At 45.2% G+C, this 57,671-nt stretch carries 44 protein-coding genes, 1 pseudogene and 1 riboswitch (2 of these 46 running past the window's edge); of the genes and pseudogenes, 39 read left to right on the top strand and 6 right to left on the bottom strand.

The window, feature by feature from the left end; genetic code table 11:
- From RQP52_RS13030 to RQP52_RS13020, 3 genes and pseudogenes are all read left to right on the top strand, one after another.
- Positions 1-1,175, top strand: a pseudogene (locus RQP52_RS13030) (glycoside hydrolase family 43 protein) (it extends 399 nt beyond the left edge of the window).
- Between the two features lie 172 nt (positions 1,176-1,347).
- On the top strand, positions 1,348-1,773 hold the full coding sequence (locus RQP52_RS13025; RefSeq protein ID WP_315951974.1) for an NfeD family protein: 426 nt from the start codon (positions 1,348-1,350) through the stop codon (positions 1,771-1,773).
- A gap of 1 nt (position 1,774) precedes the next feature.
- Positions 1,775-2,716, top strand: coding sequence for an SPFH domain-containing protein (locus tag RQP52_RS13020; RefSeq protein WP_315951973.1), 942 nt, complete (start codon positions 1,775-1,777; stop codon positions 2,714-2,716).
- 94 nt (positions 2,717-2,810) lie between these two features.
- On the opposite strand, the gene RQP52_RS13015 is transcribed toward RQP52_RS13020, so the two are convergent.
- The 3 genes from RQP52_RS13015 to RQP52_RS13005 form a co-directional block, all read right to left on the bottom strand.
- Positions 2,811-3,488, bottom strand: coding sequence for an ABC transporter ATP-binding protein (locus RQP52_RS13015; RefSeq protein ID WP_315951971.1), 678 nt, complete (start codon positions 3,486-3,488; stop codon positions 2,811-2,813).
- On the bottom strand, positions 3,485-4,609 hold the full coding sequence (locus tag RQP52_RS13010; protein WP_315951970.1) for an ABC transporter permease: 1,125 nt from the start codon (positions 4,607-4,609) through the stop codon (positions 3,485-3,487). Before RQP52_RS13010 ends, RQP52_RS13015 begins: the two co-directional genes overlap by 4 nt.
- Positions 4,610-4,758: 149 nt before the next feature.
- Positions 4,759-5,619: a helix-turn-helix transcriptional regulator gene (locus RQP52_RS13005; protein WP_315951968.1), complete on the bottom strand. Its 861-nt coding sequence runs from the start codon at positions 5,617-5,619 to the stop codon at positions 4,759-4,761.
- A 163-nt stretch (positions 5,620-5,782) separates the two neighbouring features.
- Between RQP52_RS13005 and RQP52_RS13000 the strand changes: the two genes are divergently transcribed.
- The 4 genes from RQP52_RS13000 to RQP52_RS12985 all read left to right on the top strand — a co-directional run bounded on the left by RQP52_RS13000 (position 5,783) and on the right by RQP52_RS12985 (position 10,728).
- Positions 5,783-7,168, top strand: a complete 1,386-nt coding sequence (locus RQP52_RS13000; protein WP_315951967.1) for a family 4 glycosyl hydrolase — start codon at positions 5,783-5,785, stop codon at positions 7,166-7,168.
- Between the two features lie 15 nt (positions 7,169-7,183).
- Positions 7,184-8,416, top strand: coding sequence for an oligogalacturonate lyase family protein (locus RQP52_RS12995; protein WP_315951966.1), 1,233 nt, complete (start codon positions 7,184-7,186; stop codon positions 8,414-8,416).
- A 189-nt stretch (positions 8,417-8,605) separates the two neighbouring features.
- Positions 8,606-9,730: a hypothetical protein gene (locus RQP52_RS12990; RefSeq protein ID WP_315951964.1), complete on the top strand. Its 1,125-nt coding sequence runs from the start codon at positions 8,606-8,608 to the stop codon at positions 9,728-9,730.
- 170 nt (positions 9,731-9,900) lie between these two features.
- Positions 9,901-10,728: a polysaccharide deacetylase family protein gene (locus RQP52_RS12985; RefSeq protein ID WP_315951963.1), complete on the top strand. Its 828-nt coding sequence runs from the start codon at positions 9,901-9,903 to the stop codon at positions 10,726-10,728.
- A gap of 167 nt (positions 10,729-10,895) precedes the next feature.
- On the opposite strand, the gene RQP52_RS12980 is transcribed toward RQP52_RS12985, so the two are convergent.
- Positions 10,896-11,828, bottom strand: a complete 933-nt coding sequence (locus RQP52_RS12980) for an AraC family transcriptional regulator (protein WP_315951962.1) — start codon at positions 11,826-11,828, stop codon at positions 10,896-10,898.
- A gap of 357 nt (positions 11,829-12,185) precedes the next feature.
- Here RQP52_RS12980 and RQP52_RS12975 point away from each other — a divergent pair, with 357 nt between their 5' ends.
- The 21 genes from RQP52_RS12975 (at position 12,186) to RQP52_RS12875 (ending at position 41,391) form a co-directional block, all read left to right on the top strand.
- Positions 12,186-12,872 (top strand): GntR family transcriptional regulator, encoded by a 687-nt coding sequence (locus RQP52_RS12975; RefSeq protein ID WP_315951960.1) that lies wholly within the window; start codon positions 12,186-12,188, stop codon positions 12,870-12,872.
- A gap of 18 nt (positions 12,873-12,890) precedes the next feature.
- Positions 12,891-14,051, top strand: coding sequence for a Gfo/Idh/MocA family protein (locus RQP52_RS12970; protein WP_315951959.1), 1,161 nt, complete (start codon positions 12,891-12,893; stop codon positions 14,049-14,051).
- 55 nt (positions 14,052-14,106) lie between these two features.
- Positions 14,107-15,066, top strand: coding sequence for an ABC transporter permease (locus RQP52_RS12965; protein ID WP_379174193.1), 960 nt, complete (start codon positions 14,107-14,109; stop codon positions 15,064-15,066).
- Between the two features lie 13 nt (positions 15,067-15,079).
- The gene (locus RQP52_RS12960; RefSeq protein ID WP_315951957.1) at positions 15,080-15,940 is read left to right on the top strand and encodes a carbohydrate ABC transporter permease; all 861 of its coding nucleotides are present in this window, start codon (positions 15,080-15,082) and stop codon (positions 15,938-15,940) included.
- Positions 15,941-16,017: 77 nt separating this feature from the next.
- Positions 16,018-17,649, top strand: coding sequence for an extracellular solute-binding protein (locus tag RQP52_RS12955; protein ID WP_315951956.1), 1,632 nt, complete (start codon positions 16,018-16,020; stop codon positions 17,647-17,649).
- A 253-nt stretch (positions 17,650-17,902) separates the two neighbouring features.
- Positions 17,903-18,664: a GTP cyclohydrolase II gene (locus RQP52_RS12950; RefSeq protein ID WP_315951955.1), complete on the top strand. Its 762-nt coding sequence runs from the start codon at positions 17,903-17,905 to the stop codon at positions 18,662-18,664.
- Between the two features lie 206 nt (positions 18,665-18,870).
- Entirely contained in the window at positions 18,871-20,697 is a 1,827-nt protein-coding gene (locus RQP52_RS12945; protein ID WP_315951954.1) for a sensor histidine kinase, read from the top strand.
- 27 nt (positions 20,698-20,724) lie between these two features.
- Complete coding sequence (locus tag RQP52_RS12940) at positions 20,725-22,308, top strand: response regulator (RefSeq protein ID WP_315951953.1); 1,584 nt, start codon at positions 20,725-20,727, stop codon at positions 22,306-22,308.
- Positions 22,309-22,509: 201 nt separating this feature from the next.
- Complete coding sequence (locus tag RQP52_RS12935; protein ID WP_379174195.1) at positions 22,510-23,364, top strand: ABC transporter permease; 855 nt, start codon at positions 22,510-22,512, stop codon at positions 23,362-23,364.
- A gap of 2 nt (positions 23,365-23,366) precedes the next feature.
- On the top strand, positions 23,367-24,236 hold the full coding sequence (locus RQP52_RS12930) for a carbohydrate ABC transporter permease (RefSeq protein WP_315951949.1): 870 nt from the start codon (positions 23,367-23,369) through the stop codon (positions 24,234-24,236).
- Between the two features lie 78 nt (positions 24,237-24,314).
- A complete protein-coding gene (locus tag RQP52_RS12925) occupies positions 24,315-25,895 on the top strand; it encodes a type 2 periplasmic-binding domain-containing protein (protein WP_315951948.1) in 1,581 nt (526 codons plus the stop codon).
- 71 nt (positions 25,896-25,966) lie between these two features.
- Entirely contained in the window at positions 25,967-28,627 is a 2,661-nt protein-coding gene (locus tag RQP52_RS12920; protein ID WP_315951947.1) for a glycosylhydrolase-like jelly roll fold domain-containing protein, read from the top strand.
- Between the two features lie 244 nt (positions 28,628-28,871).
- Positions 28,872-34,337, top strand: a complete 5,466-nt coding sequence (locus RQP52_RS12915) for a glycerophosphodiester phosphodiesterase family protein (protein WP_315951946.1) — start codon at positions 28,872-28,874, stop codon at positions 34,335-34,337.
- A 97-nt stretch (positions 34,338-34,434) separates the two neighbouring features.
- Positions 34,435-34,983, top strand: a complete 549-nt coding sequence (locus RQP52_RS12910; protein WP_315951944.1) for a glycerol-3-phosphate responsive antiterminator — start codon at positions 34,435-34,437, stop codon at positions 34,981-34,983.
- A gap of 220 nt (positions 34,984-35,203) precedes the next feature.
- Entirely contained in the window at positions 35,204-36,082 is an 879-nt protein-coding gene (locus RQP52_RS12905) for an HAD-IIA family hydrolase (protein WP_315951942.1), read from the top strand.
- Positions 36,083-36,093: 11 nt separating this feature from the next.
- Positions 36,094-37,416 carry an ABC transporter substrate-binding protein gene (locus RQP52_RS12900; RefSeq protein ID WP_315951941.1) on the top strand — a complete coding sequence of 441 codons (1,323 nt, stop codon included), beginning with the start codon at positions 36,094-36,096 and terminating at the stop codon, positions 37,414-37,416.
- 122 nt (positions 37,417-37,538) lie between these two features.
- Complete coding sequence (locus tag RQP52_RS12895) at positions 37,539-38,432, top strand: carbohydrate ABC transporter permease (protein WP_315951940.1); 894 nt, start codon at positions 37,539-37,541, stop codon at positions 38,430-38,432.
- A gap of 15 nt (positions 38,433-38,447) precedes the next feature.
- Positions 38,448-39,263 carry a carbohydrate ABC transporter permease gene (locus RQP52_RS12890; protein WP_315951939.1) on the top strand — a complete coding sequence of 272 codons (816 nt, stop codon included), beginning with the start codon at positions 38,448-38,450 and terminating at the stop codon, positions 39,261-39,263.
- Between the two features lie 14 nt (positions 39,264-39,277).
- A complete protein-coding gene (locus RQP52_RS12885; protein WP_315951938.1) occupies positions 39,278-39,610 on the top strand; it encodes a glycerophosphodiester phosphodiesterase family protein in 333 nt (110 codons plus the stop codon).
- A 2-nt stretch (positions 39,611-39,612) separates the two neighbouring features.
- Positions 39,613-40,011 (top strand): glycerophosphodiester phosphodiesterase, encoded by a 399-nt coding sequence (locus tag RQP52_RS12880; RefSeq protein ID WP_315951937.1) that lies wholly within the window; start codon positions 39,613-39,615, stop codon positions 40,009-40,011.
- Positions 40,012-40,182: 171 nt separating this feature from the next.
- Positions 40,183-41,391, top strand: a complete 1,209-nt coding sequence (locus RQP52_RS12875) for an RCC1 domain-containing protein (RefSeq protein WP_315951936.1) — start codon at positions 40,183-40,185, stop codon at positions 41,389-41,391.
- 410 nt (positions 41,392-41,801) lie between these two features.
- Here RQP52_RS12875 and RQP52_RS12870 read toward each other — a convergent pair whose 3' ends face one another.
- On the bottom strand, positions 41,802-43,082 hold the full coding sequence (locus RQP52_RS12870) for a voltage-gated chloride channel family protein (protein ID WP_315952238.1): 1,281 nt from the start codon (positions 43,080-43,082) through the stop codon (positions 41,802-41,804).
- Positions 43,083-43,178: 96 nt separating this feature from the next.
- Positions 43,179-43,239, bottom strand: a riboswitch (Fluoride riboswitch).
- Positions 43,240-43,394: 155 nt separating this feature from the next.
- Between RQP52_RS12870 and RQP52_RS12865 the strand changes: the two genes are divergently transcribed.
- The 11 genes from RQP52_RS12865 to RQP52_RS12815 all read left to right on the top strand — a co-directional run bounded on the left by RQP52_RS12865 (position 43,395) and on the right by RQP52_RS12815 (position 57,145).
- The gene (locus RQP52_RS12865; protein WP_315951935.1) at positions 43,395-45,212 is read left to right on the top strand and encodes a cache domain-containing sensor histidine kinase; all 1,818 of its coding nucleotides are present in this window, start codon (positions 43,395-43,397) and stop codon (positions 45,210-45,212) included.
- A gap of 185 nt (positions 45,213-45,397) precedes the next feature.
- The gene (locus RQP52_RS12860; protein ID WP_315951934.1) at positions 45,398-46,702 is read left to right on the top strand and encodes an extracellular solute-binding protein; all 1,305 of its coding nucleotides are present in this window, start codon (positions 45,398-45,400) and stop codon (positions 46,700-46,702) included.
- Between the two features lie 114 nt (positions 46,703-46,816).
- Entirely contained in the window at positions 46,817-47,752 is a 936-nt protein-coding gene (locus RQP52_RS12855) for a carbohydrate ABC transporter permease (RefSeq protein ID WP_315951933.1), read from the top strand.
- 16 nt (positions 47,753-47,768) lie between these two features.
- Positions 47,769-48,599, top strand: a complete 831-nt coding sequence (locus RQP52_RS12850) for a carbohydrate ABC transporter permease (RefSeq protein ID WP_315951932.1) — start codon at positions 47,769-47,771, stop codon at positions 48,597-48,599.
- Between the two features lie 50 nt (positions 48,600-48,649).
- Entirely contained in the window at positions 48,650-50,107 is a 1,458-nt protein-coding gene (locus tag RQP52_RS12845) for a glycoside hydrolase family 32 protein (protein ID WP_315951931.1), read from the top strand.
- A gap of 24 nt (positions 50,108-50,131) precedes the next feature.
- Positions 50,132-51,754 carry a response regulator gene (locus tag RQP52_RS12840; RefSeq protein WP_315951930.1) on the top strand — a complete coding sequence of 541 codons (1,623 nt, stop codon included), beginning with the start codon at positions 50,132-50,134 and terminating at the stop codon, positions 51,752-51,754.
- A 20-nt stretch (positions 51,755-51,774) separates the two neighbouring features.
- Entirely contained in the window at positions 51,775-52,761 is a 987-nt protein-coding gene (locus tag RQP52_RS12835; RefSeq protein ID WP_315951929.1) for a PfkB family carbohydrate kinase, read from the top strand.
- A 134-nt stretch (positions 52,762-52,895) separates the two neighbouring features.
- The gene (locus RQP52_RS12830) at positions 52,896-53,906 is read left to right on the top strand and encodes a LacI family DNA-binding transcriptional regulator (RefSeq protein WP_315951928.1); all 1,011 of its coding nucleotides are present in this window, start codon (positions 52,896-52,898) and stop codon (positions 53,904-53,906) included.
- A 217-nt stretch (positions 53,907-54,123) separates the two neighbouring features.
- Positions 54,124-55,392 carry an ABC transporter substrate-binding protein gene (locus tag RQP52_RS12825; protein WP_315951927.1) on the top strand — a complete coding sequence of 423 codons (1,269 nt, stop codon included), beginning with the start codon at positions 54,124-54,126 and terminating at the stop codon, positions 55,390-55,392.
- 65 nt (positions 55,393-55,457) lie between these two features.
- Positions 55,458-56,324 carry a carbohydrate ABC transporter permease gene (locus tag RQP52_RS12820; protein WP_315951926.1) on the top strand — a complete coding sequence of 289 codons (867 nt, stop codon included), beginning with the start codon at positions 55,458-55,460 and terminating at the stop codon, positions 56,322-56,324.
- The gene (locus RQP52_RS12815) at positions 56,324-57,145 is read left to right on the top strand and encodes a carbohydrate ABC transporter permease (protein WP_315951925.1); all 822 of its coding nucleotides are present in this window, start codon (positions 56,324-56,326) and stop codon (positions 57,143-57,145) included. The genes RQP52_RS12820 and RQP52_RS12815 overlap by 1 nt, the downstream gene beginning before the upstream one ends.
- Before the next feature lie 107 nt (positions 57,146-57,252).
- Here the strand turns inward: RQP52_RS12815 and RQP52_RS12810 are convergent, their stop codons facing one another.
- Positions 57,253-57,671, bottom strand: partial view of a YdeI/OmpD-associated family protein gene (locus tag RQP52_RS12810; protein WP_315951924.1) — the 3' portion only. It continues 151 nt past the right edge of the window; 419 of the gene's 570 nt are visible here — the last part of the coding sequence; its start codon lies off the right edge, out of view; its stop codon occupies positions 57,253-57,255.

The raw sequence follows: 57,671 nt of genomic DNA, 5'->3' as shown, positions 1-57,671 counted from the left end.
ATGGCCGCAAGTATCTGTTTAATATGCAGTGGGATTTTCGCAAAAATAAAAATCGGTTCGCTGGCATTATCATGCAGGAGTTCTGTCCAAAGGAAGGCAAGCTGATCGGAGAGATCAAGCTGATTACCGAAGGGACAGATTTGGGTGTAACGGAAGGCCCGATGGTGTATAAAAAGGACGGCTACTACTATTTGCTGGTAGCTGAAGGGGGAACGGGTCCGATGCACGCCGCCACCCTTATGCGTTCAACTTCCGTAGTGGGTCCCTATGAAGTTGATCCGGACTACCCGATGATCACAACAAGAAATACCCCGGATCATCCGCTGCAAAATGCTGGCCATGGTTCCTTGGTGGATACGCAGCTAGGGGATTGGTACATGGTATTTATTTGTTCTCGTCCTCTTCCGGACGGCAACAAACTCAGTCCACTAGGACGAGAAACCTCCCTTCAGAAAGTAACGTGGACGCCGGAAGGCTGGTTGCAGCTGGCCGCAGGCGGAAAGCAGCCGCAGCTGCACATTCCTGAGATTGAGTTGACGCCTCATCCGTTTGATCCGGACCCGATCCGCGATGATTTTGACGAACGGAAGCTCAGCGTGCATTGGCACACACTGCGCGTCCCAGCTGATGAGTCATGGTTAAGCTTATCCGAGCGTCCTGGCTATTTGCGGCTCAAGGGGAGAGAGTCGCTTACCTCTTTGCACCACCAAAGCCTAGTGGCAAGACGCATTCAAAGCTTTACTTGTGAGATCGTGACATGCGTGGCGTATGAGCCGCAAGCTTTTACACAAATGGCGGGCCTTGTGTTTTATTATGATGAGTCCGATCATTACTATCTGCGCATCTCCCACGATGACCAAGTCGGCAAGCATCTGGCGATTATCGTTAGCGATCAGGGGCAGTATGATGAATTAGACACGTATGTGCCGATTCCTGAAGGGCAGGTATATCTCAAAGCCGCAATGACTTTCGATAAAATTCAATTCTTTTATTGTTTAGACGGTCAGTCGTGGCAGCCAATTGGTCCGACGTTGTACTCCGGTAATCTTGCCGACAGCTACCAAAGCAAATTATCCTTTACCGGCGCTTTCGTTGGTCTTTGCGCACAGGATTTGCGAGGAACCCGCCTGCATGCGGACTTCGATTTCTTTGATTACATGGAGCTTGATGCCTAGGTTTTGCAGCTAAAAGTTTATAAAGAAGCCAGTAAACCTTGAGTTTGCTGGTTTTTTGCATTTCTCGTTCCTAAGTAACTACCACCTTTGTTGTTTTTAATGACATAGTCAAGCCTGATATCACATAAAACTTAACAAGGAATTGATGCTGAAAGCGAGGTGCGGAAATAAATTGCTTTGGTTACTGTGGCTTATTTTGGCTGTGTTGTTTGTGATATTCGAACTTTTTACCGGTACTTTTTTTATGTTAGTTCTAGCAGCCAGTGCTTTTATTTCAATGATCACCGCATTATTCCACCTTTCTTTTCTGATACAACTAGGTGTGTTTACAGTGTGTGCTTTCTTGATTTATGTTTTTCTGTTACCAATCGTTCGCAAGCTAATCCCTTCATCCAATGAAATACTGCCATCCCCCAATCAATTAATAGGCCAAAAGGCATTCGTAATAAGTGATATTAGGCCTGGTGAAGGTGGTTTGGTTAAAGTGAACTCCGATCTGTGGAGCGCATTCGCAGATGAGTTGATTCAAGCAGGTGAAGAAGCGATTGTCATAGATGTTAAAGTCACGAAACTTTATGTAAAAAAGGGGCAGGTGTAATATGGTAGGGGTTATCGTATTTCTATTTCTCATTATTCTCATTGTTATTGTTATCATTAAAGGAATTAGGATTGTTCCTCAACAGACCGTAGCGATTGTTGAAAGAGTAGGGAAGTTTTATAAAACACTGCATGCAGGTATTAACATCATAATCCCAATTATTGATAATGTTCGTAGTCGGCATGATTTAAGAATTCAGCAAGAGAAAGTTCCCTCGCAGTCCGTTATTACAAAAGATAACGTGGCCATTGGTGTCGAGCTCGCAACATTCTTCTCCGTGGTTGATCCTAAATTAGCTACATATGGCATCGCTAATTATGTGCAAGGCATTCATAATATTGTAGCTTCAGCTTTACGCTCCACGATTGGTAAAATGGAACTTGATGAAATTCTTTCGAATCGCGACCGCATTCAGGCTGAACTGCGTCAAGCGCTGGATAATGCTTCTGAAAACTGGGGAGTGAGAATCGATCGAGTGGAAATTTTACAATTAGAGATTCCAATCGATATACAAACTTCCATGGAGAAACAAATGAGAGCTGAACGAGAAAAACGGGCGAATATTTTACAGGCAGAAGGGGAGAAACAAGCTACGGTTCTTCGTGCAGAAGCGCAGCAGTCTGCTGTTATCCTTGCAGCGGAAGCGGAGAAACGACGACAAATTCTTGACGCTGAAGCCAAGCAAAAGTCACAGGAATTAGAAGCTTTAGGACGTGCAGAAGCTATTAAGCTTGTTGCGAATGCAGAGCGTTCACGAATTGAAGCACTAAATGAAGCCGGTCTAAATTCGGAGATTCTTACTTATAAGTCTTTTGAGGCACTTTCCGAGATGGCTAGAGGAGAAGCCTCAACAATCTTCATCCCAACGGATATTGTTAGTACATTAGGCTCAGTTGGAACGATTGCAAAAGTATTCAACTTAGATAAAAATAGCGATAAATAATACAGCTCAGTCTTAGTACGGGATTCCAGAGTTGAAAGTAAGGTATTACAGAAAAGCCTCCAAACCACGTTTAAGATGGGTTTGGAGGCTTACCTTATTTATGGATCAATTTACCATTATCTAGAAAAAGAACTCGATCACAAAGCGACAACACTCGGTCATCATGCGTTACCATAACCGCGCTTTTTCCCTGATCCTTTACTTGCTTCGCGATCATGCTTACTACATCGTGCCCTCGTGACGCATCTAAGCTTGCTGTTGGTTCATCAGCGAACAGGACAGCCGGGTCATTCATTAGGGCTCTTGCGATAGCGACCCGCTGACGTTCCCCCCCAGAAAGCTTCTCAGGATAGGCCGTTCGACGATGAGGTAACCCCATCTTATCGAGCAGTTCTTTGGCTCGTTTGGCTGCCTTCTCCTTGTCCATTCCGGCAAGTTTGGCTACGACCATCAGCTGTTCTTCCACTTTCAAGTATGGAATTAAATTGGCGCTTTGAAAAATAAATCCGATTCTTCGGAGTCGCATTTCAGAAAGTTCTTGTTTGCCTTTGCCGGTGATCGATTCCCCATCAAGTAGAACATCCCCACTTGTCGGTTCAAGAAGTGCTCCTGCTATGGACAGGAATGTACTTTTGCCCGAGCCGGAAGGTCCCATTACCGCGACCAGTTCACCTTCAGCCACTTCAAGATTTAGCTTATCCAAAATCGTTCTTTCGATACCGCCATCCTCAAAAGTCCGTGTAATCGCCTGTAATTCAAGTCTGTTTCTCATGCTGCCGTCCTCCCAATCGCATCCAAAGCGTCAATTTTGGCGACTTTCCACACCGAAAATAGCGATCCAGCCAGAGACATTGCTACAAAGGACAAGCAAGTAAGTGCCAAGGTAGTGAAACCTAATTGAAATGGCATAGAACTTGGCAATATAGCCTCAAACAATTGTACCAGCAGGACGCTAATGACCAAACTACCAACCGATAAAATCAAGACCTGCATCGTCACACTTCTGGCTAGATAGGCAGTACGTGTACCAATAGCTTTCAAAATACCAAATTGACTGGTTTTTTGAATCGTAATGACATAGAAGAATACGGCCAGTACAAAAGCGGAAATAATAAACAAGAATCCAATCATCATCAGAAGAGAGCCTTGTTCTTCTTTGTAACCAGGAATCGCTGAGACTGCCTCAGCCTTCGATATTACCTCTGTATTGGGGAGCGCCGCCTGAAGATCCTTAACTCTCTCACTTGAGTCTTTAATCGCAAGCGCATTGTAAACTTGACTCTCTGCTAGCTTAGTTCCTTGACGAGCAGGTGTCTGCGACTGGAGATTAAGCCAGTCCTGTTGATTTAGAAAAACAGCCGGTGTATGGCTGAATGACTCGTTCTTCACAAAGCCATTCACGGTCCATTGTGTTCCCGAGGCTTGATCTACAAGGATTGTGCCTATTTTCACGCCAGAATCAGCCAGCTTTTGATCCACAAGAACATGTCCTTTTGCCTGATCCGAGAGGGGGGAACCTTCTGTTATTGCTGGAGCCAGCCAGCCATTGTTAGTAACTGCGAGCAGTGTAACGTCAATCTTCTCTGTACCCTCGGATCGAATAACCGTAGTCATTTTGACACCAAGTGGTTCCACATTCTCTTTTCCTACTATTAAGCTAGCTTTTTCTAGCTGGTTCTGATCCACCTGAGACCTGGTAAAGCGATGATTAGAATCCTGTTCCAAGACAAAATGAGTTGCTGCCATATTCTTAACGGAAGCCGCGTTATCGTACGCAAGCCCCTGTGCAAGACCAGTGACAAACAGAACAAGAAATGAAACAAGCACCATAATTGTAGCAATTAACGAATACCGAGCCTTGGCAAACCTCATTTCTCGAATAGCCAGATACATTTTTGCTTCCCTCCTTTGTAATAACCTGAGTATAGGAAGTGAAAATGAACGGCGAATGAACAGCATGTTACAGCTGAGAATTCCATGAATGTCTTTTCTCTAGCAATTGCTCCATAACTTAAGGAGTTGGCATTTAGCTTTACATAACTTCATCTCACACCTCTGCGATATTGCAGAGGTGTTTGTTCTACATGGCGCTGAAAAATCCGATAGAAATGCTGCAGATTATTGAACCCAGAACCTAGGGCAACCTCTATAATGGAAAGTTCCGTTTGCTCCAATAGTTTTTTGGCTTCTAATATTCTTCGGTTTAACACATATTCAAATAAAGTAAAATGGGTCGTCTCTTTAAACAAATGGCTTATGTAATATTTACTCAGTCCAAATTTTGCTTGAAGCTGCTCCAGGGAGATCGGTTTGGCGTAATTTTTATCGATATAGAGGATCAATCCCCTGATGTGTGGATTAAAGGCAGGAGACGGCTGCTGCTGGTCTGCCAGTTCCTTAAATCGGATTAGCAGCTGGAGTAAATTCAGCTTTATTTTGGCCCCGGCTAGCGGATCGCAATCGTTCAATCCATGCGCGGACACCATCGTTTTGAATAGAGACGTCAGTGCGCTCCGCTGCTCCGGCTTCGTCTCCACCTTACGAGGACCTTGATGAATTAACCACTCCAAGGTGGGCTCCAGTCCGGCTTCCCGAAGCATCCCTTGAATAAACTCTTTGCTGAAATTAATCACATATCTTGCATAGGGACGGTTCGGCTGGTAGTGGATTCGATGGATCTCGTATTCGTTAATGAAAAAGAAGTCGCCGTCCCGGATCGTGTAATTGTTGTCCCGCACGAAGATTTCAAGGTCCGCCTTGACAAAGAAATCAAGCTCGAAGGCATTATGATAATGGTGAATGACTGGTTTTTTCCCGATTTCCCTATCGTGCGTATAGCTTATGGAGAAAGGCGGGGTTCGGTCGTAAGGAACATCGTAATTAGACATGGTCGTCTGGTCCAACTGCAGGCTCCCTCCTTCAGGAACTAAAGCAACTATAAATATATTATAGCAAGATAGGTGAATGAATGGAGAGAAAAACAAGATAATTGAAGACGCTTTCGCCACTCAGATGGTACGCTTTAATTCGTAAATATCAAGCTCTTACTCTCTGGAGGCGAAAGAGATGGATTCTATGAACTTGACGATAATCGGTGGCGGGAGCGTCAACTGGATGGCAGGGCTCATGCGGGATGTATATTTGTTGGACGAGATTCAAGGTGGTGAAATCAGACTGGTCGACCCGAACCGGGAGCATGTTGAGGCAGTAGCCGCTATGCTGCACACATTTAATCGGCTTCGTAACAAGGAATACCGGGTTCGCATTATGGATGATCGGAAGGAAGCGCTGCAAGGAGCCGACTTCGTACTGACGACGTTCAGTCCAGGAGCGATGGATGCGTTCTGGAATGATTTGGAGCTGCCCATCCAATACGGTATCCGTCAGCCGGTATCGATGACGGTTGGACCATGCGGCATTTCTGCTTCGCTGCGTACGGCACCGGTTGCCTACGAGCTTGTGCAGGAAATGGAGGAAATATGTCCGGGCGCCTGGTTGTTCAATGTGACGAATCCCATGAGTGTCGTCACCCGGGCCATGAACAAAGCGGCCAAAAGTGTTAAGGTCGTCGGCATGTGCCATGAGCTGCACGCGGCTCCGAAATATTTCGGCCCGATGCTTGGCTTGCCCAAGCCTGAGGGCATGAACGTGACTGATTACTTGTATCGCTGGCTCCCAGAGCAAGGATTTCATTATGAGGTTGCAGGGGTCAACCATTTCATATGGCTGACGAAGGCAGAGCTTAATGGCCAGGATGTACGGCCTCGAATCCGAGCGTATGCCCAGGAACATTGGGATATCGAGGACGAAGGAGCCGCAGGAAAGCATGATTCGTTTCACAACAAAAGCGCAGCGAAGCTGGCATTATGCCGTCATTTCGGGTACTTGCCGCTGGCTGGAGACCGCCATCTGATCGAGTTCTATCCAAGTCTGTGCAATGTGAGAAACGGGTACGGCATGAAATACGGCGTGCTTAAAACGACGGTAGACGCTAGGCGCTTGACGAAGGTTCATCAGCTGGACACGATCCGGCAGCTGGCAAGCGGCGTGAAGGAGGTTTCCTGGCAGCGATCCGGCGAAGAAATGACGGAAATCATAAAGGCTATTGTGACTGGCGGCGAGACGCCCGCGATCGTCAACGTCCCGAACGAAGGGCAAATCGGAAACATGCCTAAGGACGTGATCGTGGAGACACTCGCGACGGTCGGATCGAGCGGGATTCACCCGTGGGCCTCAGGTGATCTGCCCGGTCCGGTCGGCAGTCTGTGCAGGCTTCACGCCGATGTGCATGAGCTTACGTTGAAGGCGGCGTTGGAGGGCAGCCGGGAGACGTTGATCGAAGCGTTAAGCCTGGATCCGCTTAGCGGGCTTGCTGATTTCTCCGAGCTCGGGGAGCTGGCTGACAGCTTGCTTCGGGCGAATCGGAGTTGGCTGCCGCGTTTTTTTAACTAGAGGGGAGAGCAAGCAGTGAATACGTTCAAAGGTACCATCTTCAAACATCAATTACAGAAACGCAAGGATGCGCTAACAGGACGGACTGTGACTCAGCTCACTTCGCTGCCTGGAAATCATCATCATTTGTATTTTACGAGCAGCAGCTTCACCGTTGATAACCGGCAAATGCTATATATCAGCGACCCGGGCAGCGGCAATCCGAATTTGTTCAAGTTGTCGCTGGAAGACGGTACGGCTGTTCAGCTTACAGACAATTGTGATGGCTTAATGAAAAGTTACGTGTACTACGACGGAAATCCGTACCGCGGTTTTGCAAAAGCAAGCCCTAGCTTTGCTCCTGCAGATGGCCTTCTGCTATATATTCAAGGCAACGAGGTGCGATTGCTCGATGTAAACGGGTTGGAGGAGAGGGTCATCTATCGACTCCCGGAAAACGTGATGACCGGATTTACGCATTTGTCCGGTGATGGACGATACGCTTGTATCCCTTATATCGATTCTGCAGCGTTCGAGGTTGGAGAAGGCAATCCGTTCAGCTTGATTCGTGAGAAGGTGAAGCGGGACAGCATAAGCTCACAAGTCGTTGTTATCGATACGATCTCAGGGGAGACACTCTACGACTTTTCACATCAAGGCTGGGTGACCCACGTGCAGTTTCACCCGAGTGATCCGCGAATCATCCTGTTCAACCATGAAGGCGGCATGGTCGATCAGCGCATTTGGCTGTATGATCACGGGAAGATATCGAAGGTGAGGGATCAATCGAACGGGGGACAGTCTTTGTGGATTTGCCATGAAATGTGGGCGAATAAAGATCATGCGGTAATTTATCACGGAACCCGTGGCATTCCTAACGATCCGGCAATGAAAGAAGTGGTGAAAGAGCAAGAGCCGATTGTCAGTTTTGTTGGTTATATGGATTCACGGGAAGGGGAGTACACGGAAGTGAGCTTTTTACCTGACATGTCGGCTTATGGACATTTCACGACAAGCACGGACGACTCGCTGCTTGTGACCGACGGCATTATTGATGCTCACAGCATTCATCTGTGCCGGATAGATTGGCTGCGCGCCAAGCTGGACATGACACTTCTCTGTCTCCATAACAGTAGTTTCTCTGTGCAGGACGTGCATCCGCATCCGATTTTCAGCCATAACGACCAGTACGTTCTATTTACCTCGGATGCTCATAATGAACGGACCCAAGGCAACATCTATATAGTTGATTTGCACGAAAATGTATAAATCAAAGGGAGGGTTACCATGCATCCTTTTATGGGGATAGAACAGTGGGACAAAATTGGAATGTCTGTAGCCGAATCTGCCAACCGGCTGCACCGGCTCGCTTACATCGATAGGCGGCTGGCAAGAATCGAAGCCGGCCATCTGATCGCCCGGCCGGAATATGAGCTCAAAGGGGCATTAGCCCGGCTGGTGTGGCAAGATGCTTCCTTCCATGAGCAGTGCCGCAATCGCTGCAGGCAACTGCGACTGAGCACGGCAGCTTTCGACAAGTGTCCCGACATCGCGCTAGAGCGGCTGACGAATCAAGTGCTCGATTCTGCAAACACATTAACCTTATTAGTTGCGTTGTTTGGAGTGGTGAAGCCGGCTCAGCTGGCGGCCATCGACGATTATATGCAGCGAGCGCAGCCCATCGTCGACGAGCCGACAATCATGATGCTCCGGCATCAGCAGCTTGACCGGCAGATGCAAATCGACTGGGGCCAATCAACCGTCATGGAGTTGCTTCAATCCGCCTCGGAAGAGGAACGCCGGGATGCCGAAAAGTGGAAGTCGTTTCTCGAGAATTTGCTGCAGCGAGCGGGGGGCATCAGTGGTACGGAGCCACGGCCGGAGCATGATGCCGTAATACCCGAACCAACCATTTCGTTTGAGCTGCCGAATGCTTCGATCCGGGACAGCCGCTTTAGAACAAACCGGCGCAAGTTCGACGGAGTGACGTTCGAGGACAACGACACCGGACGGCTTGAGGCCATGATGCTGCACCGGTTTTATGAAATGACGGCAACCGAGGCGCTCGCTTACATCTTTTTCAGTGCGGAAAGCAAGCCATGGGCATTTCATTACGATGTCGCTCGACATCTGTGGGATGAGGCCCGTCATTCCTGGTTCGGGGAAGCGGCGTTACGGGCGAAAGGAAGGGATGTTTATGCCATTCCGAATTGGACTGGATTCTACGAAATGTGCGTCAACGAATTTGATAGTATTGACGAAGCTTATACCCACCTTACGATTGCCATAGAAAAGGCGGCCATGAAATATCCTCCGGGGAAGAGGGAAGAGTGGGAGTTTTGTCGCGATAAAGTTCAGGATCCGTTAATGACGACGTTTCAGGATTTCGATTGGGCAGATGAGGTCGTTCATGCAGGGTTCGGACAAAAATGGATCATTCATGATGTGCATCAAGGGGATCAGGATCAAGCGCAGTTGGCAGCAGCCGTCACTCAGGAGAAAAGAACGAGGTTTATGGAACGGGAAGTGGGGCAGGCGCCCTCCGATAAGCAAGTCACCGACCGTTTTGCTGGTGGTTACTAGGTTTAATACTAACTAAATTGTACCCTATCGAGAAGTCATCTGACTCGATGGGGTCATTTTTTTATACATTAATTTCGGTATACCGTTATAATGTCTAAAATGAGAAATATAGTACATAAATATAAGCTTTTATAGTATATTTAATAAGTTGTCTTGGTTTAGCAATTAGAGTGGCAGAAAGAAGTGGTACAAAAATGAAAGTTATCCGAACAGCAGTATTTCTATTTGGCATATTAGGAATGACGGGGTGCAGCAATTCAGTGCAACCTGAAAGTCTAGTTTCTTTACCTGATCCACAAGTCATCACGCCAATAAACATAGAACCCCAACAAAAAGTGATAAAGAAAATAGATGATTCTAATAGTGACAAAAAAAGTGAAAGTGCTGCAGTAATCAATAATGTAAAAAAAGACGGTCTTAAAGTCGCTTTAACTTTTGATGACGGTCCTGATGAAAAATATACCCCGCTCATCTTGGATATCTTGAAGAAGGAGCAGGTTAAAGCGACTTTCTTCGTAGTCGGAGAACATGCGAAAGAACATCCGAAAATGATGAAAAGGCTTGTAGATGAAGGTCATGCGATCGGTAACCACTCATGGGATCATGTTAATCTTTCCGAAGCGACTGCCGATAAGATTCAGAGTGAAATTGGCTCAACGGATGATATGATAAAGCAAATTACAGGTGTAGTCCCTACCCTATTCCGAGCACCCTATGGTGCTGTTTCTCCGCAGGTCCTAAATGTATCTATGCAATCTGGTCATCAAGTTATCGGTTGGTCAGTTGATACGTTAGACTGGGATGGGAAAAGTGTTTCGCAAATTCTAAGCAATGTACGAAAAGAGGTCGGACCTGGCGCAATAATTCTCCAGCACTTTGCAGGTGGGAAGCATGGGAAACTCGGTAACACGGTAGAGGCGCTTCCTCAGATTATCTCCTATTTGAGGCAAAAGGGTTATACCTTAGTGACGGTTCCAGAACTAATTTCTGCAAATTAACTTTATTTCAAGGCTGTTAGACTGCGATATTTTGCAGACTAACAGCCTTTTGCTTAGAGTGTGATGTTTCTAATTATGCTAAAAATATCCAATTATATCGGTTCGATGACAGGAATAGGATCTCATTGCTGGCAGCAATCATTGTGGCTTTTTTATGGTCGTTGGTTTTAAGATTTCTGAGGAGGTGGAGATACCAGCGGGGGACTTTCAGCCGTTTCGACAGCGCTTCTATAGACGGATGGCGCAATCCCGATCCAACGCTTGAATTGGCGGCTGAAGTGGGCGCTTGTTTTATACCCGAGTATCATGGCGATATGATCGATGGACAGGTCAGTCTGAAGCAACAGGCGTTGTGCCTCGCTTAACAAAATTTCCGACATATATTTGCGGGGAGCTTTCCCGTAAACCTGTTGAAATACGCGATTCACCTGGGATGGACTCAGCTTCAGGGATTCGGCTATATCTTGGACGAATTTTCTTTCGTTGTCTTCCACTTGGCCATGAAGCAGGCTGCTTCGGATCGAAGCTTCGATATTTTCGGCGATGCGGCTGGCCAGTAATTCCTTTTTCGTAAGCACGATGTTGTCGGTTTGGGACAGTTGTTCCACCAACGTTCCCAAAAGCTCAAATACGGATGCGTACATCTTCATACTTTTTGCAGCAGAGAGCGATCGACTTTTGTTTTCAGTAGCAAAATTACATAACTCTGTTAGGAAGGGGGCCAATTCTTTGACAAGGGGAGTAGATGCTTCGTAGCAGGCGGCTTGACGACGCTCCAGCTCTTTGGAGAAAGCGGGATCTGCTACGCTGAAATGAATGCAAAAATAAGTGAAGCCATGAGAGCCTGCAGACTTGCATGAATGAATAATCCCCGGACGTATGAAAAGTAGATCTCCCTTTTTCTGATCGTAAATCTGACCCTCCACGATCATCTTCATGTCCCCTTCGATCATCCAATGAAGCTCGTACATAGGATGTTCATGGGATGGATAGGTCCAACTGGGACCCACATCGCGAACATGCAGCCCCATCAAGTGAAAAGACATTCGAACGTCGGGAAGCCTGCCAATTTCAACCATATCAGCGATCAATTCAGACATTGTATACGTCCCCCCTTGCTTTTCGATCTATTCTACACCATTTATACAGCGCTTTCAATCGGGAGGGAATGCAAGAAATGGGTAAATGTTCTAAGCGATTAGTGCATCGTCAACTCCAATATAGTAGTGGTATGTTAGTATTATCACAGGTCAAACATAGCAAACAATGCAATTGCAAGGCGTCGTCAGCGTATGCTGGCTGGATGAACAAATCAGAGGGTGGCCGATTCATTAAAGCGATCCGGCTCACTGTAATCAAGCTGGTATACTAGGGTAACTAGTCATCTTATATTTTTGTAAGCGCTTTTTTTGAGTGCTTCAAAGATGAATGGCGATTCGTCGGGCTGGAGGAATCTTATGAGTATTCAAATTGACATTTCAAGAGACAAAAGAGGACTAATCCGGGATTTCGTTTACGAAACCTTGAAGAAAAACATCATGGAGCTGCGACTCGAACCGGGGCGGTTTATCTCGGAGAAAGAACTGGTCGAAATGCTCCAAGTGAGCAGAACGCCGATTCGTGAAGCATTGGTGAAGCTCACTCAGGAAGAATTAATCGAAACGACTCCTCAGAAGGGCTCCATCATATCGCTTATCGATTTGCAGCATGCGGAAGAATCCAGGTTTGTCAGAAAAACCTTGGAATCCGCCGTTGTTAGAGAAGCATGTGAGCTGCTTGACAAGGAACAGGTGCTTCACCTGCAAAATCTCATCTCGATGCAAGAACTATGCGAATCTGAACAAAATTATGGGCGTCTGTTTGAGCTCGACGAAGAGTTTCACAAATCGATTATGATTGGCTGCGGTCGTGGCCGTACGTGGGGACTCATTCAACAAATGGCAACGCATGACAACCGCATTCGGATTTTACGGCTTGCTTCCGATTCCGATTGGAAAATTATACTGGCCCAGCATCATGGCATTGTTCGTGCCATCAAGGAGAAGGATCCCGACCAAGCGGAAAAAATGATCAGAGATCATTTGGAGCTGCTCATGATTGAAAAAGAAAATTTGAAGCAGAAGCACACCAAATTTTTCAAATAAATCAAAGGAGCGAAAGACATGGTGAAAGTAGCTGTTATCGGTACCGGCGGTATCGCAAATGCGCATTTGGAAGCGTATGCAAACTCGTTCAAAGGAAGATGCGAGGTCGTTGCGTTATGTGACATTTACCAGGAAAAGGCAGTCCGGAGTAAAGAGAAATTTCAGCTCGATTGCAGGGTCGAACAAGACTATCGTGAACTGTTGGACAGCGACATCGATCTGGTTTCGATTTGCACTCCGCCGTATACGCATGCTCAAATCGCTATCGACTTTTTGAGAGCTGGAAAGCATGTATTGGTAGAGAAGCCGATGTCTTCTTCCTTGGAAGAATGCGACCGCATGTTGGAAGCGGCTTCAGAGTCGAAGCGTATTTTGTCCGTAATCGGGCAAAACCGGTTCAGGGATCCTATCATGCGGTTGAAGCGCACGCTCGACACTGGAATGGCAGGCAAAATCGTACATGCGCAGGTTGATTCCCACTGGTGGAGAGGGCACTGCTATTACGATTTGTGGTGGAGAGGCACTTGGGAAAAGGAAGGCGGCGGCTGTACGCTGAACCACGCCGTTCATCATATTGACATGCTGCAGTGGATGATGGGGATGCCAGACAAAATTCAAGCCGTGATGAGTAATACTTCGCATGATAATGCGGAAGTTGAGGATATCTCTATAGCCATTCTTTCTTACGGTAACGGAAGCCTGGCGCAAATAACAAGCTCTGTCGTGCATCACGGAGAAGAACAACAGCTTATATTCCAAGGGGAAAAGGCGAGAATTTCCGCACCTTGGAAGGTTCATGCCTCCACCTCCAAGGAAAACGGATTTCCGATTCGGAACACTGTGCTGGAGGAGGAGCTTGAGAACACGTACAACAGCATGGAGGATCTCCCGTATACCGGGCACGCTGGACAAATTGACGATGTGATGAAGGCAATCGAAAGCGAATCACTGGAGGTACTCATTGACGGCCGGGAAGGACGCAAAACGCTCGAATTGATTACCGCCATCTATGAAGCGGCTACTACAGGCAAGAGTGTAAGCCTGCCTTTAACGAAGGACAGCTTATTCTATTCAAGAGACAGCTTGCTCGCGAATGCGCCGCATTTTTACGAGAAGACCTCATCGGTTGTTTCCTTCTCGAAGAACGACATTACTCTCGGCAGCGATTACAAGAAGTAACTGCTCTGAGCAAGTGGTGAAACCAGTGAAATGGAGGTAGTCGTTTATGCAGGCAATGAACAGTAGTGTTGCTCTGGATAAGAAGGAGAGCGTTGTCATACCGCAGCAAAAAAAGAAAGGCTTATCGTATTATATAAGACTTGATTATATGCTTTACCTTATGTTGCTAGTCCCTATTGCATATATCGTGATATTTAAATATGCACCCATGTATGGCATACAGATTGCTTTTAAGGATTACAACATTTTTCAGGGCGTCAGCAAGAGTCCATGGAATAATTTTGAAACATTCAAGCAAATCTTTGCATCACCGCAATTTTTTCAGGTTGTTAGAAATACGTTGATGCTGAACTTTTTGGATTTAATATTGGGATTTCCAGCGCCGATTATTTTGGCCATTTTATTAAATGAACTGGTATGGAATAAGTTCAAAAAGGTAAGCCAGACCATATTGTATCTGCCGCATTTCCTTTCCTGGGTTATTATTGGCGGCATTGTTACTCAGCTGCTATCTCCCACAGGGATGTTGAACTCCTTAATTGGCCATATGGGTGGGCAGTCGCTACCATTTCTCACGAACAAATATGTATGGGTGGCAACTTATTCTTTAATCGGAGTATGGCAGAATGCAGGATGGGGGACAATTTTGTATCTTGCTGCTATGACGGGAATTGACAAACAGTTGTATGAAGCTGCAGATGCAGACGGAGCAGGAAGATTAAGAAAGATATGGCATATTACGCTGCCAGGTATCAGACCAACCATTGCGATCCTTCTGATCCTGCAGCTCGGTAATATCATGGCTATTAACTTCGATCGTCCATTCAACATTCAAAACAACCTTGTTATGGATTATGGTGACGTTATCAGTACCTATGTTTATCGTGTAGGGATTCAATCCGCGAACTTTTCAATTGGTGCAGCTGTAGGCTTGTTCCAGTCTGTTATTTGCTTAATATTCTTGGTAACTTCTAATTTTATTTCCCGTAAATTAGGAGAAAACGGAATATGGTGAGGAGGCATTGACAATGTCACATACGTTTAAGAATAGAATGATTGACTATACAGCAGCATCTGTTATTTTAATTGCGGTCTTTATATGTCTGGTTCCTTTTCTTTATATTCTTTCCCAATCACTTAGCTCTAACAAGGCGATTATATCTCAGGCTGTTACCATCTATCCCATAGACTTTAATATAGATGCCTATAAAGTGGTATTTGGGGATGCAGGTATGTTGTACTCACTGTTCTTTACAGTGATTCTGACAGGTGTATTTGTTCTCTTTTCATTAACCGTTACCATATTGGCAGCGTATCCGTTGACCAAAAAAAGACTCAAGGGCAGAAGTGCTTTATTGTTATTGATGGTGTTCACCATGTATTTTAGTGGCGGGTTGATACCGGACTATCTCAATGTAAAAAGTCTGAGCCTTCTGGACACGCCATTGGCACTGATTCTCCCGGGCATGATGAGCGTTTACTATATGATCATATTAAAATCGTTCTTTCAGAGCTTGCCCGAAAGTCTGGAGGAAGCTGCGCACCTGGACGGATGCAACGAGCTTCAGATTTTGATTAAGATCGTGCTGCCTCTTTCCAAGCCGGCACTTGCCACAGTCAGCCTATTGTATGCCGTATTCCGGTGGAACTATTTTCAGGATGCTCTTTTCTACATTACAGACCAGAAATTCTATACGATACAGCTTAAACTGTATAACGTTATTAATCTTTCGCAGCAAATGTCCGGCGAGAATCTCATTGTAAATCTGCCTTCCGAAGCATTGAAAGCGGCAAGTATTATATTTGGTACAGTTCCGATTCTTCTCGTGTATCCGTGGCTTCAGAAATACTTTGTATCCGGTATTATGATTGGTGCCGTTAAAGGCTGATATGGGTTTGTGAAATGGAATCTTTCATCTATTTCGCGAGTTTATATACGATTAATTTAAAAAGGGAGTTGGGTTTTTTGAAGGTAAAAACAGGAAGATCTATCGGTTTTTCTTTGGCCGCCCTACTAATTGCATCTACATTGTCCGCTTGCACGAATAGTTCGCCAACCGGCACAAGCGCCACTGCTACAGCAAGCGCTGGTACACAAACTGCTGCAGCAGGTGCTACAAAAGAGCATCGAACATTAACTGTCGAAGTTTTCGATAGAGGTAAACCCGGACAGCCGGATTTGAATGATAACTTCTGGACGAAGTATATCAACGATAATTTCGGCAAGCAGTTTAATGCCACAGTGAAATTTGTTTCCGTTCCTAGAGCTCAGGAAGTAGACAAATTGAACGTATTGATGGCATCTGGCCAGGCACCTGACATTACCTTCACGTACAACCAGGGTGTTGTTTATAATTATGTACAGCAAGGTGGCTTGGCAGAGCTTGATTCCGTTCTCAAGCAGTATGGACCTACGCTTACCAAGTATCTGGGCGATGATGTATTAAAGTATGGGAAATTTAATGGCAAGCAGTATTCTGTACCGGGCAAGAGGACGGTTCTTGCAAGTTCAAACACTTTTATCCGTAAAGACTGGTTGGATAAATTGGGGCTTCCTGTTCCTACTACACCGGAACAATTCTATGACACTATGGTTGCATTCAAAGAGAAGAATCCCGGTAATGTAAGCGGTGTCATTCCGTATGGCTATTCCCTGCAGCCTTTAAATCCCGGATTAAGTTTCATACCAGAAGCCTTTAAACCATCCAATCTTACGGTAGAACAGTTTGCTACCCTTCAGCCGCAATCGATCTGGTTGGCCAACTGGAGCATGCCAGGATTTGATAAAGCGGTTGGGTATGTCAACAAGATGTATAATGCAGGTTTGATTAGCCCGAACTTTGCAACTGACAAAGATGGTAAACTGCTGGACGCAGATATTTCCAACGGAAAAGTGGGAGCATTCCAAACGAACTGGGATGGTCCGTACCGAACAGCTCCCGGCACCTATACTAACCTTGTTAAAAATGTTCCTGGTGCTCAGCTGGTTCCAATCGATCCATGGCAGAATGATGCGGGCAAACATCCTAAGAACGGGTACAGCCCGAATGGGATGTATATCATCATACCGAAAACAAGTAAAAATGTTGACCTTGCCATACAATACCTCAACTGGATGAGTGATCCCAAGGTAACCCTCTTCCTTCAGAACGGTCAGGAAGGCGTGGACTACAACATGGTGAATGGCGTTCCGAAACAGACAGGAACGACAAATTCCGGAGATAAGATGATGACGGTTGCTAACAACCTGGACTATGACATCCTATCCAATGGGATTGAACTTGGTGATCAGAAAAAGAATGATGCAGCCATTTCTACAGGATATCCCGGTTATGAAAAGGATGCAGAAAATGCTTTGAAAGTAAGTATGGTGGACTATTATGCCGGCTACTTCTATTCAATACCGAATGCAGCCGATGCCAAAAACAACGCAGCGCTTAAGAATCTTTCAGCACAAATGCTTGCAAAACTAATTGTTGCTAAACCGGCTGAAGTCGAAGGCTTGTACAAATCATTGGTTCAACAGTACATGGATCAGGGCGGGAAGGCAGTTGAAGATGAGTTTATAAAGAACTACAAGGCTCAGAATGGTAAATAAGAAGTGAAATGATAATCTAGACGTGATAAAAGCCGAACAAGGGATTTTCCCAAGTTCGGCTTTATCACGTTGTACGTACTGATTGCTATTTCTTAGCAGAAGTTGAGAGTTTTTGAGTTGCTTCTGTCCAGTGCGATATCCGAATAATTTAGATCGAAAATGGAAAATATAGGGCAACTAAGATTCTTGCATTTTATCCGCAGCGTATAAGTGGTTCGACACCATCGAGTCGGAATATAAAGGAGACGTATCCATGCCAACTGTAAAGAACTTTGACCCTAAAGTGATTTCGCTTTTACAAGAGAAGATAAAACGGATTAAAACAAACAAAGGAGCTATCTATCTTGTTGGCCCCATAAAACTACCTGTTAACTTGCAGGGGGAAACCGTTGAGTTTAAATGGTATTGCTGGCTGAATTGCAATGAGGTGACGGAAGATTTTGAGCGTATAGTTGCCAAATTATCTGCTGCTAATTTAGCCGAGCTTCAACAATCGAGTGTACTTGTTCATGGGGATTTTTCAAATGCCGATCATGCCTTGATCCGTTTTCACTCTATCTGTCATACCGGAGATATTTTTGGCAGCAAGCGATGTGATTGCGGATATCAGCTCAAGCAGTCGATGAAACATATTGCCGAGCATGGAAGTGGAGCGTTATTTTATCTAGCAAACCATGAAGGAAGAGGCATCGGGCTCTTTAGTAAGGCTCTTGCTTATATTCTTCAAGAAAATGGATTTGATACCGTGGATGCCAATCTTCAGCTTGGTTTCGTGGATGATTCCCGTGATTACAGTGATGCAATCAAGGTTTTGCAGACGCTTCGAACAAAGCCTGTCACCTTGATTACTAATAATCCAAGGAAATTGGATGCGCTTAAAAAGGCGGGTCTGAATGTAGAGGATCGTGTTCAACTTTGGGGAGATGTCTCTGAACATAATGAAAAGTATTTGAAAACGAAAATCGAGCGATCGGGACACTTGAACGAAGGTGAAGACTGTTGTAACAATGATTAACTTCGAATATTTGCTGAGACAAATGAGAAAAGACCATTTGGACGGGTGTGAGACTCGGCCGAATGGTTTATCCATGAAATGCCCCTGTAAAGACTTTGAAATCCCCCTTTACTTCAATCAACCATTTAGGTATATTTTCGTGTAAACGGAAACAAAAGCATGTACAATAGTCGATAAGAAGTCTACAAAAGGATGGGTTCGTCTTGATGAGCAGCCGTTGGACACGAAGAATCATTGTCATGATCAGAAATATGAAATTTCAAAACAAACTCATGTTCGGATATTTATTCGCTTGCGTTATCCCTCTCATTGGTGTAAGCGTTATCATATTTACTCAATCGGCAAAGGGACTTGAGGATTCATCCCAAGAGTTTGCCTCATTGTATACGTCACAGATCAGAACCACTTTAAATCAGTTTATCGACGAATACGATAAAGTGACCAAATCGGTTCTTGTCGACAACGGTTTGATTTACAATTTGGCCGAAGAACAAAGCTTGTCCATGGAAGAGTTGATCAATCAAAAGGTAGCTGTTCAACGCTTACTGACGCGAGTTACATGGCTGAAATCGGAAATCAGCACTTTGATGCTGGTAAGTCGCGATAACAACGTGTATCAATATACGACGACAACTAGCAGAGTGAATGAGAACGCATTACTTGCCCAAGCCAAAGAGTGGAATAAAAAGTATCTGAATACGGATGATCCATTTTTTATCACAGGGTTACACGATCGTTCCTACTACGAGGACAAAGGTGCTGGAGCAGTTGTGACCGTAGGGAGGGTGCTGTTCAGCTCCAATGGGGCCTATGCGGGCATGCTCCTTATCGACCTGGACCCCTTCACTTTGCTGCAGCTTGATCATGATTTTGTCTTGGCCCGTGATAAATACGGCATGAGTGTCATCATTAGCAATCGACAAGGAGAAATTGTTTACCACTCCGATGCGGCTAGCGGGCGTTTGTCTTGGGATCAGGTTTCCGAATCTGAAACGAATGCGATCAAGGATACCGGAGACGAAAATCTGATTCTTTTATCAGGAAGCACCTCAAAAGGGGATTTGTCCATCAAAACGGAGATACCGCGTTCAAAACTGCTGCAGAAAATTAACCGGATCAAAGGAATAACTGTCATTGTCATTCTACTAAGCTGCTTGATTATTACTCTTATCTCTTATGGATTAAGCTATACGATCACAAGGCCTATTAAAGCACTTCGCAGAAGTATGAAGCAGGCGGAAACGGGACAATATTTGCCCATAGAGAAAGAGCAGGCGAACGATGAAATTGGAAGTCTTGTCTATAGTTACAATAAAATGATTTTAACGATCCGAACCTTGATTGAAGAGGTGTATATCGCGGAAATCAAGCAGCGTCAAGCGAAATTCATGGCGCTCCAAAATCAAATTAACCCCCATATGCTCTACAATACGTTGGAATCCATTCGCATGAAGGTAATGGCCAAAGATGATGATGAAAGCGCTGAGATGATCATGATCTTGGCTCGTATGTTTCGGCTTGTCTTAGGCAAGGGAGGTCAACATCACTCGGTGAAGAACGAATTGGAGTATACAGCGAATTATCTGCAACTTCAAAACATCAGATTTGATAATATGTTCAGTCTGACAATCAGGATTCCTGATGAGATGCTGCAATGCACGATTATCCCTCTTGTCTTTCAACCTATCGTTGAGAATAGTATTAATCATGGATTCCTGGACTATATTCAGCCTATGCATATTGAGATTGAAGGCGCCTGGACCGAAGAAGGGGAGATCGTCATTCGGATCATTGACGATGGAGGCGGTATGTCAATCGAGAAGCAGCAGGAACTGCTTGCCGGGTTGGAGGATGCGGGGCTGGACAAGTACAAACTTGAAGAGGACGTCAAATCGGAGCGCAGTGGATTAGGTCTTAAAAATATTGCAGAACGCATTAAACTCCATTATGGAGATCAGTATTATTTGACGATTCGTTCTGAGATTGAGCGTGGAACAATCGTTGAAATCTATATGCCGAACCATGTGGGTTGATTATGTGTTAATGGGAGGTTATTTCGTATGAAGGTAATCTTGGTGGACGATGAGAAAGGCATTGTAGAAGGTCTCAAGCGAATGGTTAATCGCTATATACCGGAATGTGAGGTTATTGGTACAGCTCACAATGGCTTGGAAGGCTTCAAGCTAATTCAAACCATGCAGCCGGATTTTGTTATTACCGATATACGGATGCCTCAAGCAGACGGTCTCGAGATGATTAAAATGCTAAAGGACGAAGGCAGCCCGATACCATGTATTCTTTTAAGCGGATATACAGATTTTGAATATGCTCGGCGCGGTATGCAGCTAGGTGTACGCTTCTACATCAACAAACCGGTGGAAATAGATCAGCTTCGTGAATGCGTGTATCAGGTTATGGAAGCGATCCGGGCGGACAAAGCAAAAGTTCAAGAAGTAAACGAATTGAGGCAAGAGGTTCATAGTCGTAAGCAGGAGAAAGCCTGGAGGGATGTTCTAGATCTAGGCAACGACAATTTGGAACTCGTAGAAAAACTTCTTCAGGTTGCCCAGATTCCAATGGAAGGCGCCTTTTTCGGAAGTGTTCTTCTTGAATTTGATAGCAATGTCGATGGTAGTAAGGAGTTCGGACTCCATCCTGTTTTTGATCACATCGACCGTGCCTTTAAACAGTATCGTGGGGTTTTCCGCTTTCGCTATACGGGAGCCCAAGTGGCTGTCATCCTGGCCAATGACAAATTGATAAAAAATGAAGATGTAGTCCGGGCCTGTGTTCTTCTCAAGCAGGAAGTTTATCAAGATCTGAAGTTGTCCATGACGATCGGCATTGGTACGATACAGAAACGTGTTGTCGGAGTCAGTCAATCTTTCGAAGAAGCGTGTTATGCATTAAGTTACAAGGTCATAAAGGGAACCAACGCTGTGATTCCGTTTCCAGAGATTACGAATCTAACAGGACCAAGCCACACTGTTCCTACAGAACTGATAGCCAAGTTGGAAACCGGACTCGACAACATGGACGAAGCGGGGTGTGTAGACATCATCCGAGAAATTTTTCGCAGGATGGAAGCCGAAAAGAGTATGAGACCGGCCGATCTACAGTCGCAGTGTTTAAACATCCTTTTATCCAGCGTTCGAAATATGTCCTTTCATCAGCTGCAGCAGAACGACTTCCTAGGCCGGCATATTCTGTCACTAGATGGTATTTCCCGGTTTCGGACGTTAGAACACCTTGAGGAATGGGCAGTGAAAGTGATTCGCGGAATTATTTCGTTTAAATTGGAACATAATATTCCAAAGAAGAAAGATATTATTACAGAAATCAAGGAATATGTGACAAAACATTATAATGAACCGATTAAAATTGCGGATCTGGCAGCCCGCTTTTTCATCAGCCCCTATTACTTAAGTCAGTTTTTCAAGCAAAAGACAGGGGAGACTTATGTGAATTTTTTGACGCAGATCCGAATTAACAAAGCAAAGGAACTCTTGCAGAACACCGATCTGAAAGTATATGAGATTTGCCAAATGGTCGGATACTCGGATACGCAGCACTTTGCCAGGTTATTTGAAAAATTAGCTGGATGCAAACCCAGGGAGTATAGAAAAAATACACCATCTCTGTAACGTATTTCACCACTCCGATTAGGAGTGGTTTTTCAATATTCTAAGAAATGACCTTGTTTTTACTTGGATTTGCCCAATTGAGGGATGTTCCCCCTGACGGTATAGTTATACATGTAAGCGATATCAACAGCAAGATACGGGGGGAATAAAGTGAATGTAGTCACATTAAATCGTTTGAAGGTGTATTGGCCGTTGTATGTCATGGCGATTCCGGGAATTGTATTTCTCGTTATTTTTAAATACATCCCGTTGGCCGGCGCTGTAATCGCCTTCAAAGACTATTCGGTTTTTAAAGGATTCATCGATAGTCCTTGGGTTGGTCTTAAACATTTTAAGACACTAATTCATCATCCTGATTTCGTGAGGGTGTTCAGCAACACCATGATATTGGGGTTATTGAAAATCGTTCTAGTATTTCCGGTAGCTGTTCTGCTGGCACTGATGATGAACGAAATTCGAAAATCGGCACTGAAGAAAGGGATTCAAACCGCGTTATACATCCCGCACTTTTTGTCATGGGTGATCGTGGCCGGTATCATTTTTGACTTCTTTTCAATCAGCGGATTGTTCAATATTGTCTTTGGATGGTTTGGTCATGAACCCGTGTTAGCGATGCAGGAGAGCGCGTACTTCCGGCCTATTTATGTGATCTCCTCCATTTGGAGAGACGCTGGTTGGGGAACGGTGGTGTATATGGCTGCCATCAGTGCGATCGACCCTCAGCTCTATGAATCGGCCATGATCGATGGCGCATCGAAGTTTAGGCAAATCCGTCATATTACCTTTCCGCTTCTGCTGCCTACCGTGCTAGTCCTGTTCTTGCTTGAAATCGGTAATTTCTTGGATCTGGGATTCGATCAAGTCTTTAACATGCTTACTCCGATGACTTACAGCGTAGGAGATATCCTCGATACGTATGTGTTTCGAACAGGTATTCAGCAAGCCCAGTACAGTTTTGCAACGGCGGTTGGCTTGTTTCAATCCGTGATCGGTTTCACTTTGGTGTTTATCTTTAACAAGCTGTCAAAGAAAGTTTCGGATGGGGGGCTCTGGTAGATATGTATGAATCACGTGGGGAAAAAATATTCGTATCAGCCATTACAGCCTTTCTCATCTTGATGTCTATTATGGCACTCATACCGCTGCTGTCGGTTATTTCCACTTCGTTAAGCTCGAAAAGTGCCGTCGATATGAACCTGGTCACCATCTGGCCCAAGCAATTTACACTGGATTCCTGGGGGCAAATGATTGACCGTCCCGACCTGTGGAAATCGTTTTTTCTAACGCTCGTCACGACGGTTATAGGCACAGGGCTTGCTTTGTTGATGACCGCTTTACTCGCATACCCGCTGTCGAAATCGGAATTCCGTTGGGGACCTGTTATCATGGTTGGTGTGGTCATCGCGATGATCTTTAAAGCACCGATTATCCCTTACTTCCTGACGGTTCGAGGCGTAGGGTTGTATAATAACCCGTTGGTGCTCATCGTGCCGCACATTCTGAATCCGTTCAATCTGATCATCATGAGAAGTTTCTTCAAGCAGTTTTCGAAGGAATTGGAGGAAGCGGCATTTATCGAAGGATGTGGATACTTCCGGATGCTCTTTCAATTCGTGCTTCCGCTGTCCAAAGCCGTACTGGCGACACTCGCGCTCTTTTACGGTGTTGTACTGTGGAACCAGTTCCAGCATCCGCTCTTTTTCTTGCAAGATCCGAACTGGTTCCCGCTGCAGATTAAGATTCGGCAGTTCATTACAGATGATAACGTAATTATGGTGGGGGCGGCTTCTACGGCTGGCTTGAATTATAACGAGCGAACTTTGAGAGCAGTGACGGTCATCTTCGCTATCATTCCAATTGTGATGGTGTATCCTTTCCTTCAGAAATACTTTGTTAAAGGAGCTATGATCGGCTCTGTAAAAGGGTAATCAGACATTTCTGGTTTTTTGGCATCTGCCTTGAACATATGAATTCAATTATTTTTTAATTAAGAGGGGGATTCACACATGAGTTTAAAAAAGCTAGGGTTGGTTTCTGCGGCATGTCTCCTTGCGATAACGGCGGTAACTGCTTGCAGCACAAAAAATGGCACCTCCGAAAGTTCAGCACCTTCCGCGAAGGTTCAGGATGCGAATGGAAGTGAAGTTGTTGATATTGAAGTATGGGGGACCAATATCGGCTACAAACCGATTACCAAAGGAAGCAAACTATATGAATTATATAAAGAAAAGCTTGGTGTAGGCGTCATTCATCCCTATGTAGAGTGGAACGGTGGCACGAACTACTTGAACCAGTTGAACCTGAAAATTGCTGCCGGGGAAATACCAGACTTATTTTTGCCGAAAGAGGGCATTGAAAATAGTTTGGCTAAAAATGGAGCGATCGCCGATCTGACGGATCTGCTGCCCAAATATGCGCCGAATCTTTGGGAAGCTATCCCGAAGGACATTTGGGATATTGTCAAAGCTAACGACCCTACCGGCCAAGGAAAAATTTATTTTATCCCCGGTGTAGTTGACTACGGTAGATACGCAGGAATGATTCGCAAGGATTGGCTTGATAAATTGGGCTTACAGATGCCGAAAACGCAAGATGAGTACGTAAAAGTACTAGAAGCGTTCCGGGACAAAGATCCCAACGGCAACGGACTGAAGGACGAGCTTCCAACAGGTGGCCGTCAGGAAGCGCGCTGGATGGATCATTTATTCGCTATGTATGGAGTGGCTATGTTCGAAGGATATCCCCAGTGGGATTTGTACGACGGCAAGCTGAGTTATGCCGCAGTCACACCGAACATGAAAGCAGCTCTGGAATTTGCTGCTAAGCTGTATAAAGACGGGCTGCTGGATAAAGAGTCGCTCCTCAACGACAAGGCGAAGTGGGACGGAAAAGTAAATGACGGAAGAGCGGGAAACTTCTTCCACTGGGCAGAAACAAGCTATTTGTACATGGAAAATACCTATAAAAATACAGGCGTAAAACCTGACTTTGCTGTCCTCCCAATACCGGAAGTTCCAGGCTACAAAGGTTTCTATACGTGGAAGAGATTTCTAGAGCCGCAGTGGGTTGTTAAGAACTCGAAGGATCAGAAGAAGCTAATGGCTACGTTGAAGCTGCTTAACAATATGTACGACAAGAAAAATTGGAACGCTTTATTCCTTGGTGTAGAAGGCATGCACTATACGATGAAGGATGGTAAAGCTGTCAGACTTCCGGATGACAAGAGTACACAGGAGAACCTCATCCTTGATCCATATTCCAAACTGTCCACACTAGACTTTATGACAGAACTAAACAAAAGTACAGCGTCCGAAGATCGAATGTGGGCTGTTGATCAGACTAACAGAAACATGCAAGAGGCACAAAAGTATGCGAAAACCATTGCCGGCGACGGTATACCAGCCAGTATATATGACGGCTTCCCGGACATTAACAATCGTACGCTGTTCATCGAATATGCGACCAAAATTATCCTTGGGCAATACCCGCTCAGCAAATTCGATGAGTTTGTAGAGAAATGGAACAAAACGGGTGGCGAAGAAGTTACGAAACGTGCTAGAGAGTGGCATTCGAAGGTGAAGAAATAATCATTACCAAGATAACCCGCCCGAAGTCGATCGAAAGACGGGCGGGTATTTTATTTACACAGGAGGCAACGATGAGCAATCGTCTTAAGGAAGTGCTAGAGGGTCAAGAACATAATTACATCCTTCCTTTTCTATGGCAGCATGGGGAGGAAGAGCACGTGATCAGGGAGGAAATAGCTCGTGTTCATGAAGCAGGAATTGGCGCTGTGTGTGTCGAGGCCCGTCCTCATCCCGATTTTCTCGGTCCACAGTGGTGGAAGGATATGGACGTCATTATGGATGAAGCCCGTAAGCTCAACATGAAGGTATGGATACTCGATGATGATCATTTTCCGACGGGACATGCAGCAGGCAGAGTGAAGGAGGCACCTGAGGAGCTTCATCGCAAGTTTTTAGGCGAACGTCTCATCGATACCATCGGACCTGCTAAGGGTTCATCTTTCCTGTTGGATACCTTGCTGATGAGCGGGCTCCGCCCAACTTTTTCTGAACTTAACTATGCGAGTGGGAAAAACAAGCTGATTTCCGTTGTCGCAGTCCGTCGCCACCCAACAAACGGAACATTAACAAATGACTGCATCGATATTACGGATCTCGTACAAGACGGCATCCTCTATTGGGATATCCCCGACGGCTATTGGCGTGTCTTTATTGTTTCAGAAAACAAGGATGGCGGCAGCCAGCTCCAGGAAGATTATTTGAATCCTCTCGTTCGGGATTCTGTTCGAATTTTGCTTGATACGGTATATGAGGCTGTGTATGAGCGCTACAAGGATGACTTTGGCAAGACACTTGCAGGATTCTTTTCGGATGAACCAGGATTTTACAATGATAAAATGACCTTCGACTTTCAGTCGAAGCCTGGAAAACAAGGGGTTGTCCTCCCTTGGAGCAGTGAAATGCCGGCTTTACTTGAGCAGGCGTTAGGTGAGGACTACCGCAAGCACCTGCATCTCCTCTGGCATGAGTCTGGAGAACAATCAAACAGGGTGCGATATGCCTATATGAACATTGTCAGTACGTTATATGCGGAGAATTTCTGCAACCAAATCGGGGAATGGTGCAGGGCCCGTGGGGTAGCTTATATTGGACACGTACTTGAGGACAACAACGTTCATGCCAGGCTTGGCCCCGGCACCGGACACTTCTTCCGATCACTCTGGGGGCAAGACATGTCCGGAATTGATGTGGTACTCTGGCAGATTGTTCCCGGTTTCGATGAGCTGACTTTCCGCAGTGCTACGGGGATCGCAGATGGTGAGTTTTTTCACTATGGTCTTGCCAAGCTTGGCGTGTCGCTTGGACACATCGATCCCAAAAAGCAGGGGAGGACGATGTGCGAGGTATACGGCGCATACGGCTGGGCGGAAGGCTTGAAGCTGATGAAGTGGATCACAGACCATATGCTCGTGCGCGGAGTGAACTACTTTGTCCCCCATGCGTTTACGCAAAAAGCTTTTCCGGATCCGGATTGTCCGCCGCATCTGTATGCGAATGGGAAAAATCCGCAGTTCCGCTACTATAAGTATTTGAATCAATATATGAATCGCATCTCTCGTCTGATATCAGATGGCCGGCATGTGGCATCTGCTGCCGTCGTGTATCACGCTGAAGCCGAATGGTCCGGGGAAGCGATGTATTTTCAAAAGCCGGTAAAACAATTGATGCAGCACCAGATTGACTGTGATGTGATTCCAGTAGATGCTCTTTTGGAAATGGCAAGCGTAAAAGACGGGAAGCTGCATGTCAATCTTGAGGATTTCGAGTGTCTAATTGTGCCCTATGCGGAAGCACTTCCGGGGGCAATGATTAGGCGGTTGGTCCAGGTTGCCGATCAGGGACTCATGATTCGCTTTATCGATGGTTTACCGCTACGATCGAGTGAAGGCAGTGATGTTTCTGACGAACTGTCTCGGCTTGCCGCTCATCCGAAAGTGAAGCTTACTTCCTTAGACAGGCTGGCGCAAGACCTTATCGCAGATGGCCATTATGAGATTAAAGTTGATCAGTACCAGCCCTATCTTCGTAATTATCATTATAAACACGAGAATTTGGATGTTTTTATGTTCTTTAATGAACATCCTAATCAATCCATTCAGACGAAAATTACATTATCCGTCCAAGATGATGTATTCGCCTATGATGCTTTCTCCAATCGGTTGATGGATGTGAATGTTATAGAGGAGAACGGGTCAAAGATGGTTCAGCTGAATCTTTCTCCATACGAGTCCATCATCTTGCTTAACGGCGCCGAACTCGAAGGTTATACAGCATCACCGCGCTACGCGGTTTCATCGGAAATTGAGCTGCAAGGCGAATGGACGATCTCAACCGCTGATGCTGAACACTACCCTCATTTTACGGAGTGGGGAAAACTAACGGCGTTAACGAACATGAGCGGGCCGGATTATTTACCGCGTTTTTCGGGAACTTTTCGCTATGAAATGGAGTTTGAATGGCGTGAATCGACGAACAGCGTTTTGTTAGATTTGGGTGAGGTTTATGAAACGGCAGAAGTATGGTTGAACGGTGAGCCTGCGGGCGTCTGTATCTGTCCTCCCTACCGGTTGGAGATTCATGGACTGATCCAGCAGGGCAACAACAAGCTTGTCATTGAAGTGACGAATACACTTGTGAAGGATCAACGCGACTATTTGTCGGCCTTCGCGCAGCAAGAACCAAGCGGTCTTATCGGGCCTGTTGCACTTTACAATTTCTTATTGCATAGATAACACCTAATAAACAATCACTCGCTAGTATTGTTTATAGGACAACCGAATTGAATAGGCAGGGGTAGGAGACCAGGAGAAAACCCTTTAGGCAACAATTGATTGGCTAGTGAAAACTAGCTGTGTCATTTGTGTGCTTGAAGGGTTTTTTGTGTTCTCAAAAAACAGAAAGGAGTAGAGATGTAAGGGGAAATGCTAGGTTAAACAGGAATTTATGCCGTACCTATCAGAAGAGAGGATTGATTCTATGAAACGATATAAAAGAGTTTTTAATCGTCTTATTGTAGCTGCACTAGTTGCCAGTTTCGTACCGCATGGTCTCTTGCCTGAGCAGCAGGCTCATGCAGCAGATGACGTTAGAAATACATTAAATGTGAGGAAGACGGTTAATGCTCCGGTTATTGATGGGAAATTGGATGAATCACTATGGTCAATTAACCAAAGCTTAACCAAACAAACAGGCAGTGGTACGTTTAAAGATAGTAAATTCGGCATGCTCTGGGACAATAAGTACCTGTACATAGGAGTCAAAGCGGATGATGATAGTCTGTCTGCGGCAGGATCAGGCAATTGGTTTGACCAGGATAATATTAATTTCTTTCTGGATCCTACGATGCACCAATCGGCCCCTTATGTGGCAGATGATATGCAGCTTGGATTTGTGTATCAAGCGGATTCTACATCACCAGAGTTTCATTTCGGAGCTGCAACAAACGGCCAAAGCAGTAAAGATGCAAATAAGATTCTGAGAGCCATGCAGAAGACGGCGACGGGGTGGTCCTTAGAGACCGCTATACCATGGGATATTTTGAAGATGGATCCTAATCTCACCAAGAAGTTGGGTTTGGAAATTGGGGTAACGGACCGTTATGGGGTGGATGCGACACAGCAAAGAAACAGCTACTGGAGTGCCTATCAGTCAAGTTCGTTCTGGAATGATACCTCCGGCTTTGGTGTGATTAACCTGATCGATAGCAATCCTGTAACAGATACGGTGAATCCGGTGTTGCTTGAGGAAAATTTTGATACGATTCCAACCGGAACCATTCCTTATGGATGGATTAGTGATGTGAACGCTGGAAGCCCTTCTTTTACTGTCGTGCAGGATACTTATGGCAATGGCAGAGTCACTTTTGATGGGAAAGCCTCGGGTAAACAAGCTCGAATTGTGGCGCCAGTCCAATGGGACAACTATACGGTTGAAGCGGATATCCGATTTGAATCGGTGCTGGATTCGGCAAGATGGGCTTCATTGATGTTCCGGGTGCCTTCTTCGGGAAAAGTGCCTTACAATCAAATGGCCATCCGTCAAAATGGTACCTATGAATTCGCCTATCGTAAAGCGGACGGCAACTGGTATTCACCGACACCAATCTCCGGTACTTGGAGAGCATTAACCTTGAATGCCGATTATTCGATGAAGGTTCGCGTTTTTGATAACAATGTCAAAGAATACATGAAAGCCAAGTCAGATCCAGGTTATACCCTGGTAACGGACACCACCCTGCCAACAACGGTAGTGATGGAGAAAGGCAAGGTAGGGCTGCAAGCGGATCAAAGCAAGGTGTCATTCGACAACTTGAAGGTGACGCGAATTACAGCAGAACGTCTTAACCTCGTTGTACCTGGCTCAATCGAAGCCTTGACTGGACCGATAAGTGTTACCGGCAGCGTGTACTATTCGGACGGTATTACGGAATCCATTTTAAATAAGCCATTAAAATATTACTCTTCTGATGAGTCAATCATCAAAGTCTCGAACAATGTACTGTACCCGGTGAAAGCGGGGAAAGCGGAAGTTAGAGTCATTTATGAGAATGCGGAATACGTGCAAGAAGTAACCGTAACACCTAGCATGGTGCCAGCGAAAGTCAGCTCCCTCAAGCATGATACCAATTATTTTTTGGCCACAGTGAATCAGCCGGTAGATTTAACTTCAATTACGTTTAAAGCAGATTTTACTGATTTTACTTCAGGTACCGTGACAGGAAATGATTTGACCTGGACGTCCAACAGCCCTTCTGTTGTGGTGAATAGCGGCAGCCTGAACGTTCTTCAAAAAGGTGTATACTCCTTAACTGCCCAAAAAGACGGTGTTTCCATTTCAATGCTAGTCGTAGCGAAAGAAGCAACGGATAGGGAATATGTCCTCTATGAAGAAAATTTTGATCAGCTAACGGAAGGAACACTTCCTGCAGGTTGGACTCGCAAAGAAGGGACGACAGCCAGTAAAGCCGTTGTTAAAGCCGGAAGCTTTGAAATGGATGCGGCGGCATCGCCGGACAATCCTTCGCGAGTACTTTTGCCAGACTATCTAGGGACATTTGGCAATTATAAAATTGAAGCGGATGTCACGCATTTGCAAGCGAACGATACGGCCAGATGGCATTCCATCATGTATCGCATTCAAAATAATGATTATCCGTATTATCAAATGGCGGTCAGAAAAGACGCTACAGCGGCAAATGGCGTAGAGTTTGCTGAAAGAACCGCAGCTAATGCCTGGAATGTTATGGATACAGGTGCTTTTACGGAAGCTATAGATCCGAGCAAGATGTACCACTATACGGTAAAAGCATTCAACAATCGCGTAATGGAAATGATTAACGACAAGGTTGTTGTAGATACAGATAATGCAGGTTCGTATATGAAAGGTCGAATTGGCTTACAAGCTAACGGCAGCAAAATGAAGGTTGATAACATTCGGGTAACGCTACAGCAAGATGCCCTGCCGCCAACGGCAACCGATCGCTATGCCAGTGTAACAGAGCCTGATACTAAAATTGCGATGGCTTCTACGATTGTAACGGAGGTTACTCAGGCGGCAGATTTGACGAAATGGGCGGATGCGGCAACAGCAACAGCAACACCAGCTACGGCTATTTTACACGTGAACAACGAACTTAAAGTAACCAACCCAACAGGAGAAACAGTCATTGGAGATGTAGCAGCCATCTTGGATTCCTTCGGGACGAAGACGATGCCGGCATTTTATCTCAAGGATGAATTAACCGTCGATAAACTGATCACTTATTTGAAAGATAATCGGATCGAAGATGTATTCGTGATGTCGGACAACGGTGATTTGGTTAAAAAAGCGAGATTAGCCTATCCGATTATTCGCGGAATTGTAGATTTCAGCGGCATGTCAAATTTTAGCCAAGAACAATTGATGAAAATCCGCCAGACAACCAATGCTGACCTGGCACATATTGCTGTGCTTCCGCAAAAGGCGATAACGAAAGAGAATACAGACTATTTGCAAATGAGAACGGTCATGGTCTGGGCAAAAGATGAAGCGGCAGCTGCCGGAAAAAATCTGTCCATGCATACTTTGATTACGGCCGGAGTGAACGGTATCGTAACGGATACACCATCTGCTGCTTTCACCGCACTGGGTGTGTACAACCAAAATAAAACGTTAATCCGTAAGCCATACATTATCGGTCATCGGGGATTACCTTCGGCTGCGCCGGAAAATACGCTTGAAAGTAATCGGTTAGCACTCGATAATGGGGCGGATTTTATCGAAAATGACGTGTATATTTCCAAAGATGGTTATCTTGTCATTCATCATGATGGGGAACTGTCGGGTACGACGAATGGCACGGGAAATATCGAGAATTACACATTGGCTGAAATTAAGGCGCTCAATGCCAATAAGTCTCATCCGACGGGCTATCCGGATGTGAAAATTCCGACGTTGGAGGAACAAATTGATCTTGTTCAACAACGTGGGAAAATGATCATGAACGAAATCAAGACATCGACACCAGCGGCCATTGACGCTTTCGTCCAATTGGTTAATGCCAAAAATGCCGAAGCCGACATCGACAACATGTCCTTCGTTGCCGCTCAGATTGCGCGCACGAATAGCTTGATGCCGACGATGCCTTCAGGTCTCTTATCCAGCTTGTCTGGAGGCAGTAATGTTAAGGGAATGCTGAGAACGGTACTTAGTTCGATTCAGCCATTGAATGCTACTTTTAATAATGGATACACCGGTATTTCGCAAAGTTTTATGGAAGCTGCTAAACATCGCGGTATCTTGATTTCTCCTTGGACACTGAATGATCGAACGGCGTTTAATCAATTTTTCTTAAATGGTGCATGGGGGTTAACGACCGATTATGCCAACTGGGCGGCAGATATGGCGGCAGTAATTCAACCAGAGAAAACAGAGTTTACACTCAACAAAGATGAAAATATTCTCCTTCAAGCTCAAGTGACATCGTATAAAGGCGATACGAAGACTATTGTACCGGACTTTATCTTACTTGATGGACAAGAGGTACTGGATGTGAATGGCAAGGAGATTACTGCCAAGAAATCGGGGATTGCGCACGGACTTTTACGATACACCTATACGATGAACGACGGAAATAAGTATGACTTATATACACAACCAATCACGTTGAACGTATCTTCTGGAAGTACAGATCCAGGGACAGATCCAGGAACGACTCCAGGAACAGATCCAGACCCAGGATCAGGATCAGGTTCTGGAACAGACTCAGGAGCAGGTAGTGGCACAAACAATGGTACGGGAATTAAGGAGCCTGTGTATACAGTGACTGATGTGATGATGCAATCAGCCATCCAGCAATCGGCAACGAACGATAAAGTGATCGTAACCGTGCCTCTAAGTGGGAAGAAGGATCAAGCTGTTGCCATCCTGTTACCATCTGCCGTTCAAAAGTTGCTAGCAGCAAGCAATCACACAGTCAATATTGAAAGCGAGCTTGGTTCCTATGAGCTGAATCTGTCAGCTGTAGATTTGCAAGCTTGGGCAGATAAGCTGGGGGTTTCGCAAGATAAGTTGAACTTCACCATTCAAATCAAGTTGAATGAAAAAGCGGCTGCAGAAGCAATGGCAGACGGGAAAGCTGTCAAGAAAGCCGTTGACTTTACCCTTACAGCAGGAGTAGGAGCAGGAGAAGGAAAGAGCGTAGACGTATCCAGTTTCAAATCGTTCATAACTAGATCCATCAAGCTGGATGCCGGAACGGATACCAAAGCTTTGGCCGCCGTACGAGAAGAGAAAGATGCCAATGGTAATATGGTATATAATCCGGTTCCATTTATGATCCAAGGCAATGAAGTTGTTATTTTCAGCCGTACGAACAGCACGTATCTACTTATCGCGAACCCGGTGACATTCGGTGATTTAGAACATCATTGGTCCAAACAAACGGTTGAAGGCATGGCGACCAAATGGATTGTCCAAGGTGTTGGGGCCTCAAGTTTCGCACCTGATCGCCAAGTAACTCGCGCGGAATTTGCTGCTTTGCTGGTGAGATCGTTTGGCTTAACTTCATCAAAAGCCACAACGGCAAGCTTCAAGGATGTCAAAGCTTCCGATTGGTTTGCGGCGTCGGTTAGCCTTGCAGCAGAATATGGACTCGTTGGCGGCTATGAAGACCATACCTTCCGTCCGGATGCGCCAATAACCCGCCAAGAAATGGCGGTTATGATTGAGAGATCACTACGCTTCGCAGGCTACAACGCAAAGCCACAACCAAATAACTCAGCTGCGTTCACTGATGAAGCAAATATCGCCGAGTGGGCTAAGGAGGCAAGTAACACAGCTTCCACGCTGCACATTATTAACGGCAGGGATGGCAATGCCTTTGCTCCGCAAAGTACCGGTACACGTGCGGAAAGTGCTGTGATGCTAAGCCGCATGCTGCAAGCCCTAAACCTTTCTAATTAATGGCATGGTTAACATCCCCTCCGAAATCATTTTGGCGGAGGGGTGTTAACACTTAGCAAATAAATGTTTGTTAAGGTGAAAGTGGGGGTGAGTGCGCATGTCGAGTAAATATCCAATTATCGCATCAGTGACGAAAGACGATCAGCTCGCAAAGGTTTTAGAAAGTGATGTAACTCGAGTTAATTTAATGACAGGTCATATTGGCAATTTGGAATCTATTGTGGAACAGCTTCACCGAGCAGGTAAACAGGTGTATGTGCACTTGGAAATGGTAGGCGGTCTTGGCAGAGATGCACATGCCGTCGGGTATTTAGCTGAAAAGTTTAAAGTGGACGGGATTGTTACGACGAAATCCAACTCCATAGCAGCAGCTAGGCAAGCCGGCATAAAAAGCATTCAGCGAATCTTCATTATTGATACGGCCGCATTGCAAACGGCAGTCCGCATGATCAACAGCATACAACCGGATGAAGTTGAACTAATGCCAGGCTTAATGCCAAGAGTGATCAAGGAATTGAAAAACATGATTAAACAACCGTTGATTGTCGGAGGGCTTATTCGATACGAAAAAGAAATCGTAGAAGCGCTTGATAGCGGGGCTGACTTCATATCTATTGGAGATCCGAACATGTGGAGTTGCCAATAGATTTACAAAAGATTAAAATATCGATAATTTTCCGCTTACAATCTTCATCTATAGTAGAACTATGATTATCACAAGAACTGATACTTAGGGTCGAGACCATGAGAAAACCCTTGTCCAGGAAATGTGAAAATAAGCAGGAGCATGCTTGTCATTCTCCGAGAAGGCTTGTTTTCGTGTTTTTTCGGATAAGGGTTATTTTTATTGAAAGCGAGGCAGTGCTGTGGCAGAAACATCTAGATTTCCTGAGCGTGGCATCGATGATAAAAGTGGAATCGTGCCTTTTCAGCGAAAACATGCGAGGAAAAGCAATAAGGAGTTGCATGCATTTAAAGGTTACTTATTCGATTTGGACGGTACGATCTATGCGGGCAGTAAGCTTTTGCCGGGTGTGTTGAACACGGTGAACTGGCTGCGTGAGCAAAACAAATCGATCATGTTCGTTACGAATACAACCATTCGTACCAAGGAAAGCGTGCAGTTAAGGCTTACCGAATTAGGCATTTCTTGCGAGGTGAATGAGGTGCTCACGGCCTTGTGTGTGGCTGGGAGATTTTTTCAAGAGCATGAATTGGATGCCCGCGTTCTCATGATTGGTGAACAAGCGATGGAACAAGAATTGGCGCTGTATGGCGTCAAGACGACGCAGGACCCGATGCTGGCGACACATGTGCTTGTCGGTTTGGACAGGCAGTTTACATTTGAGAAGCTAACAGCCGGCGTGAATGCCCTTCGAAACGGGGCCAAGCTGATTGCGGCTAATCCTGATCCCTTTTGCCCGATTGATGATGGGGTGATCCCGGATACTTGGTCGCTTGTCAAAGCACTGGAGACGGCCAGCCTGCAGAAAACGGTCCGTGTGATCGGAAAGCCCTCCGAATACTATGCACAAAAAGCTTTTGACCTGCTGAAAATTCCGCCATCCCAATGTTTGATGGTTGGAGATCGATTATCCACGGATATACAATTCGGTAATTCAAACGACATGTACACCGCTCTTGTACTGACAGGTGCAGACTCTAAGATAGACATCGTTCAAACAGGGATTGAACCTGACTATATTTTAAATCAGCTTAGCGAAATTAAATCCAATAATCTTTAGGAGGAAAAACAATGAAAAAAGCACTGGTCTCACTACTTATGGTCACGATGGTTGCTACAGCTTGCGCGAAGGGAGAGAGCAAACCGGAAACCAAAACAGCTGCAGCACCGACGGCAAGCGCCGAAGCAACGTCAAGCACGAAGCCGGTTGAATTGCAGTTTTACTTTCCAGTGGCCGTTGGTGGGCCAATTACGAAATTGATTGATCAGTTGGCTGACGATTTCCATAAAGAAAATCCGACAATTACTGTAAAACCCGTGTATGGCGGCAGCTATCAGGATACGATGACCAAGGTTGCAACAGCTGTACAAGGGGGGAACTCACCTGACTTAGCGGTACTGCTCTCAACTGATCTGTACAGTTTGCTTTCCATGAAAGCCGTTGAGGATCTGACACCTCGCTTCTCGAAGGATTATTTCAATGGTTTCTACGAAGCTTTTATGGGAAATACGAAGTCGGGCGATACGGTTTGGAGTGTACCGTTCCAACGCAGTACAATCGTGCTCTACTACAATAAGGATTTATTTAAGAAGGCAGGTCTTGATCCTGAGAAGGCACCGGCGAACTGGACGGAACTGAAGGAGTATGCAGCCAAGCTCACGACGAGTGACAAATCGCAGTGGGGGCTTGAAATTCCTAGCACGGGTTATCAATACTGGATGACGCAAGCCCTTTCCCTTCAAACCGGTACGAACATTGTTTCACCTGACGGTAAGCAAGTATTTTTTAACAAACCGGAAGTACAGGAAGCTTTGCAGTTTTACACCGATCTAGGACGCAAGGATAAAGTCATGCCGGAGGGTGCACTCGAGTGGGCAACCGTTCCATCCGATTTCATTAGCGGGAAAACGGCAATGATGTACCACACAACAGGAAATCTGACAAAAGTCAAAACAGATGCGAAATTCAACTTTGGCGTAGCGTTCCTGCCTGCCAATAAAAAGTATGGTTCACCAACTGGCGGCGGCAACCTGTATGTGTTCAAAAACATCCCTGAAGACCACAAAGCAGCATCCATCAAGTTTATTCAATTCCTAACACAGCCTGATCGTGTCGCACAGTGGTCAATTGATACAGGTTATGTAGGTACTACAAAAGCCGCTTATGAGACAGACAAGCTGAAAAACTACATTAAGGATTTCCCGCAAGCAGCCGTAGCAAGGGATCAACTAAAATATGCGGACAGCGAGCTTTCTACCTATCAGAATGGCCAAGTAACAAAGCTGTTTAACGATAATATCCAAGCAGCGTTGCTGGGAACAATGACGCCGAAAGAGGCATTGGACAAATCGCAGCAGCAAGCGGATGACATTTTGAAAAACTTTCAAAAATAGCAGCGTCTGATAGCGAAAACGAAAGGGAAGTGTTCGGCTAATGGAGGTTAACTCCCTGTTATGCCTGCACTTCCCTTCCGCTCGCTTTCACGAGTTTGTGAGATTAGAGGGGGATGTATTCGATGCAACCGGCACTTCGTACAAAAAGCAAGATCAACTGGAGATTACATGGTTTCGCCTATGCGCTGCTCATGCCCTCACTGCTGTTCTTAGGGGTATTTACGTTTTACCCTATACTGAAGTCGATATATTGGAGTTTCTATAGCTCTGAATTCACAGACAAGACATTTGTCGGGTTTGATCAATATGCGCATGTTTTTCAGGACGATATTTTCCTCAAAGTTTTAAAAAATAATGTACTGCTAGCTATTGGTACGGTTCCTGTGAGTATTTTGTTGGCCATGTATGCAGCCATTTGGGTGAATAATAAGCTCAGAGGTACCGGCTTGCTGCGTGCGCTATTTTTCTACCCGACAGTCATTCCGATGATCGCTATAGCAAATATATGGTTGTTTATTTATACACCCAGTTATGGGTTGCTTGATAAGTTTCTTGGCGTATTTAGCATACCTGCTCCGCATTGGCTAGGCGATCCGCATTGGGTCTTATTTTCGATGATGCTCATGGTGATTTGGAAGGAAGCCGGCTTTTTTATGATTTTTTACTTGGCTGGCTTGCAGAATTTACCGAAGGAAGTCTATGAAGCTGCAGCAATGGAAGGGGCAAGCCCTCTGCAGACCTTCAGAAGGATTACGTTCCCGCTCTTAATGCCGACAACGCTATTCGTTATGATTATTGCCACGACGAATTCTTTTAAATTGGTTGATCACCTGTATGTAATGACGAAAGGCGGCCCGAACAACGCAAGCAACTTGCTGTTGTACCATATTTATGAGACGGCTTTTAGCTTTTGGGATATGGGAAAAGCCTCGGTCCTTACCGTTGTTCTACTCGTTATTCTACTGAGTATTTCTATTTTTAATTATGCATTTCTGGATAAACGTATCCATTACTAGAGAGGGGTCAGCGTCATGGTCGTTAGGATCACCAACCGGTTTGTCATTGCGCTGCTGGCTATTGTTTTTGCAGTTCCGCTCATATGGGCAGTTTTCACCTCGTTTACACCGTCCAGTGAGGTCATCACCCGTGTAAATCCCTTTGCCATTGAGCATCCCACCATTCAAAATTATATGAACGCTTGGCATACCATTCCTTTCCTTCGCTATTATTCCAATACGATTATCATCGTCTTCGGCGTGCTGGCTGCACAGCTGATAACGGCAACCCTTGCCGCTTATGCGTTTGCCAGATTGAATTTCGCAGGACGAAGCTTCATGTTTATGTTGTTTCTTGTTCAAATTATGATCCCGCCGGACATTCTCATTTTTCCGAATTACACGATTATGAAAGAGCTAGGCCTTGTTGACACCAAATTGGCGATTATGCTGCCTTATTGGGCCTCTTCGTTCAGTGTGTTCCTGCTCAGGCAAACGTTTAAGCAAATCCCGATGGACTTGGACGAAGCTGCGAGAATGGACGGATGTCGTTGGTGGCAAATCCTCTGGCACGTCTATTTGCCTTCAGCCAAGTCAACCTATTTGGCCTTTGGCTTAATCTCCGTCAGTGCGCATTGGAATGATTTCATGTGGCCGCTCATCGTAACGAATTCCATTGAAACGAGACCGTTGACTGTAGGGATTGCGATTTTTGCACAATCTTTTGAGACGGGAGCGCAATGGGGGACTGTAACAGCGGCTACGGTATTGGTGATCTTGCCTCTTCTATTGGCCTTTTTCGTGTTCCAACGTCAGTTTGTGGAAAGCTTCATGCATTCAGGGATTAAATAATAGGGGGAATTGAAATGAAATGGCACAATGAAAAGACGTTGGTCGTGGCACACCGTGGGGCTTCAAGTGAAGCACCTGAAAATACGATGGCTGCTCTTCGATTAGCGCTAGAGCAGCAATGCAATGCGATTGAGCTGGATATTCATCTCACGCAGGATGGGGAAATCGTAGTGTGCCACGATGAAACGCTGGACCGGACCACGAATTTGCGCGGTGGCATTGGCGAGATGACGTTGACAGATATCCGGCAGGCAGATGCGGGCACTTGGTTTTCAGATGCATATGCCGGGGAGCCTATCCCTTTGCTCCGTGAAGTCCTGGAGCTGGTACCGCCGGAAATAGCTTAAATGTGGAGCTGAAGGTAAGCTATGGCGGCAGCATAGAGCACAAGGTCGTCGCCTTGCTGCGTGAATACGGGCGGCTAAGCTCAGTGATCTTTTCCTCCTACGATCATCGCATGTTATACCGCCTTAAGCAGCTGGCGCCTGAAGCCCGAATTAGCCTCGTCTATGACGGCAAGCTGCTGCGTCCGCTTCGATTGATTGAGGATTTTGAATTGGAGGTAGAAGCGGTTTCTTTGCATCATACGATGGTTGAACGTGAGGACGTCATCGCGATTCGCAACAGCGGCAGACAGGTCATTGTCTGGACAGTGAATGAGGAAGAAGCAATGAAACGGATGCTGGATTGCGGGGTTTCAGCAATTATTACGGATTATCCAGCGAAATTAAGGCGGATTATGGGTTAGTTTGATGGGGAAAAGAGGCACAAATTGATCTTGCATGCGTCAGCTATAAGCGCCATCTCAACAGCATTTTCCGTTTTATGGATAAAAAGGAGAAACTTTCTTCCTGCAAGCGCGTCAAATGGTTATAGCCGTTTGTCCTCTTGGCTTAACTAAACTTGGAGGTTTGATGCAATGAATTTATTTTTTCTGTCAAGCAGGAAGAAAAAATCCTCGCTATCCCTGAGTCTTGCAATGTCTTTTTCGTTATTCGTCAGCGTATCGCCATCTGTGCAAGCTGAAGTCGCAACGCCTGCGACAGCCGACGCTAAAGCTGTCCAAATCACTGATGTTGGTGGCCGCCCTTATGTACTGGACGATAAAGGTGACGTTTGGGGCACCTCTATTTCATCCCGAGCGTATAGAATGGATCTTATTCGCGATCCTGCCCATCTGGAGAAGGTAGATGGTTTGAACAAGGTTACAAGCATCGTTGCCACAGGGAGCTCTGCATTTGCATTAAAAGAAGACGGTACAGTCTGGAATGTAGAATATGTAGAATCTTCCAATAGCGCGGAGAAAGACAAGTGGGGGTTGTATACGCCAAAGTTGTTGACCCAGGTTCCCAAGTTGAAGCACATTGTGAAAATTGAGCCATATATGGCCGTTGATAAAGACGGTAAGCTCTGGATATGGGAAGACATCGCCAGTTCTGCCAAAACAGGCGACTGGGAAAAGTATTTTTCATCCATGCAGACGGAACCTGTGTTAGCCAACGGAATCGATCATATTAAAGACCTATCGGGCTCAACAGTTCTTAAGGATGATGGAACGGTTTGGACTTGGGAATGCGGCCTCCGGGGTTGTGATATCTTCAACGTGATGCGCTTCAACAATCCGATACAGATTCAGGGGCTTACAGACATCGTAAAGCTTGGTCAAGGTACTTCCCCTGATCAGCTCGCTCTGAAAAAGGATGGTACGGTGTGGATCTGGGGAGGAGGTTATCTGTCCAATCCCAAATTTGATGGTTCCGGAATAGATGAGCCGCCAGCACCAATAGAGGGTTTGTCGGATATTATTGATATTTCTAGAGGTCCTGAACACATTGTAGCACTGAAAAAAGACGGAACGGTTTGGGCTATGGGGTATTTCCCTCGAGATTATGCACATTTGAACAATACGTTGGATATTGAAAATTATCGGTCTCTTTATCAAGTGGAGGGCTTATCGGACGTCACTGCTGTTTTCTCGGGTGATCGTACGGATGCTGTCATCAAAAAAGATGGTTCCTTATGGATGTGGGGCTATGATTGGCAAGGACTGTATGGGCCGGCATGGTCCTTCCAATTAACACCCGTACAAGTGGAAGTAAAACCTATACCGTCTACATCTCGGCGCTGATAGGACGAATCAAATAAAAAAGCGGCAGTCTAGAACTTTTTACAAGTCTCTAGCTGCCGCTTTTTATTATGCGGAATGGTTTATTTGTTATCATATTCTGACTAAGTTTCGTTGGAGCACAGTATCACCTGGTTGCGGGGTGAAAGGAGTATTCGTAACACCTGTTACATTCGTAATCAGTTTTGGATCTTCGTTTTGTTGACATGAACACCAACGCTCCTCTCCTCTACTAGTTCAGTAGATGTCAAAACTGCGTTAATTGTTTGTATAGTTGCCCTGATCATTTGCTGATCATTTGTGAATACCAAACGGAGCAGTCGTCGCGGCGATGGGTTAATTTCCAAATTTATGAATAAATAATTTGACGAGCCAGAATTTAATGAAAAAATAAAATTATTGTTTTTCCGCCATTACTTTTTCTTGAAAAGAGAGCCAAGAGTAGCATTCTCTTCGATCGTGACACTTCTGCTTTTTGAAATGCCGATCCTTTGGGCTGCATAAATGCCGGTGTGACCTGAAAACATGAAGCTAATGATGCAGCCGATGAACATATACACAGCACCTTCCGCTCCGAAAAGTTCAATGCCCATAATAAAACAAGCAATTGGCGTGTTGGTTGCGCCGCTGAAAACAGAGATAAAACCAATTGCCGCCAGGAATGGAGCGGATAGATGTAAGTAATGAGCTAGCGAACTTCCTAGCGTCGAGCCAATTACAAATAATGGGGTGACTTCTCCGCCTTGAAAACCTGCGCCTAAAGTGACCGAGGTAAAGATGGTTTTAAGCAAGAAGGTAAGAGGGGCTACACTCTCACTGAATGACTGCTGTATCAGCGGAATACCCAAGCCGAGATAATCTCTTGTACCAAAAAGGTACACCATTCCGATAATGACGAATCCCCCACAAAAGCTCTTCATGACCGGATTCTTGAAAACTTTTGAAAATAATGCCTTTAGACGATGGGTTAATTCACTAAAGAGTAAGCCTGCTAATCCAAACAAGACGGAAGCCATCACGATTTTCAACAAGAGAAGGGTACTAAAATCCGGTACTGCCCCCATGGAATAATGAAGATGATGGATTCCCCAAGATGTGGTAACTTTATCCGCTATGAAACTTGCAATAAAACAAGGGATCAGGGCTTCGTACCGGACGAGGCCAATCACAAGAACTTCAAGGCCAAATACCGTGCCCGCTAGGGGAGTACCGAAAACAGAGCCAAAACCGCTGCTGATTCCACACATCAAAATGATTTTACGATCGAATGGATTGAGCTTAAGGACTTTACCAATCCATTCGGATAAACTTCCCCCCATTTGTACGGCTGTTCCTTCACGGCCTGCCGAACCTCCGAACAAATGGGTGACGAGAGTTCCAAATAGAACGAGCGGCGCCATTCGGAAAGGGATCTTTCCATTGCCTTCGTGTATTTGTTCCAAGATAAGGTTATTGCCTTTAGACGAGTCTTTGCCGAATTTAACGTATAAGTAACTGACCATAGCTCCACCGACAGGCAAAAGCCATAACAACCATGAATGGTTCGTCCGTGTATTCGTAGCCCAATCCAAACTCGCCAAGAACAGAGCAGACGCAGAACCTGTAAAAATACCGACAAGTCCACCAATTACAATCCACTTGAGCATAGAAGCAAGGATTCCAAAGTGAATCCACCGTTCTGCATAGCCCTTCATCCTTAACGTATGACTTTGGAAATAACGTTTCAACTTCTGTCTCTCCTTTATCGTGCAGGTATACACAAAAAAACTCCTACCAGTTTCATGCCAAATAAACTGGTAGGAGTTATTAGCGCAAAGGCGGTTAATGGCGAACTCCATCGCCTATAAAATTATCAGTACCTTCATTAGTATACGCATATCCGGTATTTATATCAAGCGTGTTGTCGTTTTTTAGCTATCGGAGCAAGGTGTAACCACTTGCAGAACAACTATTTATTCATTATAGTCCATGTAAGAACATACAAGTGCGAAGCTGGAGGTCAGAGGATGTATGGACTTATTGAAATATACAATAAGTTAAGTTTAAGGGTGAGGCTAACATTATCCTATATCGTGCTCATCGTTGTATCTATGACAGTGCTGGGAATAGGCTATTACATTAAGAGCTCTCAAGTGATTCTTCAGAATGCCAGCGGCACCTATTTGGGATTAGTGAAAACGAGTAATAAGTCCTTAGATGCCAAATTTGCCACCGTCGAACAAAGTGCAATTAACATGCATCTGGATGAGGAGTTGTTCGAGCTCTTTAATACGACTGACTTGCAAGTTAGGCAGTTAGATTATGAAACAGATCGGAAAATCACTAGAATTTTACAGAAATATTTCCCTTCATCGGAGGATTTCTTTTCCGTCAATTTGGCGACGAAGGATTACATGTTTGGCGGAAACCCTAATTTCTGGATTCCAAAGAAGGATTTTTCCTCCTCTGACATTTACCAAACCGGTCTGAAGGCTATAGACAAAACAATATGGATTCCAACCTACAACTTGCTGGAAAAGTACTTCGCCTCTTCGGCAGCGGCAAGTAGGAAAGATCAAAATGTGTTTACTGCTGCGCGATTTATTAACTTATCCCGTGTCACGAACAACCTGCTGAAAGGCATGGATAAAGATGCTGAGCGCCCGATTCTCCTCGTTAATTTTCAAGAATCGATGATCAGTAGAGCATTCAAGGAAAGCTTGGTTATAAAGGACTCGTATTACTATGTATTTACGAAGGATATGGAAGTAATTTCGACTTCCGATCAATCCGGTGATAAGTTGTTAGATCAAGAATGGACGCGCAGCTTGTTGGACGCTGAAAGCGGCACACGCTATGTTCAGATTAACGGTGAAAAAATGGTCGTCTGCTTCGATCAGATGGCCACGACGGGCTGGATTTCGGCGGTGTTCATTCCGTATGACAATTTGCTGAAAACGGTGCCTAATATGTTCAGTTACACGCTCTACTCCACAGTGTTGATTCTGATACTGTCCATCTTTCTGGCATCTTTGTTCTCAAGCCGGATTACAATGCCTCTCAAAAAATTGCTGTGGGGGATTAAACAGATCGGGGAAGGGAATTTTAACGCGAGAATTGAAACGCATGGGACTAGTGAAGTGAACCTCATTATTCATAAATTTAATCACATGAACGATAAAATTCAGACTCTGATTAAAGAAAACTATGAGACAAGTCTGAAGGAGATCGAGGCGGAGCTCAAAGCGTTAAATTTTCAATTCAATCCGCATTTTCTGTACAATACGTTGAACATCATTAATTATTTAGCCATTGAGAACAAGCAAACGGTTATTAGTAATATGCTCGTGGATCTGTCAGAAATGCTGGAATATACCGCCAAGAAGTCCGGCGAAGTTACTCTTGGTGAAGATGTGAGTTATCTGAAAAGTTATGATTATATCATGAAGCAGCGGTTTGAAGACAAATTTCAAATTCAGTATGACATTGACCCTGCGCTTTACGGTTACACAGTGCCTAAATTTTTCTTGCAGCCTTTCATTGAAAATGCCATTATTCATGGATTGGAGGATTGCGAGGAGGGTGGCTCTATTCGTGTTTCGGGTCACATTGCGGGTAATTTGAGGGTTTTCACCATACAAGACAATGGCAAGGGGATGGAGGAGTCGGTGTTGTCTCGCATTCTGGCCATTTCGGATACGGAAACTACAGGAAATAGCAAATCTATTGGAATAGAAAATGTGAATAAACGGGTTAAGCTGATTTATGGGGAGCCGTATGGTGTAACCATTGAATCGCAATTGTTGGCAGGTACGAAAGTAACGATTATTTTGCCTATGCCATAACGATATTACCTCTAGCGCGGTCGTTCGTTTTGCGATCATGCTAGAGGTTTTTGCGATAAATAAGTGGGCATGAAACTGTTTTCATTGCAAAAGTCCACCATTTTACGATTTTTAGAGTAGGATCCGTGGTAGAGGTCACGATATGATGAAAGCGTAAACAAGAAAACGCTTCAGGAGGGGTAAGCATGAATAGAAACATAAAAACGATATCGGGTTTATTAGCCATCTCATTTCTTGCAGGATGCTCAACAGGCGGATCAGCAGGAAGTGCAGGCTCAACAGGAGACAGTTCCCAGACAGGTCAGAAGGAAATTGAAATTTCCTACTGGAGACCACAAGCCAGCGGTCCGGAAGACGAATTTTACGTAAGAAGAGTTGAAGAGTTTAATAAGGCCAATCAAGGTAAGATTAAGTTGAAGATGGAGCCGATTACGAGAGGAAACTCCTTTGCTTACGAGGATAAAATCAACGCTGCCGTAGCTTCCCACACGCTGCCGGATGTCGTATCCATGGATGGTCCGAATGTTGCCAACTATGCCGCATCCAATATCATCATTCCGCTTGATGACTATTTCACCAAAGAAGACTTGAACGATTTCGTTCCATCCATTATTCAGCAGGGCACATATAAAGAGAAATTTTATGCTGCAGGTCTGTCCGAATCCTCTGTGGTGCTATTCTACAACAAGAAAATCATGAAACAGTTCGGCATCGAACCCCCGACGAAAATTGAAGACGCCTGGACCTGGGACCAGTGGTACGATGTCATGAAAAAGACGGCTTCCAAAGAGATGTTCGGTACCAATATGATTAACGACAAAGGCGAGTGGATGACGTACGCATTCGAACAGCTGTGGATTTCTGCCGGTACCGATATTGTCAATAAGGAAGGCAATACCTCGCAAGGCTGGGTTAACAGCGACAAGGGGATGGATGCAGCAAAATTCCTGCAGAAATTGGCGAACGAGAAGCTGTTCAATATCGATCCGAAACCGACGGAATTCGAAGAGGGCAAAGCGGCAACGAAACTTGGAGGTCCTTGGAATATTCCAGGGTTCAAAAATTATCCGGATTTGGAATGGGGGATTACGTACTTCCCCAAGAAGGCCGGCGGCAGCATTAGCTCGCCATCAGGCAGCTGGGCGATTGGCGTAACAACGGATAGCAAGCATCCGAAGGAGGCGGCTGAAGTTGTGAAATGGATGACGAACAAGGAGAGCTCCTCGCAGCTTGCCAAAGCGACCAGTATGCCCGCTAGCAGAAAATCAGCATACGACAGCTTGCCGGAATACAATGATCTGCCGATGAGAGTGATTAAAGAACAAGTAACAACGGTTTCTCATGCCAGACCCGTGACACCTGCTTATCCCGTATTAACTCAGAAATTTGCTGAAGCCTTGACGGACATCATGATGGGAGCAGATGTGAAGAAATCGCTCGATCAGGTGGCATCCTCTTATGATGAAGAGTACAAGCGTAATTTTAAGTAACTTTTAAGAAGGAGGCTCTTGCGGCACTTGGATATCCGAACTTAGGAAAAGGTGCCGCATGACGCTTGCCATATATAAAGTAAGACTTAATTGGAGAGGAGTGAGGGTGAGCCCATGCAAAGTGCCAGTTCACAAATTCAAATTCAGAGCAGCAAGAAGTCCAGGCTTTCGTCAATCGGGCATCAAAAGCGGAGAGAAGCGTTAACGGGTTATTCCTTCATTCTACCAGCTGTTATCCTGCTCATCCTGTTTTTACTATTGCCTTTCATGCTAGCTGTTGTATTCGGCTTTACGAAGTTTAACTTGCTGAGACCGGATCAAATTAAATTTATCGGCCTGGACAATTACTTCATGTTGTTCAAAGATAAGCTTTTCTATAAATCGCTGTACAATACACTTTATTTCACCATTATTGTTGTTCCTGTTCAATCCGCAGTAGCGCTTATGCTCGCTTTGCTAGTCAATAATCAATTGAAGCTTAGAAATGTGTTTCGGATTGCTTACTTCAGTCCGGTGATTACTTCCATGACCGTGATCGCCATCCTCTGGATCTCACTATACAATCCAAATGAAGGGTTGATTAACTCCGCCTTACAGTTTCTCGGTATCCCGAAGCAGCCTTTCCTGCGCAGCGCGGATCAAGCCATGAACGCCATTATCTTCATGTCCGTTTGGCAAGCCGCCGGTTATCAAATGATGATTTTTCTGGCAGGATTGCAGAGCATTCCTAAGGATCTATATGAAGCGTCTGCGATGGACGGGGCGAATAGGGTACAGCAGCTGCGTTTTATAACCATTCCAAGCTTATACAATGTGATTGTGTTCGTATTAACCATTACGACGATTCAAGCCGTAAAACTGTTTACACAACCTTATGTGATGACGAACGGCGGACCTGAAAATTCAACACGAACGCTTGCGCTGTTGATTTACCAGCAAGGGTTTCAATTCAGAAATGCCGGATATGCTTCAGCGGTATCCGTTATTTTCTTCCTGATTGTCATTGCCATTTCATTTTCTATGAGAAAGTTTTTTAAAGACAGAGGATAGGAAAGAGGAGAGACACGTGACTGATCGTAAGTTAAAAGTATTCATCTATGCATCCAACCTTGTCATGACGGTGCTCTTCATTATTCCGCTTTTGTGGATGGTAGTCTCATCCCTTAAACCGGAGAATCAGATTTTTGCGGATTTAGGCTCACTCAAGTCTTTACTTCCTACGCATATTACGTTTGACAATTATATACGTGCATTCGATCGTATTCCGATGATGAAATACTTGTTTAATAGCTTGTTTTACGTCTCAATTATTGGAATCAGTGGTCTAGGAGTCAATTCAATATGCGGATATGCCTTGGCAAAGCTTCAATTTAAAGGGAAAAGCATTATTCTAACCGCCATTATCGCATTGATGATCGTTCCTTTCGAAAGCATCGTGATGCCGCTTTACTTTGTCGTCAATAGTTTAAGCTGGGTGAATACGTGGTTTGCCTTGATTGTTCCTTTTATAGCCAATTGCTTCAGCATCTTCATGTTCCGTCAGTTTTTCATGGATATTCCAAACGAACTTCTAGAATCCGCAGCTATTGACGGTTCATCACCGATCAAAACTTTCTTCAAAATCGTCGTGCCATTGTCGGGTCCTGTATTTACAACGGTATTTATTTTGGATTTCATTTCTCATTGGGGCGATTTCATGTGGCCTATCCTGGTTACCACAGGTGAATCGCTGCGGAACATCCAACTGGGAATTCAAACCTTTTTCACCTTGCCGCCTATCTTCTATGGACAAATTATGGCGACGCTCACGTTCACTACCCTACCCATCGTGCTCATTTTTCTGCTTCTTCAGAAATACTATGTGCAGGGCATTACGAGCACAGGGATTAAAGGTTAATCTAAAGGTCAAACGAAGAAAAATAAATGTCAATGAAGCGAGGGAATCTAATGTTACAAGATCGTTATAGACCTAATTTTCATTTTACGCCGCAGCAGCAGTGGATGAACGATCCGAATGGTCTGGTATATTTCCAAGGCGAGTACCATCTGTTCTACCAGTATCACCCGGATGGCACAACATGGGGGCCTATGCACTGGGGGCATGCGATTTCCAAGGATTTGGTCTCTTGGGATCATATGCCGGTCGCACTGGAGCCGGACGAGCATGGTTATATTTTCTCCGGCAGCGCTGTCGTTGATTGGGAGGATACATCCGGGTTCTTTGGCGGCGGTGCCGGTCTGGTCGCGATTTTTACGCATCATGACAACGCGGGAGAGAACGGATCTGTCAGGGAGCGCCAAAGCTTGGCTTATAGTTCTGATTCGGGAAGAACCTGGACCAAGTACAGCGGGAACCCGGTGTTAGCTGACACGCGGTTTCCGGATTTCCGGGATCCCAAAGTTTTCTGGCATACCAAATCCAAGCGATGGATCATGATTTTGGCATCAGGGCAAACCGTGAGCATCTATCACTCTCCAAATCTGAAGGAATGGACTTTCGCAAGTCAGTTTGGAGAAGGGGAGGGCTCGCACATCGGCGTTTGGGAATGCCCGGATTTATTCGAGCTTCCTGTTGACGGCGATCCTTCCCATACCAAGTGGGTAATGCTGGTTAGTATTGGAAATGCGCCGGAATATCCGGAAGGATCCAGAACGCAGTATTTTATCGGGCAATTCAACGGCACCGAGTTTAAGAATGATGACGCTGCCGAGTCGGTTAGATGGCTTGATGGCGGGAGAGATAATTACGCCGGGGTCAGCTGGTCAGACCTACCGGCCGAAGATGGCCGACGCATCTATATCGGGTGGCTCAGCAACTGGAAATACGCACAGGTAACGCCGACGGAAGGATGGCGCAGTGCCATGACGCTTCCCAGAACGTTGGGATTGCGGAGTCGGGCAAATCGCATCCTGCTTGTTCAACGCCCTGTTCAGGAACTGGATCAATGGAAGACGGACACGATGCAGTGGAACGATCTGCTCATTGAACCGGGATACAATCCATTGTCTGGGCTTGCCCTGACCAGCTTTATGCTGGAGGCAGAGTTTGAGTTGCAGACGGCAACGGAATTCGGTTTTAAGGTGCGGACATCAAAGGAATATGAAACCGTGGTAGGTTATTTGGCAGAGGCACAAGAGCTCTTCGTCGATCGAACACAATCTGGAAAAACGGACTTCCATACAGACTTTCCCGGGAGACATGCGGTCGAAGCGGAAGCAGTCGATGGCCGACTTGTGCTTAGGATCTGGGTGGACCGCTGCTCTGTTGAAGTATTCGCTGGAGAGGGAGAAGCGGTGATTACGGATTTGCTATTCCCGATAGATGAGCAACCTGGCTTGGCGGTTTATGCAAAGCATGGTAACGTTAGGCTAGCGTCGCTGAGCATCTCCTCAATATTCGTATAGGCGCATTCAGGTAAGGAGGCTTACATGCATAACATTCTGGTCGTGGATGATGAAGTCATACAACGAAGAGTACTCGCCCAAATGATCAGGAATGCAAGACCGGAGTGCAGCGTCTTGGAGGCCAAGAATGGCCAAGATGCTCTGGATGTCATTCGTAATAGCAACATTGACATTGTTTTTACTGATATTAAGATGCCCGTTCTAGATGGATTGACTTTCATTGAGAAGATGAACGATTCGCCACATAAGATTAGAGTGATTATCCTTAGCGGCTACCGGTATTTTGAATATGCACAAAAGGCCATTCAATTGGGTGCATTCGATTATTTGGTCAAGCCGCTTAAAGAAGAGAGCATACGTACGGTTTTGGATAAGGTTGATCAAAGTATTCAGCAAGAAACTAAACATGTGCAAGCCAATGAGCAGATTAAAAGGCAGCTGGATCGGACATTAACAGCTTATTATGAGAATCTGCTCACCGATTGGGTGTATGGAGGTGTCACTGCCTATCAATGTAAGGAGCTGCGGGAGCAGTTCGACTTGGGGGATATAGGAATTATTACAGTTGCCAGAATCCATCAGAACAGTATTCTGCTGGATTCACTGGACGTCGAGAACCACGTAAAATGCGCTTTGCTCAGCAGTTTGGAGGAGAAAGCAGCGTTGTTCGGATCATCAATCTCCTTCTTCTCAAGAAAGGATAAGGAGTTGCTGATTACCGTCATGACGTCACCATACTTGCGTGATATTGATTATCAACGGATTGCGCAAGAGATGGAAGAACTTGCTCTAAACATGTCTGGGCAGTTTGACATCGAGCTGACGATTGGCGTTGGAGAGTGCCGCGAAGATATGATGCATGAAGCGAGACATTCCTTTAAAGAGGCAGTAACAGCGGTGCCATTTCGATATTTTCTGCCTGACCGCCATGTTATTCAATATTCCGAAGTCCGAACGCTCATCCGGCCTATGCATTATGATTATGCAAGAGAGGAAGAGCAGTTCAAAGAGGCGATCCGTAAAAATAGAAACGAGGACATCTTGAGATTAGCCGACGATTGGTTCGATTTGGTCGTAACCGGAGGGTTTCCTCATCCGGATCATTGGCAGCAAACTGTGCTCCGGATGGTTTCGGCCATAGCGGTGGTTATCAAAGATTTTGTTACGGATCAAGCCTACAAGCAAGTGTTGTCGGATACCTCGGAGGATCTCTCCACAAGTCCGAGTTTCCACATTTGCAGGAGCCGATTCGGGAAAGTCCTGCTGCAATGGTCGGAACTGCTGAAGATGAGCCGATCCAAAAAACACGAATCTGTCGTGGAAACCTGTATGAAATACATCGACACGCATTATATGGAAGACTTGTCGCTCGATGCGGTGGCTGCGCACTTATTTTTCAGCCCTAATTATGTCAGCATGATGTTGAAAAATCACTTAGGTGTAACATTCAGCAAATATTTATCGGATGTCCGGATAAAAAAAGGAATTGAACTGCTGGAAAACAGCGATATGAAAGTATACGAAATTGCTTCTAATGTTGGCTTTAAAGATGACAAGTACTTTTACCGTGTATTTAAAAGCAGATTCGGGATGACACCTGACGAGTACCGGAGGCATCAGCATTTGGTTCATTTGACAAAGGATTGACATTTCATAGGGGGATAAACATGAGAACGGTATACACAATCGGGGAAGCATTAATCGATTTCATCCCTGCGGAAACAGGCGTTCCACTGCATGCAGTCATCTCTTTCAGCAAGGCAGCGGGCGGTGCCCCGGCCAATGGCGCTTGTACCGTCGCGAAGCTTGGAGGGCGAAGCGCCTTTATCGGCAAGCTGGGTGCTGATGCATTCGGCGATTTTTTGATAGAAACGTTGGAGCAGACTGGTGTGGACACCCGGTACGTATCCCGCACATCGGAGGCTAATACGGCGCTAGCGTTCGTTAGTTTGCAAAAAGATGGCAGCCGTGATTTTGCCTTCTATCGTAAGCCAAGTGCAGATATGTTGTTGGATGAGGCGGATATTGAAGCATGCCGGTTTGAATGGGGAAGTTTGCTGCACTTTGGTTCCGTTGACTTGATTGAGGCACCGGTAAAATATGCGCACATTCGCGCAATAGAATCCGTCAAGCGCGCAGGCGGCTTCATCAGTTTCGATCCAAACGTAAGGCTTCCGCTCTGGGAAAGCGCAGAAATGTGCAGGCAAACGATTCTGGCCTTTATTCCATACAGCAACTTGATTAAAATTAGCGATGAAGAGCTGACCTTTATCACCGGTATTCGTGATGAGGCAGAAGCTATCGCTTCCCTGTTTGTCGGTGATGTAGGGAGCGTGCTGTTGACGCGTGGTTCACGAGGCGCCACATGGTTCACGAAGGATGGAACATTCCGTGTGTCTGTGCCAGGGCATAAGATTAACGCAATAGATACGACGGGGGCAGGGGATTCTTTCATCGGGGCGGTGTTGTTTCAGCTAAGTCGAGAAGTAAGTGACCCTGTTCGGCTAACTGAAAAACGAATGCATGAAATACTCGTATTTGCGAATGCAGCGGCGGCTTTGACAACGACACGTTACGGCGCAATACCGGCGCTGCCAACTTATGACGAAGTCGCTCATTTTATGGAGCAAGCCTCCTTTACGGCTGATGAATAAGTCAAACCTTGCAAAGGCAGTTTTTGTAAGCGATTTAAAAACTATTTGACAAATCCTGCACAGGGGACTATTCTAAAATTACTTAAACGTTTACGTAAACCATTAGATGTTATGCAAAGTAGGGAAATTACCGTATGAATCCTCCGACAATTAAAGATGTGGCCAAGGCAGCGAATGTTTCTGTTGCTACGGTTTCCCGGGTGCTTCATAACCTCGCCGGCTATTCAGACAGGACCAGACAAAAGGTTATGCAAGCGGTGGAAGAACTGGGTTATCAACCTAACGCAATTGCAAGAGGGCTCGTTAATAAGAGGACTCAGACCATTGGCGTCTTGTTTCCGCATGTGTCCAGCAGCTTCTCATCCGATATTCTTCATGGTATTGAGGAGACTGCTCAAGAAAAAGGGTTCAGTGTCATTGTGTGCAATACGGCTGAAGAAGGCAAGCGGACCATGAAGTATCTGCAAGTTCTAAGGGAGAAGCAGGTAGATGGCATTGTTTTCACAAGTGAAGTGCTGAAGGATGAATACTATCAAGCAATCAAGGAAATGCGAGTTCCCGTCATACTTGTAAATACAATGTCTCAAAAACATATGATCCCGTATGTCAAAGTCGATGATCGTCAAGCAGCCTACCATGCGACAAATTATCTCATTCAGAAGGGACACCGGGAAATCGCTATGATTAGCGGTTCGCTTAAGGATCAGATAGCGGGTTATCCACGCTTGGAGGGGTACCGTCAGGCTTTGGCTGACAATGGCATTGAATACCTTGAATCGCGCGTAGCCATTGGTGGTTTTCAATTGGAGCGCAGCAGAGAGGCTATGAAGAAGCTGCTGACAGAATCGCCTCCTTTTACAGCTGTGTTCGCGGCAAGCGATGAGATGGCCATTGGTGCCATGAATTATGCCTTTGAACAAGGGCTCAAGATTCCGGATGATCTTTCGATCATAGGTTATGATGATTTGAAATTTGCAAGAATGGTCTACCCGCCGCTGACGACCATCCATCAACCATTGACCATGATGGGACGTTTGGCCTCAGAGAAGCTGATTTCTTTAATTGAACAAAGTGAAATGCAAGTGTCGAGCAGCATCGTAAGCCATCAATTGGTGGAAAGACAAACCGTGCGATCCAAGCCTTGAAAAGGGCTTCTTTTTCAGAATTTTAAGTAAACGTTTAACCTAAATGTCTGCTACATGAAGGGCTTAGAGTCATAAAAATGAACAAGTTTCATTATTTATAGGTGGTGATGTGAAGCAAGTTGGTTCGTTCTTTTTTTTCTCCCTTAAGTAAACGTTTACTCTTACTGAAGCTTAGTCTTACTCATATTTATTCTTTTATAAAATGGAGGTTTCTTCGATGAAAAAAACAGTTACAACGATTTGTACAAGCGTCCTTGCTCTTTCCGTCCTAGCAGGCTGTGGTGGCGGGAAGACGAACAGTGAATCTGCTTCCAATCCGGCAACTTCAGCTGCTCCCGGAGAGAAAGTGAAACTCGAGTTCTTCCAGAATAAAGCGGAAGCGAAAGCCTCCTTCGATGCGCTGGTAAAAAAGTTTAACGATGCGAATCCGAACATCATCGTGACTCAAGTTAACCCGCCGGATGCGGAAACTGTTCTTAAGACGCGTGTTGCCAAAAAAGATGTACCTGATGTTATTGGTCTCGGAGCAACGGATACGTATGCTCAGCTATCCAAGAGCGGATTATTTGCAGATTTTTCGAACGATTCTCTGACAGCCAATATCCAGCCTTCCTACATAAACATGTTGAAAAAACTGACAGGAAGCGATCAACTTAGCGCGATTCCTTTTACTGCGAATGCAAGCGGTGTTATTTACAATAAAACGATGTTTAAGGAGCTTGGCCTAAGCGTTCCGAAAACCTGGGATGAATTGCTGGCTACCGCGCAAAAAGTGAAGGATGCCGGTAAAACTCCGATCTATTTGACGATCAAAGACTCTTGGACGGTGATGGTGCCATTTAACTCCTTGTCAACCAACATCTTGGGTATTGATTTCTATGACAAGAGATCAAAAGGTTCAGTGAAGTTTGACAGCCCGGAATTCCGTGAAGTAGCTGACAAGCAATTAAAGCTTCTGGATTTTGGCCAAAAGGATATGATGGGCAAAGGTTACAACGATGGTAACACGGCTTTTGCTAAAGGTGAATCTGCTATGTATCTGCAAGGTGTATGGGCTATTCCTGAAATCAAAAAAGCGAATCCTAGCATAGATTTGGGTGTATTCCCATTCCCGGCAACCAACGACCCGGCTAAAAATAAAGTTATTTCCGGCGTGGATACCCTGCTGACGATTTCCAAAAGCAGCAAGCATCCTGAAGAGGCCAAGAAATTTATTGAATTCATGCTAAAAACGGAAAACGTTCAAACTTACATTGATGAGCAAAAAGCGTTCTCTGCTGTGAAAAATGTGAATCAAACCGATGCCAGTGTACAGGATCTGAATGCTTCGTTCACGAGCGGCGCTATTGAGGACTTCTCCGATCACTACATTCCTGGTGCTGTTAAAGCGGATACGATTATCCAAAGCTACCTGCAGAAGAAAGATGTCAATGCTTATGTGAAACAATTTGATACCGAGTGGGATAAAGTTGCTAACCGCAAGTAAGCGCCGACACATATAGAAGAGAGCGCCATAAGGTGCTCTCTCCCTATTTATAAAGGAGGTTCATCATGGTTTCAAAAAAAGCGGCGTTTTACAGTATGGCAATACCAGCGTTGCTACTGTTTTTCGCTTTTCATACCTTTCCAGCTCTACAGGGCATTTATTACGCATTCACGAATTGGGATGGGTATAGCGAAGGGTACGATTTTATAGGTTTTAAAAATTTTATCAACCTCTTTCAAGATGTCAATGTGATTAACTCCTATTTGTTTACGTTTAAATACGCGATCGTCGTTACGATATTCATTAATGTAATAAGCTTGCTCATTGCACTAGGTCTTAACTCACGTATTAAATACCGTAATTTCTTCCGGGGTGTTTATTTTCTCCCTAACGTGCTTGGCGTACTCATTGTCAGTTATATCTTCAACTATCTATTTTCCAACGTTGTTCCTACCATGGGGGAGAAATTAGGAATCGAGTTCCTTTCCACCAACATCCTGGGCAATGAACAATGGGCATGGATCGGGATCGTAATTGTAGCTGTATGGCAAGGCATTGCGTTTAATACGATTCTATATCTCTCTGGACTTCAAACGATTCCACAAGATATCTATGAAGCTTCCTCTTTGGACGGGGCCGGTAAATGGCAGACGTTTTGGAAAATTACATTTCCCATGATCTCCTCTTTTTTCACGATCAATATGGTCCTTGCCATGAAGGGATCCCTGATGGTTTTTGATCAGATCGTTGCATTGACAGGAGGCGGACCTGGTCGCGCGACTCAGTCCATTGCCTTCTTGATTTATCAAGGCGGCTTCCAAGGCGGAGAGTTTGCGTACCAATCCGCGAATGCCGTCATTTACTTTATCGTGATTGTCGTCATCTCTGTCCTACAGCTTAAATTTTTGCAGAAACGGGAGATGGAAGCCTAATGACCAAACACTCCACGAACTGGATCGTCTCAATTTTGATCGCACTGGGATCATTGCTCATTTTGTTCCCTTTATATATGGCGGTTGCCATTGCCCTAAAGAATCCGGAGGAAATGGCGAAATCGGTCTTTTCGCTGCCAACGGGGTTGCACTTTGAAAACTTCGCAAATGCGATTGAAGCGACCGACTTTTTCACGGCTTTTGGGAACAGCTTTGTAATTACCGTCTGTTCCGTTGGTTTCATACTTCTGACCAATTCACTCGTTTCCTATGCGATTGCGCGAAATATGAACAACAAGTTTTTTAAAGGTTTATATTTTTATTTCATCAGTGCCATGTTCATTCCATTCCAAATTATTATGCTTCCAATTGTAAAGCTGACAACGAATTTGCATATGAACAACATGCCTGGATTAATAATTCTCTACATCGTGTACGGACTTGCTTTTAACATTTTTGTTTATGTCGGGTATATCCGCACGATACCGATTGAATTGGAAGAAGCCGCTACAGTTGACGGTGCTTCCACGTACGGCACCTTCTGGCGCATTATATTCCCTCTTCTTGCGCCGATCAATGCGACTATCGCCATATTAAGCTGTTTGTCGACGTGGAATGATTTTATGCTGCCGCTTATTATTTTAGGCAAACCGGAATCATATACGCTTCCATTGGTGCAGTACGTATTTCAAGGCCAGTTCAGCACGGATTTCAACTTGGCTTTTGCCTCGTATCTGCTTGCGCTTGCCCCAATGGTAATCGTCTATCTGATTGCGCAAAAGTGGATTATAAATGGGATCACGCAAGGTGCTGTGAAGTAGAAAGTCACATCAGGAACACCCTGAGATATAGCAAATGGCAGTGCCCCTATTTCGGGCACTGCCATTTTTTCGATAAGTGTACATTCAACCAAATTGCCCTAGAGCATCTAATTATCTAGTAGACGTCCGTTATCGTTCCATTGACCGTACATATTGTTTTCTCTAGTATTGGTTATGAATTTGTCTAATCTGCTCCTGAACAATTCTGGTTGATTCTTATTGCTTTGAATTGTATCGATTCTAACTCTCTTATAAAGATCTGGAAATGCTATGAAATTATCGTAAACTTGCTTTTCCTCTTTTAGCCTTTGCTCTATCTCTTCATCTATTCTAAAAGTGTTGTGATTCATATCAGGAAGAACCCTTCTTCCTTCGTCGCTCATTAACCCCAACTTTTCGAGGCGGCGGACACGTTCTTTATTTAATTCAGTCCATGAACTTTTTTTAGTTCTAGGAGATAGTCTCTGAGCCAGCGCCGTTTCGGAAATCTTCTTCTTAACTCCATCGATCCATCCAAAGCACAAAG

The organism is Paenibacillus violae (assembly GCF_032461945.1).
In the GTDB taxonomy this organism is placed as follows: domain Bacteria; phylum Bacillota; class Bacilli; order Paenibacillales; family NBRC-103111; genus Paenibacillus_E; species Paenibacillus_E violae.
Note: the sequence above shows the minus strand (reverse complement) of the source record. Positions and strands in the feature narration are given on the sequence as shown.

Bases quoted from the DNA above. Each gene is read 5' to 3' on its own strand.
- RQP52_RS13020 (WP_315951973.1), top strand. From the start codon at position 1,775: ATGGTAGGGGTTATCGTATTTCTATTTCTCATTATTCTCATTGTTATT.
- RQP52_RS13015 (WP_315951971.1), bottom strand. From the start codon at position 3,488: ATGAGAAACAGACTTGAATTACAGGCGATTACACGGACTTTTGAGGAT.
- RQP52_RS13010 (WP_315951970.1), bottom strand. From the start codon at position 4,609: ATGTATCTGGCTATTCGAGAAATGAGGTTTGCCAAGGCTCGGTATTCG.
- RQP52_RS13000 (WP_315951967.1), top strand. From the start codon at position 5,783: ATGGATTCTATGAACTTGACGATAATCGGTGGCGGGAGCGTCAACTGG.
- RQP52_RS12980 (WP_315951962.1), bottom strand. From the start codon at position 11,828: ATGTCTGAATTGATCGCTGATATGGTTGAAATTGGCAGGCTTCCCGAC.
- RQP52_RS12975 (WP_315951960.1), top strand. From the start codon at position 12,186: ATGAGTATTCAAATTGACATTTCAAGAGACAAAAGAGGACTAATCCGG.
- RQP52_RS12970 (WP_315951959.1), top strand. From the start codon at position 12,891: ATGGTGAAAGTAGCTGTTATCGGTACCGGCGGTATCGCAAATGCGCAT.
- RQP52_RS12965 (WP_379174193.1), top strand. From the start codon at position 14,107: ATGAACAGTAGTGTTGCTCTGGATAAGAAGGAGAGCGTTGTCATACCG.
- RQP52_RS12960 (WP_315951957.1), top strand. From the start codon at position 15,080: ATGTCACATACGTTTAAGAATAGAATGATTGACTATACAGCAGCATCT.
- RQP52_RS12950 (WP_315951955.1), top strand. From the start codon at position 17,903: ATGCCAACTGTAAAGAACTTTGACCCTAAAGTGATTTCGCTTTTACAA.
- RQP52_RS12945 (WP_315951954.1), top strand. From the start codon at position 18,871: ATGAGCAGCCGTTGGACACGAAGAATCATTGTCATGATCAGAAATATG.
- RQP52_RS12940 (WP_315951953.1), top strand. From the start codon at position 20,725: ATGAAGGTAATCTTGGTGGACGATGAGAAAGGCATTGTAGAAGGTCTC.
- RQP52_RS12935 (WP_379174195.1), top strand. From the start codon at position 22,510: ATGGCGATTCCGGGAATTGTATTTCTCGTTATTTTTAAATACATCCCG.
- RQP52_RS12930 (WP_315951949.1), top strand. From the start codon at position 23,367: ATGTATGAATCACGTGGGGAAAAAATATTCGTATCAGCCATTACAGCC.
- RQP52_RS12925 (WP_315951948.1), top strand. From the start codon at position 24,315: ATGAGTTTAAAAAAGCTAGGGTTGGTTTCTGCGGCATGTCTCCTTGCG.
- RQP52_RS12920 (WP_315951947.1), top strand. From the start codon at position 25,967: ATGAGCAATCGTCTTAAGGAAGTGCTAGAGGGTCAAGAACATAATTAC.
- RQP52_RS12915 (WP_315951946.1), top strand. From the start codon at position 28,872: ATGAAACGATATAAAAGAGTTTTTAATCGTCTTATTGTAGCTGCACTA.
- RQP52_RS12910 (WP_315951944.1), top strand. From the start codon at position 34,435: ATGTCGAGTAAATATCCAATTATCGCATCAGTGACGAAAGACGATCAG.
- RQP52_RS12900 (WP_315951941.1), top strand. From the start codon at position 36,094: ATGAAAAAAGCACTGGTCTCACTACTTATGGTCACGATGGTTGCTACA.
- RQP52_RS12895 (WP_315951940.1), top strand. From the start codon at position 37,539: ATGCAACCGGCACTTCGTACAAAAAGCAAGATCAACTGGAGATTACAT.
- RQP52_RS12890 (WP_315951939.1), top strand. From the start codon at position 38,448: ATGGTCGTTAGGATCACCAACCGGTTTGTCATTGCGCTGCTGGCTATT.
- RQP52_RS12885 (WP_315951938.1), top strand. From the start codon at position 39,278: ATGAAATGGCACAATGAAAAGACGTTGGTCGTGGCACACCGTGGGGCT.
- RQP52_RS12875 (WP_315951936.1), top strand. From the start codon at position 40,183: ATGAATTTATTTTTTCTGTCAAGCAGGAAGAAAAAATCCTCGCTATCC.
- RQP52_RS12870 (WP_315952238.1), bottom strand. From the start codon at position 43,082: ATGAAGGGCTATGCAGAACGGTGGATTCACTTTGGAATCCTTGCTTCT.
- RQP52_RS12865 (WP_315951935.1), top strand. From the start codon at position 43,395: ATGTATGGACTTATTGAAATATACAATAAGTTAAGTTTAAGGGTGAGG.
- RQP52_RS12860 (WP_315951934.1), top strand. From the start codon at position 45,398: ATGAATAGAAACATAAAAACGATATCGGGTTTATTAGCCATCTCATTT.
- RQP52_RS12855 (WP_315951933.1), top strand. From the start codon at position 46,817: ATGCAAAGTGCCAGTTCACAAATTCAAATTCAGAGCAGCAAGAAGTCC.
- RQP52_RS12845 (WP_315951931.1), top strand. From the start codon at position 48,650: ATGTTACAAGATCGTTATAGACCTAATTTTCATTTTACGCCGCAGCAG.
- RQP52_RS12840 (WP_315951930.1), top strand. From the start codon at position 50,132: ATGCATAACATTCTGGTCGTGGATGATGAAGTCATACAACGAAGAGTA.
- RQP52_RS12835 (WP_315951929.1), top strand. From the start codon at position 51,775: ATGAGAACGGTATACACAATCGGGGAAGCATTAATCGATTTCATCCCT.
- RQP52_RS12830 (WP_315951928.1), top strand. From the start codon at position 52,896: ATGAATCCTCCGACAATTAAAGATGTGGCCAAGGCAGCGAATGTTTCT.
- RQP52_RS12825 (WP_315951927.1), top strand. From the start codon at position 54,124: ATGAAAAAAACAGTTACAACGATTTGTACAAGCGTCCTTGCTCTTTCC.
- RQP52_RS12820 (WP_315951926.1), top strand. From the start codon at position 55,458: ATGGTTTCAAAAAAAGCGGCGTTTTACAGTATGGCAATACCAGCGTTG.
- RQP52_RS12815 (WP_315951925.1), top strand. From the start codon at position 56,324: ATGACCAAACACTCCACGAACTGGATCGTCTCAATTTTGATCGCACTG.